Below are 57,671 nucleotides of genomic sequence, written 5' to 3' on the forward strand. Positions count from 1 at the left end.
ATTGCAAAACCTGCGACATCAAGGACCTGACACAGAATATCGTGTGGGTTACGCCGGAAGGCGGCGGTGGTCCCAACTATCCGAATATGTAAAACAAAAAAGCCGCGTATGCGGCTTTTTTTACGATCGGCTCATGCACCGCGAAATCAGAGTTTCCACTCGCCGCAGATAATTTTCTCCAGCCAGAATGCACCGATGACAGTCTTCACATCAGTGATCTTGCCTGCGCGTATCCAGTCCGGCAATTCACTCGCGGCCACCGTGAAGATGTCGAGGAATTCTTCCGCATCCAGCTTGCGTTCGCCGGCCGTCAAGCCACGCGCGAGGTACAGGTCCAGGTGTTCATCCGCATACGCAATCGCATTGTGGATGGTGCATACAAACTGCCAGTCAGTCGCGGTGTAACCGGTTTCTTCCAGCAACTCGCGTTTGGCACAGGCCAGCGGCGCTTCGCCCGGATCTATCTTCCCCGCCGGGAATTCGATAAACACACGGTCTAGCGGATAACGAAACTGGCGCTCCATCAAAACCGTGCCGTCGTCAAACAAAGGCAGTACAACCACGGCGCCGGGATGCTTGATGTATTCACGGGTAGTCGGCTGGCCATTCGGCAGGCGCACGGTATCGCGTTGCACTTTAAGGAAATGGCCGTCGTACGCCAATGCGCTGTCGATGCGGACTTCTTTGAGGTGATTATCCATCTTCAGCTCCGGTGGGTACTTTGGCAAAAATGGTGGGGCTGATGACAGTCGCTTGCGTCAGCAAACGCTGTCAGTGATGACGCTTGCGCATATAGCGCATCACAAAGCCGGGATAGGCCAGCACGATGAATAGACAACCGGTAATAGCGAAAAATTCCCAGCCTTGCGGGAAAACACTGCCGATACGCGACTCCAGCATGCGTGCGATCAAACCGACCAGCAGATAAAGCACGAACAGTTCGATCAGGCGCAGCCAGACCGGCTTGCTGGTGAAAGACAGGGGAAGAACGGCGAACAGCCGTTCATTGAAGAATGGAAGGTTGGCGCTGAACAGCGCCAACAGGATCACAAACCAGCTGACCAGTGAAATATCCACTAAGCTTCAGCCACTCAGCTACAGATCAGGACGCGAGCGTCTTGACGATAGCAGCAGCACAAGCTGTCATCAAAGGACCTGGTACCAGGCCGAGAACCAGCAAGGAAGCGCCGTTGATGCTCAAGGCGACGGTAACATCCTTGTTGACCACGATCTTCGAATTATCCAGTGGTTCATCAAAGTACATGACTTTGACGATACGCAGGTAGTAGTAAGCACCAATCAGCGAGAACAGTACGGCTACGATAGCCAGCCAGATCTGGCCTGTGCTCAGGACCGCCTGCAATACCGACAGCTTGGCGTAGAAACCAACGACTGGCGGCACACCTGCCAGCGAGAACATCAGCATCAGCGTAACCAGAGCAAACCATGGGCTGCGTTGGTTCAGGCCTTTGAAGTCGTCGATATTGTCAGCTTCGAAACCGGCACGCGACAACAGCATGATGACGCCGAAGATACCGAGGGTCGTCAGCACATAAGTGATCGAGTAGAACATCGCTGCGCTGTAACCATTGGTGGTCGAGCCATCGGCACCGACAACCACGCCGGACAACAAACCGAGCAGGATGAAGCCCATTTGCGAAATCGTCGAATACGCCAGCATGCGCTTGATATTCGTTTGTACGATTGCGGTCACGTTACCAATTGCCATCGACAGTACAGCCAGGATGGTCAGCATTTGCTGCCAGTCGACTGCCAGTGCCGGCAAACCTTCCACCAGCAAACGGATCGTGATCGCGAATGCAGCCAGCTTAGGTGCACCACCCAGCAACAGGGTGACGGATGTCGGCGCACCTTGATAAACGTCAGGTACCCACATGTGGAACGGTACCACGCCCAGTTTGAACGCCAGGCCCGAGACCAGGAATACCAGGCCGAAAATCAGGATAGGCTTGTTCACGGTACCGGCAGCAGTTGCACGCGCTACTTCGGTCAAGTCGAGCGAACCGGTCGCGCCGTACAACATCGAGATACCGTACAACAGGAAACCGGAAGCCAGCGCACCGAGGATAAAGTACTTCATCGCAGCTTCTGTCGAGATCGCGTGGTCACGACGCATAGCAACCAATGCGTATAGCGACAGCGACATCAGTTCCAGACCCAGGTAGATGATCAGGAAATTGTTGGCCGAGATCATGACCATCTGGCCCAGCAGCGAGAACAGCGCGAGCAGGTAGAACTCACCGCCGAGGCGGCCGTTTACCATTTCACGGTCCAGACCGTATTGGCGCGAGTAAACCAGTGTCAGGCCAACTGCAACATACGAACAGATCTTCAACAAACTCGACATCGGATCCGAGACGAACATATTGTTGAAGGTGTAGACAGTCGCGCCTGTATTGAAGTCAGACAGGCTCAGCACACCGCAAACCAGCAATGCAATAATCGACAGCACGTAAGTGATGTGGCGTTTCTCGTCCTTTAGAAACAAGTCAATCAGCAAAATTGCGCAAATCGCAATTGCCAGGAATATTTCAGGAAGGACGGGTATCAGATTCAAATTATTCATTTTGTCGCAGTTCTTGTGCGTTTACTTTCGCGGTCGCGGCGTTTATTAATTCAATTTCGAGATGGCGACGTGCTTCAGCAGGTCGGTCACCGAAGTTTGCATCGCATCGGTGAATGGTGCCGGGTACAGACCCATCGCCAATACAGCGATAGCCAGCAAGCCCAACATCAGGAATTCACGTTTGTTCAGGTCTTTCATCTCGGACACGTGGTGATTGGTGATAGCACCAAAGATCACGCGTTTAGCCAGCCACAGCGAGTACGCTGCGCCCAGGATCAGGGCTGTTGCTGCCAGCAGGCCTATCCAGAAATTGAATTTGACTGCGCCCAGGATCACCATGAATTCACCGACGAAACCGGAGGTTGCCGGCAAGCCTGCATTACCCATCGAGAACAATACAAAGAATGCAGCGAACTTAGGCATCACATTCACAACGCCACCGTAGTCGGCGATGTTACGGGTATGCATGCGGTCGTACAGTACACCGATACACAGGAACATTGCGCCGGATACGAAACCGTGCGAAATCATTTGTACGATACCGCCCTGCACTGCCATGTCGTTAAACATGAAGAAGCCGAGGGTAACGAAGCCCATGTGTGCAATCGACGAATAAGCAACCAGCTTTTTCATGTCGGTTTGTACCAGTGCAACCAGACCGATGTAGATAACAGCGATCAGCGACAGGGTAATCATGAAGCCCGACAGGTAGTGGCTGGCGTCTGGTGTGATCGGCAAGGAGAAACGCAGGAAGCCGTATGCACCGAGTTTCAGCATGATTGCTGCCAGTACAACGGAACCACCGGTAGGCGCTTCCACGTGGGCATCCGGCAACCATGTATGCACTGGCCACATCGGAACCTTGACCGCAAATGCCATCAGGAATGCCAGGAAAATCAGGATCTGCGCATCCATCGGCAACGGCAATGTGTGCCATGCCAGGATGTCAAAGCTGTGACCCGACTTGAAGTACAGGTACAGCAAGGCCACCAGCATCAACAGCGAACCGAAGAAGGTGTAGAGGAAGAACTTGATCGAAGCGTACACACGATTCGCACCACCCCATACACCGATGATGATGAACATCGGGATCAGTGTCGATTCAAAGAACACATAGAACAGCAAGCCGTCCAGTGCGCAGAACACACCAATCATCAGGCCGGACAGGATCAGGAACGCGCCCATGTACTGGGCTACGCGTTTTTCAATCACTTCCCACGCTGCGATCACGACGAAAATCGTAATGAAGGCAGTCAAGATGACGAACCACATCGACAGGCCGTCTACGCCCAGCGAGTAGTTAATGTTGAAAATGTCGATCCACTTCAGCTTTTCGACGAACTGCATGCCGTGTGCGGCATTGTCGAACTTTGCCACGATCGGCAAAGTGACCAGGAAGCTGACGATAGAACCAAACAGCGACAGGACGCGCACCGCGTTTGGATTGGTATCGCGGCCTACGGCCAGGATGAACACACCGAACGCGATTGGTAGCCAGATCGCGAGACTCAAGAGGGGAAATGTTGACTGCATCATGTTTTTATTTACTTTATTTCGCTAACTTATTTGGCGAACAACGGGAATATCACGAAATAACTCAGTAAACCCAGCATGCCGAGAATCATGACAAATGCGTAGTGATAGATGTAACCGCTTTGCAGTACACGAATCACGCGGGAGGACCAAGCTACTACTTTGGCACTACCGTTAACAATCAGGCCATCAATCAATGTCTTATCACCGACTCTGGACAAACCACCACCCAGCAGGCGTGCGCCGCCGGCGATGACAACCTCATTGAATTTGTCCATGTAGTACTTATTCTCAAGCAGCGTGTGCAGCGCATGGAAATGCTTGTAGAACCATGCCGGTACACGCGGGTTGATCATGTAGCAGTAGTAAGCCGACACAACACCTGCCACAGCCAGCCAGAACGGCGCTGTCGACAAGCCGTGGATCGCCATTGCAACCGCACCATGGAAATGTTCTTTCAATTCAGCCATTGCGCCATGCGATGCGCTGACGGTGATCACACCGTTGAAGAAGTCGCCGTGCAACATAGGCTGGATCGCGAAGAAGCCAATCAGCACCGATGGGATAGCCAGCAGGATCAATGGCAGGGTCACGACCAGCGGCGACTCGTGCGGCTTCTGGCCTGGAGCCAGACCGTGATGTTCATCATGGCCATGGTCGTCATCAGCGTGATGCGCGTCGTGTGCATGGTCATCATGAGCATGCGCAGCTTTCGCATGTGCATGATCGTCATGGTGTGCATGCTCTTTACCGAAACGCTCTTCACCGTGGAATACCAGGAAGTACATACGGAAGGAGTAGAACGCCGTAACGAATACACCGGCCAATACCGCAAAGTTAGCGAAACCGGAACCAAACAGCGTGGTTGCGTGCACTGCTTCGATGATGCTGTCCTTCGAGTAAAAGCCCGAGAAGAACGGCGTACCGATCAATGCCAGCGAACCGAGCAAGGATGTGATCCAGGTAATCGGCATGTATTTACGCAAGCCACCCATATTGCGGATGTCCTGATCATGGTGCATACCAATGATGACGGAACCCGCGGCAAGGAACAGCAAAGCCTTGAAGAACGCGTGGGTCATCAGGTGGAATACGGCAACCGAGTAAGCGGACGCGCCCAGTGCAACAGTCATGTAACCGAGTTGCGACAGGGTCGAGTAAGCAACCACGCGCTTGATATCATTCTGGATGATGCCCAGGAAGCCCATGAACAGCGCAGTGATCGAACCGATGATCAGGACGAAGGACAAGGCGGTATCCGACAACTCGAACAGCGGCGACATACGTGCCACCATGAAGATACCTGCGGTAACCATGGTCGCCGCGTGGATCAGTGCCGAAATCGGGGTTGGGCCTTCCATCGAGTCAGGCAGCCAGACGTGCAGCGGGAACTGCGCCGATTTACCCATCGCGCCGATGAACAGGCAGATACAGGCCACGGTCAGCAACATCCAGTCGGTGCCAGGCAGGGTCAGGGTCGCGAGTTGCTCTTTCTTCGCGAAGACTTCTGCGTAGTCCATCGAACCGGCGTACGCCAGCAACAGGCCAATACCCAGGATGAAGCCAAAGTCACCTACGCGGTTAACCAGGAAGGCCTTCATGTTCGCCACGATAGCGGTCGGCTTGGTGTACCAGAAACCGATCAGCAGGTAAGAGACCAGGCCCACTGCTTCCCAACCGAAGAACAGTTGCAGGAAGTTGTTGCTCATGACCAGCATCAACATTGCAAACGTGAACAGCGAGATGTACGAGAAGAAACGGTTGTAACCTTCGTCTTCTTCCATGTAGCCGATCGTGTAGATATGCACCATCAGCGACACGAAGGTCACCACGCACATCATCATCGCGGTCAGGCTGTCGACCAGGAAGCCGACTTCAAGCTTGAGCCCGACGACGGTCATCCATGTGTACAGGTTGCCATTGAAAGTCGCGCCATCCAGAACCAGCGATAACGTGTGCAATGACAAGATGAAAGAAATCAGTACGCCAAGAATCGTCACAGTATGCGACGTCTTGCGACCAATCAGGTTACCGAAAAATTTTGTACCGAACAATCCAGCAATCATAGAGCCGGCAAGTGGTGCCAGCGGTACGACTAGAAGGAGGTGTGGGTTAAGTTGCCCCGCCATGAGTGAACCTTATCGTTATTTTTTGGGATTAGCCTTTGAGGCCGTCAAGATCTTCGACATTGATGGTATCCAGAGTACGGAACATGGAAACCAAAATGGCAAGACCAATCGCAGCTTCAGCAGCAGCCACCGTCAAGATGAAGAAAACAAAAATCTGACCGGCTGCATCACCCAGGAAATAGGAGAAAGCGACGAAATTCATATTCACCGCCAACAGCATCAATTCGATAGCCATCAACAAGATGATGATGTTCTTACGATTCAGAAAAATACCAACGATCGAGATCGCGAACAAAATCGCGCCAAGGATCAGGTAATGTACGAGCGATAACTCCACAACACTCCCCTTACTTTTGTTCTGCTGCAGGAGCAGCTGGTGAATCGCCATTGGCGCGAGCGGAATCCGCCTTCATTTTTACGACACGCAAACGATCGCTGGCTTTAACTCTGACTGCGTCGCCAGGAGCGAAGTACTTGCTGTCTTTACGTTTGCGCATGGTCAATGCCACTGCCGCGATCATGCCGACCAACAACAACACCGCCGCAATTTCAAACGCATACAGGTAATCGGTGTAGATCAGTTTGCCCAGTTCCTTGGCGTTGCCGATATTGGCCGATACTTCAGGGACCTGGGTGTGTGCACGCCAGAAGCCGCGGAACAATACCAATGCCATTTCCAGCACGATCACAACACCGATGGTTGCTGCCAATGGCAGGTAACCCCAGAAACCTTCACGCAATTTGGTGAGTTTGATGTCGACCATCATGACCACAAACAGGAACAGCACCATGACCGCACCGACATAGACCAGAATCAGTACGATGGACAGGAACTCAGCTTTGAGCAACATCCACAGTGCAGCAGCCGAACAAAACGAGAGCACGAGGAACAGCGCCGCGTGAACCGGATTCGATTCGGTGATAACGCGTATAGCAGCGAGTACGAGAATCGCTGAAAACACGTAGAACAAGACAGTTGTAAATTCCATAAGCAGTCTAAAAATCAGCAAAAAGTCAGCAAGAGGTCAGCCAGTAACAGCGACCCATACTATTAAATCAACGATAGGCCGCGTCGGCGGTGCGTGCTGCTGCGATTTCTGGTTCGTAGCGATCACCTACTGCCAGCAACATTTCCTTGGTGTAGTACAAGTCGCCGCGCTTCTCGCCGTGGTATTCCAGAATATGTGTTTCCACGATCGAATCGACCGGGCACGACTCTTCGCAGAAGCCGCAGAAAATACATTTGGTCAGATCGATGTCGTAACGGGTGGTACGGCGGGTGCCGTCTTCACGCTGATCCGATTCAATCGTGATTGCCATCGCCGGGCACACTGCTTCACACAGTTTGCAAGCGATGCAACGCTCTTCCCCGTTCGGATAACGACGCAGCGCATGCAAACCACGGAAACGTGGCGACTGCGGAGTCTTCTCTTCCGGAAACTGCACGGTAATCTTGCGTGCAAACATGTAGCGACCTGTCAGCGCCAGCCCTTTGAAGAGCTCACGCAGCATCAAGCTACCGAAAAAATCCTTAATTGCTTCCATCTTGGCTTCCCTTTTTGCTCAGCCCTGCTGCATTAATTCCAGATATTCCACGGAGTCTTCATCCAGATCGCGACGATCAACAGATAAACGAGTGTCAGTGGGATAAACACTTTCCAACCCAAACGCATGATTTGATCGTAGCGATAGCGTGGGAACGATGCACGGAACCAGATAAACATGGTTACGACCATCAATGTCTTCAGACCCAGCCAGATCCAGCCTGGTATCCAGGTGAACGGTGCCATGTCGATCGGTGATGTCCAGCCGCCGAGGAACATCAGCGTAGCCATGATCGAGATCAACCACATGTTGGCGTATTCAGCCAGGAAGAACATCGCGAACGACATACCCGAGTATTCAACCATGTGACCAGCAACGATTTCTGATTCGCCCTCAACCACGTCAAACGGATGGCGGTTCAATTCAGCCGTACCCGAGATGATGTAGATGAAGAACATAGGCAGCAATGGCAACCAGTTCCACGACAGGAAAGTCAGGCCCATCTCGGCAAAACGACCTGTGTTTTGCGTGTTCACGATAGTGGTCAGGTTCATGCTGCCGGTAACCATCAGGATGATCACCAACACGAAGCCCATCGCGATTTCATACGAAATCATTTGTGCCGATGCACGCATCGCACCGAGGAACGCGTACTTGGAGTTCGATGCCCAGCCTGCGACGATCACGCCATATACTTCCAGCGAAGTAATCGCCATCACGAACAGCAAACCTGCGTTGACATCTGCCAACACTGTTTCCGGTCCGAATGGAATCACTGCCCATGCAGCCAGTGCCGGCATGATGGTCATGATAGGAGCAATCACGAACAAAGCCTTGCTCGACTTGGCTGGAACAACGATCTCTTTCAGCAAGAGTTTGACGCCGTCGGCGATCGGTTGCAGCAAACCTGCAGGACCAGTACGGTTGGGGCCATGACGAACGTGCATCCAGCCGATGACCTTACGTTCCCACAAAGTCAAATAAGCTACAGCACCCATCAATGGGGCGACAACTGCAATAATCTTGACCAAATTCCAGACTAACGGCCAATAGTATCCAAGGAAAGATTGACCCGTCGCGTGGATGGATGCAAACAATTGATCCATTACGCTTTCTCCACGCTGATAGAACCAAACATCGCGCCCAGACCGGCGGTGGACTGATGTCCTGCCGCTACGCGCACCACATTAACCGGCAACTTCGCATCGATGGCGGCAGCCAGTACCGCACTACCCGCACCTTGCGTTACCTTGACCTGATCACCGGCCGCGATACCGAGCTTGGCAGCCAGATCCGCCGACAACCACGCTTTTGGCGCCGCACCGTCGTTGGTCTGTTGCAAAGGCTGGGAGCGACGCACGATCGCATCAGTTGCATAAATCGATACATCAGCCACGCGCTCAAGTTGCAAGCCGGCCGCTGCAACTTCTGCCTGCGGCGTTGCTTTGCCGAAGTTGTTCAGGCGTGGCAACAGGTTTGCATCTGCTGGCGCGCTGGTGCCGAGGATTTCATTGCGGATCGCTTCCGATGTGTCGTAATCGAAACCGCTCAATTCCAGCAGGTTGCCGAGTACGCGCAAGACTTTCCATGCCGGACGTGTGTCGCCCAGAGGCTTGACGGTACCGTTGAAGCTTTGTGCACGGCCTTCGCCATTGACGAAAGTACCGGAGGTTTCGGAGAACGGTGCGATCGGCAACAAGACATCGGCGAAATCATTGCCGTGCTTGTAAGGCGACATCACGACAACCATCTCTGCCTGGTTCAATGCGCTGCGTGCAACTTGCGGATTGAAGCTGTCGAGTTCCGGTTCCGCGTTCAGCAATACATATGCTTTACGTGGCTGCGCAAATGCCTGCGCTGCATTGGCACCATTGGCACCGACCAGATAGCCACCAACGCTGTTGGCTGCTTCGGTCAGGAAGCCGAATTTGGCTTCGGTATTTTGTGCAATCCACTGTGCCGCCGCGTGCAATTTAGCTGCTTGCGGGTGCTGCAATACTGCATTACCCAACAACACTGCCTTAGGCTCGCCGGACAACAGGCTTGCTGCGATCTGTTTTGCTTCTGACGATGGCTGGATCGCATCGAAACCGGCTGGTGCCGCGATACCCTTGGCTTGCGCCACGGCAGCAACGACTTCGCTCAGGGCCGACAACCAATCCGACGGAGCCTTGATCATTTTGTTTGCAACCGGCATCAACAGGTCGTCGTCGCTGGCGTGCAAGATGCTGACGCTGGCGCCCTGCTTCACTGCCTGGCGCAGACGCGCTGCCAGCAATGGATGATCTTTACGCAGGAAGGAACCGATGACAAACGCACGTTTCAATGCGCCGAACTCTGCGATCGACATGCCGAGCCAAGGTGTCACGCCGGCATCCAGCGAGAAGTCGGATTGACGCAGGCGGAAGTCGATGTTTTCCGAACCGATGCCACGCACCAGTTTTTGCAACAAGGACATTTCTTCCAGTGTCGAGTACGGTGTTGCCAACGCAGCGATGGAATCAGCACCGTGTTCGTGCTTGATGTTACGCAAACCGTGCGCAACGTATTCCAGCGCGGTTTGCCAGTCAGTTTCCTGCCATTTGTCGTCTTGCTTGATCATTGGGCTGGTCAGACGGTCTTCGCTGTTCAAACCTTCATAGGCGAAGCGATCCTTGTCCGAAATCCAGCATTCATTGACGTCGTCGTTTTCCAACGGCAGCACGCGCATGACTTTGCCAGCTTTGACTTGCACGATCAGGTTTGCACCGAGGCTATCGTGCGGGCTGACCGATTTGCGACGCGACAATTCCCAGGTACGGGCGCTGTAGCGGAACGGCTTCGATGTCAGTGCGCCGACCGGGCACAGATCGATCATATTGCCGGACAATTCGGAATCAACTGTTTTGCCAACGAAGGAAGTGATTTCTGCGTGCTCACCGCGACCCAGCATACCGAATTCCATCACGCCGGCGACTTCCTGGCCGAAACGGACGCAACGTGTGCAGTGGATGCAACGGCTCATCTCTTTCATCGAGATCAGCGGACCGACATCTTTCGGTGCCACTACGCGTTTTTCTTCTTCGTAACGCGACGAAGAATCACCATAGCCGACTGCCAGATCCTGCAATTGGCATTCGCCGCCCTGATCGCAGATAGGGCAATCGAGCGGGTGGTTAATCAGGAGGAATTCCATCACGCCTTTTTGCGCTTTGACTGCCTTCTCGCTGTTGGAGCGGACAATCATGCCTGGCATCACAGGTGTTGCACAGGCTGGCAATGGCTTAGGTGCTTTTTCAACCTCGACCAGGCACATACGGCAGTTCGCCGCGATGGACAATTTTTTGTGGTAACAAAAGTGTGGGATGTAAGTGCCAAGCTTATTGGCAGCGTCCATCACCATGCTGCCTTCTTGCACTTCGACTTTTTTACCGTCTATTTCGATTTCAACCATGGCTTTGCTTTTGTTGACTTCAGTGTTCTCACTAGGTTTATAACTAAACGAAGTGATCGGCTAAATGTAAGCGGGCACCAAGCAATGTTTATGCTCAATGTGATATACAAATTCTTCACGGAACTGCTGGATCATTGCACGTACCGGCATCGCAGCGGCATCGCCGAGCGCACAGATCGTACGACCCTGGATGTTGTCAGCGACCGAGTTCAGCATGTCCAGATCTTCCGGACGGCCCTGACCGTTCTCGATACGATGCACCATACGATACAGCCAGCCTGTGCCCTCACGACACGGCGTGCACTGACCGCAGGATTCTTCATAGTAGAAGTAAGACAGTCGCAACAGTGCCTTGACCATGCAACGTGTCTCATCCATCACGATGACAGCGCCCGAACCCAGCATCGAACCAGCCTTGGCAACCGAATCGTAATCCATGTCGGTCGCCATCATCAGGTCGCCCTTGACGACCGGAACCGACGAACCACCAGGAATCACGGCCTTGAGCTTTTTACCGCCGCGCACGCCACCGGCGAGCTTCAACAGCTCAGCAAATGGTGTACCCAGTGGAATTTCGTAATTACCCGGATTCTCTACGTCACCCGACACCGAGAAAATCTTGGTGCCGCCATTGTTAGGCTTGCCGATTGCAGCATACGCTTCAGCGCCCACCTGGAAGATGAACGGTACTGCCGCAAAAGTCTCGGTATTGTTGATCGTGGTTGGCTTGCCGTACAAACCATAGCTGGCCGGGAACGGCGGCTTGAAGCGTGGCTGGCCTTTTTTGCCTTCCAGCGATTCCAGCAAAGCGGTTTCTTCGCCGCAGATGTACGCACCAAAACCATGGAATGCGTGCAACTGGAAGCTGTGTGCCGAACCCAGGATGTTATCGCCGAGGAAGCCGGCTGCGCGCGCTTGCTCCAGTGCCTCTTCAAAACGATCGTATTCAGCGAAAATTTCGCCGTGGATGTAGTTGTAACCGACGCTGACGCCCATTGCATAGGCAGCGATGGTCATGCCTTCGATCACAGCGTGCGGGTTGTACCGCAGAATGTCGCGGTCCTTGAATGTGCCCGGTTCGCCTTCATCGGAATTACAAACCAGGTATTTCTGGCCTGCGAAATTCTTCGGCATGAAGCTCCACTTCAAACCGCTCGGGAAACCTGCACCACCGCGACCACGCAATGTCGATGCCTTGACTTCGGCAATGACTTGCTCAGGCGTCATGCCTTCGCTCAGGATGCGTTTCAGCGATGCGTAACCACCGCGCTTGACGTACTCTTCCAGACCCCAGTTGTCACCGGTAAGGCCGGCGAAAATCAATGGCTTGATATGACGGTTATGCAGACTGGTCATTTCTTCAATTCCTCTACCAGGGCGTCGATCTTTTCATCCGACATAAAGCTGCACATACGTTTGTTGTTGACCAGCATGACAGGCGCGTCACCGCATGCGCCCATGCATTCGCCTTCGACCAGTGTGAACAGGTCGTCATCCGTGGTTTCGCGATAATCGATACCGAGCTTTTGCTTCAGGTAATGCGCAGCCTTCTCGCCGCCGGACAATTGGCATGGCAGGTTGGTACACACCGAGATCTTGAACTTGCCGACCGGCTTGGTGTTGTACATATTGTAGAAGGTCGCAACTTCTTGCACCGCGATCGCAGGCATGCCCAGGTAATCAGCGACATCTTGCATCACTTCAGGCGGCAGCCAACGGGTCTCGTCCTGAGCAATTTGCAGTGCGGCCATGACCGCAGACTGCTTTTGATCTGGAGGGAACTTGGCGACCTCGCGGTCGATTCTTTTATACGTTTGCTCTGATAACAGCATGTCTATGCCTCAAATATTGAGCCGCTATTAGCGGTCAATCTCACCAAACACAATATCTTGTGTGCCGATGATGGTTACTGCATCGGCAATCATGTGGCCCTTGGCCATTTCATCCAGGCCTTGCAAATGCGGGAAGCCTGGCGCCCGAATCTTCATACGATATGGTTTGTTCGCGCCATCCGAAATCAGATACACGCCAAACTCGCCCTTCGGATGTTCCACCGCTGCATATGCTTCACCGGTCGGCACGTGGAAGCCTTCGGTAAACAGTTTGAAGTGGTGAATCAAATCTTCCATGTTCGACTTCATGCCTACGCGTGATGGCGGTGCAACCTTATGGTTGTCCGTCATGACCGGGCCGGCGTTATTACGCAGCCACTCGACGCATTGCTTGATGATACGGTTCGATTGACGCATCTCTTCGACGCGCACCAGGTAACGATCGTAGCAATCGCCGTTGGTACCGACCGGGATATCGAAGTCCATCAGGTCATACACTTCGTATGGTTGTTTCTTGCGCAGATCCCACTCGACGCCCGAACCACGCAGCATCGCGCCGGTGAAGCCCATCGCCATTGCGCGCTCTGGCGACACCACGCCGATACCGACCAGACGCTGTTTCCAGATACGGTTATCGGTCAACAGTGTCTCGTATTCGTCGACATAGGTCGGGAAACGATTGGTGAAGTCTTCGATGAAGTCGAGCAAGGAACCTTGACGGTTTTCGTTCAGCTGGCTGATCGCTTTTGCATTGCGGATGATCGATGCCTTGTGTTGCGGCATGGTATCCGGCAGATCGCGATATACGCCACCCGGACGGTAGTAAGCAGCATGCATACGTGCGCCCGACACTGCTTCGTAGCAGTCCATCAAGTCTTCACGTTCGCGGAATGCGTACAGGAACACCCCCATCGCACCAACGTCCAGCGCATGCGCGCCGAGCCACATCAGGTGATTCAGGATACGGGTGATTTCATCGAACATCACGCGGATGTACTGCGCACGCAGCGGCACTTCGATGTTCAGCATCTTTTCGATAGCCATCACATACGCGTGCTCGTTACACATCATCGAGACGTAATCGAGGCGATCCATGTAAGGCACGGATTGCAGATAGGTTTTTTGTTCAGCCAGCTTTTCTGTCGCGCGGTGCAACAGGCCGATATGCGGATCGGCACGCTGGATAACTTCGCCGTCGAGCTCCAGAACCAGGCGCAACACACCGTGCGCGGCAGGATGCTGAGGACCAAAGTTGAGGGTGTAGTTCTTAATTTCGGCCATTATTTCGCCCCGTATTGTTCTTCACGAATCACGCGCGGCACATTTTCGCGCGGGTCTATCGTTACAGGTTGATAAATGACGCGTTTTTGTTCCGGATCGTAACGCATTTCAACATAGCCAGAGACTGGGAAATCTTTGCGGAATGGATGACCGATGAAACCGTAGTCGGTCAGGATGCGACGCAAATCGTTGTGACCTTCGAACAGGATGCCGAAGAAGTCAAACGCTTCACGTTCGTACCAGTTAGCGGTAGGCCAGATATCGATCATCGAAGCGACTACCGGCATTTCATCGTCAGCGGCGAACACACGCACACGGACACGCCAGTTATGCTTGATCGACAACAGGTGCGAAACCACAGCGAAGCGCGGACCTTCCCACAGACCATCACCGTATGTCGAATAATCGACACCGCACAAATCAATCATTTCTTCAAAGCGCAGGTCAGCGTGGTCACGCAGTACACGCATTGCAGACGCATAGTCATGCGACTTCACAACAATGGTGACTTCGCCCAATGCCTGAGTCAGGCTTTGAAGTTGGTCGCCGAGCGCATTGCGCAGAGCGGCTTCAAGGAGTTCAAGTTTGATCGTCATTTAAAAACCAGCCTTAGCGAGCAATCGTGTTGGTACGACGGATCTTGTTTTGCAACTGCATGATCCCGTACAACAACGCTTCAGCGGTTGGAGGACAACCAGGAACATAGACATCGACCGGAACAATACGATCACAGCCGCGCACAACAGAATACGAATAATGGTAGTAACCGCCACCATTGGCACAGGAACCCATCGAGATAACCCAACGTGGCTCAGCCATCTGGTCATACACCTTGCGCAATGCAGGTGCCATCTTGTTGCACAGTGTGCCGGCCACGATCATCACGTCGGACTGACGTGGGGATGGACGGAACACAACACCGAAACGATCCAGATCGTAACGCGACGCACCTGCGTGCATCATTTCAACTGCGCAGCATGCCAGACCAAACGTCATTGGCCACATCGAGCCGGTACGGGTCCAGTTGATCAGCTTGTCAGCTGTGGTGGTTACGAAACCTTCGTTCAATACGCCTTCAATTGCCATGACTTACTCCCAATCCAGCGCGCCTTTTTTCCATTCGAACACCAGACCGATGGTCAGCACTCCAAGGAAAATCATCATTGACCAAAATCCCAGCATCCCTACTTCGCGCATTGCCACGGCCCAAGGCACCAGGAATGCAACTTCGAGATCGAACAGAATGAAGAGAATCGCGACGAGGTAGTAGCGCACGTCAAACTTCATACGTGCATCTTCAAACGCTTCAAAACCGCATTCGTAAGGGGAAAGTTTTTGTGCATCCGGTTTATGCGGAGCCAGTACACGACCCAACACTTGTGGCACGACACCGACGCCGATACCAACCAGAATAAAAAGCAAAACGGGGAAATAGTTTTCGAGGTTCACGATTAGCGCAGTATGTTGAACGATTAATTGGCTTGCAAAATAATCCGTTGAATCAAACGACAATTTGTCGATAAAAAGCCAGCTTAGGTATGCCCCCTTGCTGGCTTAGAATTTTTGTTGGTGCCGACGGCGAGACTCGAACTCGCACAGCTTTCGCCACTACCCCCTCAAGATAGCGTGTCTACCAATTTCACCACGTCGGCAAGACTTCTATTCTAACCCGCCTTGACACATTTGTTCAATGCGCAATTGCATTAAAACAAGAACAAACAGCGAATAAAACACGCTTATTTTGGAATCTGATTTGATTGACCAGTTCCACTCGGCACAACTGGTGTTTCAGGTGCGGCAGCAGGTGCATTTTGTGCAGGTGCAGCAGCGCCAGGAACAGCCGAAGCAGGCAGGTTTTCCATCACGCCGGCGCTTGGTGTCGCCGGCTTGTTGCCGATGAATGCCAGGCCCAATGTTGCGGAGAAAAATATGACTGCAGCAACACCGGTAAATTTGGAAAGGAAGTTGGACGATCCGGTCGCACCAAACAGACTGCCCGAAGCACCCGAACCAAACGATGCGCCCATGTCAGCGCCTTTACCATGTTGCAATAATACGAGGCCGATAATCGTCAATGCGGACAAAACCTGAACAACGACGATGATGGTGTGAAAGCTATTCATTTAAGTTCCAGTATTTAGGTAATTCGTAATAAAGCTGTTACAACTCAGGCTGCTTGAATGATTGCGAGGAAGTCCGCTGACTTCAATGCTGCCCCGCCGATCAAACCGCCATCGATATCTGACATGGCAAGCAACTCTTGCGCGTTGTCCGGCTTCATGCTGCCACCGTACAAAATTCTGACTTGCGCTGCGGCTTCGGCATTTTTGACCTGCAGCTGCTTGCGCAACATCGCATGCACTTCCTGCGCCATTGCTGGCGTTGCTGTCTTACCGGTGCCTATTGCCCAAACCGGCTCGTATGCTACAACAATCTTTGCCAGATCGCTTACAGCAATCGCTGCCAACACGACATTCAGTTGTTCCGCAACCACGCTATCGATCTGCCCTGCTTCGCGTTGTGCCAGTGTTTCACCGACGCAAACGATAGGAGTCAAACCGGCTTGCAGTGCACGCACTGTTTTTTGTGCGATTAATTCATTTGATTCAGCGAAATAGGCGCGACGTTCCGAGTGGCCGACGATTACATAACGGCAATCGAATTCCTGCAACATGCTGGTCGATACTTCACCGGTATAAGCACCTGCTTCGTGGCTGGAAACATCCTGCGCACCGAGTGCGATCGCAGCGCCGTTTAACAAGCCCTGGCACTGCGCAAAATAAGGAGCTGGGACACAGACTGCAACATCACATATTGCACTGTCTGGATTGCTGTTTAATCCGCTTTTAATCTCTGTCAGCAATAGCGTATTGGCAGCCAGGCTGCCATTCATTTTCCAATTGCCAGCGACGAGTTTGCGGCGCATATAAAACCCATAATTTCAATAACCCGCTATTCTATCCCCTTGCAGCAAGCATGGTCAAACGTCATCCCACTCTCACAGAATGAAAAAACCGCCCACAGCTTGCGCGGTGGGCGGTTTTTAACCATCTGGTATGTCAGGAGTCAATTACTCTTGCGCTGCCGCTGGCTCCGGATTTTCTTCCGCAACAGCTGCTTTCATCGACAACTTCAGGCGACCACGGTCATCTGTTTCCAGAACTTTAACGCGTACTTGCTGACCTTCTTGCAAGTAATCAGCAACTGCGTTGACGCGCTCATTGGCGATCTGGCTGATGTGCAACAGACCATCTTTACCTGGCATTACTTGCACGATGGCACCGAAATCCAGCAATTTCAACACAGTACCTTCGTAGATCTTGCCGACTTCAACCGAAGCGGTCAGCTCTTCGATACGACGTTTGGCTTCCTGGCCAGCAGCTGCATCTACCGATGCAATTGTGACCACGCCTTCATCGCTGATATCGATTTGGGTGCCGGTTTCTTCGGTCAATGCACGGATAACTGCACCGCCCTTGCCGATGACGTCACGGATTTTTTCTGGATTGATCTTGATGGTGATCAGGCGTGGCGCGAAATCAGACAATTCACCAGTGGTGCCACTAGGAACGGCTTTTTCCATTTCGCCGAGGATGTGCACGCGGCCTTCTTTAGCTTGCGCCAAAGCGACTTGCATGATTTCCTTGGTGATGCCCTGGATTTTGATATCCATTTGCAAAGCGGTGATGCCGTTAGCGGTACCAGCCACTTTAAAGTCCATATCGCCGAGGTGATCTTCGTCACCCAGGATGTCGGACAGAACAGCAAATTTGCTGCCTTCCTTGATCAGGCCCATAGCGATACCGGCAACGTGTGATTGCATAGGTACGCCAGCGTCCATCAGTGCCAGGCAGCCGCCGCAGACCGAAGCCATCGACGACGAACCGTTGGATTCGGTGATTTCCGAAACCAGACGCACCGAGTAGCTGAAATCTTCCGGTGCCGGCAACGCAGCAACCAGTGCACGCTTGGCCAGGCGGCCGTGACCGATTTCACGACGCTTAGGTGTACCGACACGACCGGTTTCGCCGGTTGCGAACGGAGGCATGTTGTAGTGCAGCATGAAGCGATCTGAGTACTCACCCATCAATGCATCGATCTTTTGTTCGTCACGTGCGGTACCCAGGGTTGCGATAACCAATGCCTGTGTTTCGCCGCGGGTGAACAATGCGGAACCGTGGGTACGTGGCAATACACCGGTACGGATGCTGATAGGACGCACGGTACGGGTATCACGACCGTCGATACGTGGCTCGCCTTCGAGGATCTGCGAACGTACGATTTTTGCTTCCAGGTCAAACAGGATGTTGCCGACTTCAGCTGTATCAGGAGCTGCAGCGCCGATGGAAGCAGCCTCTGCCGCCAACTCGTTGTTCACTTCAGCAAATGCATCTTTCAGCTTGGCGGTACGTGCTTGCTTGTCTTTGGTTTGGTAAGCAGCGCGCAGTTTCGCTTCTGCGAAATGAGCGACGCGAGCGATCAGCGCTTCGTTCTTTGCTGGAGGCGCCCACTGCACTTCTGGCTTGCCACCATCACGTACCAGGTCGTGAATCGCATCGATAACTGCTTTCATTTGATCGTGGCCATAAACAACCGCGCCCAACATGATTTCTTCGGACAATTGCTGCGCTTCGGATTCAACCATCAACACTGCTGTTTCGGTACCGGCAACAACCAGATCCATCTGCGATGTTTTCAGTTGTGTTGCGGTCGGATTCAAGATGTATTGACCATCGATGTAACCAACGCGAGCAGCACCCAGAGGACCCGCAAACGGGATACCAGCTACGCACAATGCAGCCGATGCGCCGATCATGGAAGCAATGTCCGGATCAATCTCAGGATTAACCGACATCACGTGAATGATGATCTGAACTTCGTTCAAATAACCTTCCGGGAACAACGGACGGATCGGACGATCGATCAGACGCGATGTCAGTGTTTCTTTTTCGGAAGGACGGCCTTCACGTTTGAAGAAGCCACCTGGAATACGACCGGCAGCATAGGTTTTTTCTACATAATCAACGGTCAATGGAAAGAAATCCTGACCTGGTTTTGCATCTTTGCGAGCAACAACCGTTGCGAGTACGACCGTATCTTCGATCGAGACGAGTACGGCACCGGAAGCTTGACGAGCGATTTCGCCAGTTTCAAGCGTGACCGTATGTTGACCATACTGGAAAGTTTTAGTGACTTTATTAAACACGGTGTTCCTTTCTAATTTTACCGACAGATTTTCAGGCGCTGTCGTTCACCTCACCACAAACAACCGAGCAATATGAGCGATTGTTTTTATTACTAACTACATTACAAACAAGTACAAACCACCAAAAGACAAAATGCCCGCATCAGAGAACTGACGCAGGCATTTTTATCTATGAAAGCCGGATAAAATAGCGCAACGAAATTACTTGCGCAGACCGAGCTTTACAATCAGATCGCGGTAACGAGTAGCGTCTTTACCTTTGAGGTAGGACAACAGGCTCTTACGACGATTAACCATCATGATCAAACCACGACGGGAATGATGATCTTTAGTGTGTGCTTTGAAGTGGCTGTTGAGTTCGTTGATACGAGCTGTCAACAATGCGACTTGAACTTCCGGCGATCCGGTGTCGTTTTGACCGCGGGCGTTATCGGCAACAATAGCTGCCTTGCTTGCTTTTTCGAGAGACATAAAAACTACCTTTCACATGCGATGCATAGAGTCTGAACCCCATACACCGTGAACAACGATTAAAAAAACTGGTCGAATTAACCAGCCCCGCAGTATAGCGGAAAGACCCAGCCGATTCAAACACTTAGCGCATTTATTTGAGGAAAACAGCATGAAATATGGTCAAAAAGCAATCCTGGGAGGATTACTCCTGATGCTGGGCGCTTGCGCCAGCTTCATGCCACCGCCCATCAGCATAGGCGAACCCGAATCCTCAGTCGTCTCCAAGCTGGGGCAACCCACTTCCCGGATAGAGGATAAAAACGGGTATTTACTGGAGTATACGCGCAATCCCTGGGGCCAGGCCACCAATATGGCGCGCTTTGACCGCAGCGGCAAGCTGGTTTCCTATGAACAAGTGTTAACAGTTGAGAAATTCGCCACCATCAAGCCGGGCATCGCGACCAAGGACGATGTCTTGCGCACCATAGGCCACCCTTCCGAAACCTCCTATCTGTCCCGGCTACAACTGGAAGTCTGGAGCTATCCATACAAGGAAGCCGGCGTCTGGAATTCAGTCATGCATGTGCACTTCGACAATAACGGCGTCGTAAAGATGATGCAAAACGCGCAAGATATGCGTTTTGAGCGGGATGGCATGTTTGGCTTCGGCCGCATGTAAAACAGCTGCAAACGCATAATAAACACACGTAAACGAAAAAGGGCTGATGCTTATGGCATCAGCCCTTTTTTATCACCCTCCTCGCAAGGAAGGCTGTTTCAGCAGCCTGGCACCACGATCATGGTGGTGCGCCAGCCCTGGGAATTCAATTCCAGCCGATTAAGCCGTAACGCGTTTGTCTTCCGACGAAGCTTGCAATGCAGCTTCTTTAGCTTGCATGTTTTTACGCATAGGGCTCAGGATCAGTTTTGCCGACAAGCCGGCGAAGATCGTGATGATAGCTGCGACCACGAATACGCGGCTCCAGCCACCGTCAACCGCCAATACCGATGCCAGTGGCACCAGCAAAGCAGCCGTACCTTTAGCGGTGTACAGGGTACCCGAGTTACCAGCGGCGAATTTGCTACCGAATATGTCAGCGCAGATTGCTGGGAAGATCGAGAAGATTTCGCCCCAGAACAGGAAGATCAAGGCTGCGAAGAACATGAACGCGTACATATTGTGGCCCCAGGTCATCAAGCCCAACAATGCCAGGCCTTCGCCGATAAAGACGATGAACATGGTGTTTTCACGGCCGATTTTGTCGGAAATGAAACCGCACAATGGACGGGTGATACCGTTGGCAACGTTGTCGATAGACAGGGTCATGGTCAGCAAAGGCAAGGTAACGCCGAACAGGGTAACTGGCAGCGAAGCAAGGCCGTAGTCGTTAGCGATAGGACCCAGTTGTGCAGTTGCCATCAGGCCACCGGAAGCAACCAGTACGAACATCAGGTACAGGACCCAGAATACTGGCGATTTCAGCATTTGCTTGGTAGTGTAATCAACCTTGGTAGCAGAACCGGCTTTCGCCAATGCAGCTTTAGGTGCAACTGGTTTAACCAGCAACATCGACAGGATGAAGATACATACGCCCTGGATGATACCGAAGGTGAAGAAGGTTTTTTCGTAGCCAGCCGATTGGATCATGTTGGCAATAGGAATCACCGTGATCGCAGCACCAGCACCGAAACCGGCAGCGGTCAAACCAGCTGCCAGGCCGCGACGGTCCGGGAACCATTTCAACGCATTACCAACGCAGGTACCGTACACGCAACCAGCGCCGATACCCGACACAACTGCACCTGCGTACAGCATAGGCAACGACGATGCAAAGCTGTAAATGATCCAGCCCAGGCCGGCACAAATTGCACCACCGGCAACGACAGGACGAGGACCGAATTTATCGACCAGGTAACCTTCGATAGGAACCAGCCATGTTTCAGTCACGATAAAGATCGAGAATGCGAGTTGAATCGCAGCCTTGCCCCAGTGATGGGCATTGTCCATAGGCGTAACGAACAGGGTCCAGCCATACTGTAAGTTCGCCACGAAACCCATACATACGATACCGATGATGAGTTGCATCCAGCGATTTTTGTAACCTGTGCCGGCTTGTGCTACTGCCGTGCTTGTTTGATTGTTGCTCATTTCTAACCACCTCTCAAGAAGTCATAAACGTGGAAACAGCGTTGCAGCCCGTCGGTTGTGGCAATGCGGGCCAGCCAGCATGTTTCGAATTAATTGTTTGACTGCAGGCATCCGAATAGGGAAACGTAAGGTTTCCGATGTAGGTCAAGACCATCCGACGATCTGTGACTTATTCGCGTGATTGATGACGTTGACCAACATGGCCAGATATGTGCGGATGCCTGGATCAGCACACGCCATTACGTCAAATGCCTGCTAAACCAGAGGTGGTGCGCGGGAGCGGTATGGTAGCGAAGCTACCGAGAGGAATTGCTCGAAGGTGACTTCAAGCCGTGCCACGATCAATTGCGGCACAAAAGCGCTAATCGACAACGACGAGGCGCCGTCATCAAATTCGTCTAATGCAAGGTGCTTGGAAAGATTGCCGTCAGCGGAATCACCCTCTTCCAGCGTGCATTGATGATCGAAAGCCGTTTGCTGTACAAATGTCAGTGCACCGGCAAACGCAACGTGCTGCGAAAAGAGCAGCAAGAAGGCAAACCAGATATAGACAAAAGAGGAACGGGATTTCATGTTTGGAGACGACCTTGCTGGTGACACCTGAAAGCAGTTACGAGCAAGATCCATTCGGCTCATTTATTTCATCAATGAAGCAATTATAGATCTTTTCGGCGTTTAGGGTCCGACAGATATTCAATTGCCGACTGACAGATATTCGATCTCCTCATAATGGCACAATTTGCGAAGCACGATCAACGCTTGTTGATGAGGGATAACACGTAGAAATAAAAACGCTTCCGTTAAGGAAGCGTTCAGATTGATGCCATGGAGCAATGTATTGCCAATTAATAAACGCCCTGTGCCAGGATGGCATCTGCCAGTTTGACGAAGCCGGCAATATTTGCGCCGTCAACATAGTTGATAGAACCATCAGCGCGTTTGCCGTGGTGCGCGCAGTTCATGTGGATTTCTTTCATGATGCTATGCAAACGCTCGTCAACTTCTGCATGATGCCAGGAGAGGCGCAAGGCATTTTGCGACATTTCCAAACCGGAGGTGGCGACACCACCGGCATTGCTGGCCTTGCCTGGTGCATACAGGATGCGCGCGTTGATAAAGGCATCAACCGCTTCCAGCGTGGAAGGCATATTCGCACCTTCAGCGACGCACACCACGCCGTTCTTGATCAGGGTTGCAGCATCGTCGCCATCCAGTTCATTTTGCGTCGCACATGGCAAGGCAATTTGCACCGGGATATGCCATGGGCGCTTGCCCGCTTCGTATTGCAGCTTGAATTGCTTGGCAAACTCTTCCACGCGACCGCGCTTCACGTTCTTCAACTCTTTCATCGCCTCCAGCTTCTCTTCATTGAAGCCGTCTTTGTCATACACGGTACCGCCGGAATCTGACATCGCCACGACCTTTGCATTCAACTCCATCGCTTTTTCAACTGCAAACTGCGCGACGTTACCGGAACCTGAGACTGAAACCGTCATGCCATCGAATGATTTGCCGCTATGACGCAGCATCTCTTCAGCAAAGTAGACTGTGCCGTAACCGGTCGCTTCAGGGCGCATCAGGCTGCCACCGTAAGCCAGGCTTTTACCTGTAAAAACAGCCGAAGTATCGTTCGACAATTTCTTCATCATGCCGGCCATGAAACCGACTTCACGCGCACCGACGCCGATGTCACCGGCCGGGATATCAGTATCCGAACCCAGGTGGCGATACAGTTCAAACATCAAGGCCTGGCAGAAGCGCATGACTTCGCCATCGCTCTTGCCTTTAGGATCAAAATCAGAACCACCCTTGCCGCCGCCCATAGGCAAAGTCGTCAATGCATTCTTGAAAGTCTGCTCGAAAGCGAGGAACTTCAGGATAGACAGATTGACCGATGGGTGGAAACGCATGCCGCCCTTGAACGGACCAATCGACGAGCTGTGCTGGATACGGAAAGCGCGATTGACCTGCACCTGACCACGATCATCGACCCACGACACGCGAAACTGAATGACGCGCTCTGCTTCTACCAAGCGCTCCAGCAAACCATCCTTTGCATATTTCGGGTTGTTTTGGATAAAGGGCCACAAGCTGAGCATGACCTCTTTAACAGCTTGCAAGAATTCTGGTTGATGAGGGTCGCGCTTGGCGACCATGGCAAGAAAGCCGTCCACGGTGGCGTGAGTCAAAGTTGCTCCTAATATAAATGGGGAAGTACGCATCCGATGCAGTATCGGATCACAGTCTGCGATCGCAATTGATGTATAGCGTCGCTTTACTACGTGAAGGAATAGGTTGAATCTGCATCTTTCACAGAGCGCACTATTTTAGTGCAATTTGACAAGATACGCAGCTAAAAGCTATCTGCCATGTCACAAATATGTTGAAAGACATCAAATGCTTATCGAAACCAGGGGCGCAACCAGTCCGAAAAGTATTCGACCCCGCCCTGCGTAAACAGTGCGAAATCGATAACGAAAAATACTAAAACCAGACCGCCATCAATTCTGGAAAGCTTCAAATCTGCTGCGTATCAGGATGTCGCGGAAACGTTGCGCGGTAGGTGAAAGCGAGCGATCCGCGTGCGTGATCAGGGACACTTCGCGCCTCACATCAAAGTCGGCCAGGTCACGCATCACCAGCCCCAAACCGGTTGCGAGTTTGGTCAATGCAGTACTCATCACCGCCACACCCAGTCCGGCTTCAACCATGCCCACCATAGTCAGCGGCAAATACACCTCATACAAACGTGACAGCGTGATGCCTTCTATCGCCAGCGCCTGGTCCAGGCGGTCGCGGATAGGGTTGCCGACATGCGGCCCTATCACAGGAACATCGGTCAGATCGCGCCAACGCAATACACGTTTATGCACAAGCGCGTGATCTGCGCGCATCACCACCACAAACGCATCAGTCGACAACAGGTAGGCCGTCAGGTCAGGACGATTCACGGATTCAGTACCGATACCGAAATCGACTTCGCCCGAAGACACCATCTTGGTCACTTGATGCTCGGCCACGTCGTGCAACTCTACTTTGACGTCCGGGTAATCCAGTGCGAATTGTTTGATGTAATACGGCAAAACCAGCGCCGCCTGCACCGACGAAGCTGCGATGGAAACTCGCCCTCGTCCCAGTGTCTTTAGTTCGCTCGAACTCAGGATCACGCTATCGATATCCGATACCGCTTTTTTCATCATGGGTAAAAGCTCGGCACCCGCCTGTGTAATGTGCAATTGCCGGGTATGGCGATCAAACAAGCGCAAGCCGAGGTTGGCTTCCAGCTCATGCACCAGCGTGCTGACGGAAGACTGGGACAAATCCAGTTTATCAGCCGCACGGGTAAAACTTTGCTCGCTAGCGACTGCAATAAATGCGCGTAACTGGCGCAAGGAAACGCTGTTATTGCTCATAGTATTAATAGCCTTACACGATTAATAAATTTGATTATATGTATTTACTGATACGTTGCAAACAATGATGATTCATTCGTCCGGGAAGATGCGCTTCTGGTTGCGTAAGGCATACACCGCACACCTGAGCGCCCCCTTCCCGGGACAAGCGAACGTACTCACAGCCTGCCTCGCGACATCGTTGCGACAGTATGGGCATGCATGGTGAGAAACTCATGACTCGTTAAGGAAGACCGATGAGAGATTTTGCGTATTTCGAACCGACCACGCTGGATGATGCGGTCACGCTGCTGCAGAGTTGCAAGGGTACTTTGCTCGCAGGTGGCACAGACCTGCTGGTGCAGATAAAGGAACATGTGCGTCAGCCCGACCACGTCATCAACATCAAAAAAATCCCCGGCATGAGCGGCCTTGATTACGACGAGCAAACCGGTTTGCGCATAGGCGCACTGACCACTACCCGCACGGTAGAAACATCCGCCATCGTGAAACAGCACTACGCCAGCTTATGCCGTGCCGTGACCGACTTCGCGTCGATACAGGTACGCAACCGCGCGACGGTGGTCGGCAACGTCTGCCGCGCCTCGCCCTCGGCCGACACACTCGCGCCCTTGATCGCCGACGGCGCCAGCGTACAGATCTACGGCCCGGCCGGTTATCGTCAGGTGCCACTCGATGGCTTCGTCACCGGCCCCGGCCAGACCGCGCTGGCCAGCGATGAAATCGTCACCCACCTCGTGATCCCGCCGCCAGCACCACACACCGGCAAGGTCTACATCAAGCACGGCCGCCGCATCGCGATGGAACTCGCCACTGTCGGCGTCGCCGTCAGCCTGACGATGGACGGCAAAACCTGCAAAGACATACGCATCGTGCTGGCAGCCGTTTCCGCAGCACCTCTGCGTGCCAACGATGCGGAAGCCCTGTTGCGTGGCCAACGTCTTAATGCAGAGCTGATAGCCGCGGCAGCAGAAGCGGCTATGCATCAGTCACGCCCTATCAGCAATATCCGCGGCAGTGCTGACTACCGCCGACAAATGGTGAAGGTACTCACGCGCAGGGCGATAGAACAAGCACTCAAGGAGGCAGCATGAAACACATCATTCCCGTCACCATCAATGACGAAGCCTGCGAACTGGCAGTCGAACCCAACCGCACACTGCTGGACGCATTGCGTACTGAAGGTGCACTGACCGGTACCAAGAAAGGTTGCGATGTCGGTGAATGCGGCTCTTGCACCGTCATCCTCGATGGCAAGCCGGTCAATTCCTGTCTGGTGCTGGCAGTGGAAGTACGCAATCGCCACATCCAGACCATAGAAGGCATACAGACTTCCTACGATGAAGTGCACCCGCTGCAAGATAACTTCATGCGCTGCGGCGCTGCCCAGTGCGGCTTCTGTACGCCCGGCATCATCGTCATGGCGAAAGCCCTGCTCGATGAAAACCCGACGCCGACCGAAGACGAAATCAAATTCGCGATCGCCGGGAACATCTGCCGTTGCACCGGCTATACCAAAATCATCGAAGCAATCAAGCTGACAGCAGCTCAGCAAAATCAAAAGATGGAGACACCATGAGCGACCTCATCATAGGCCAGAGCGTCAAACGCACGGACTTGCTGGCGAAAGTAACAGGCAATGCCAAATACGTCGCCGACATGGGCATGCCCGGACTGTTGTACGGCAAAATGAAACGTTGTAACATCGCGCACGCGAAGATCAAACGTATAGACACCAGCAAGGCCATGCAACTGGCCGGTGTCAAGGTCATCATGACGCACGAAAACGTGCCCCGCATCCTGCATGCAGGTTCGCCACATCCACGCTCGGCTTCCGTCACCTGCGACCAGTACATACTCGATGACAAGGTGCGTTATTGGGGCGAAGGCGTCGCTGCGGTTGCGGCTATCAGCGAAGAAATTGCAGAAAAAGCGGTCGCACTGATCGAAGTGGAATACGAAGAGCTGCCTGCAGTATTCACGGTCGAAGATGCACAAGGTCCGGATGCACCGTTGATCCATGAGCGCCAGCCCGGTGGCAACCTGGTACTCGATCCTGTGCAATTCACGCGCGGCGATATAGAAACAGGCTTCGCCGCAGCAGACATCATCCTCGAAGGAGAATACGAAGGTGGTCGCCCTACTCCAGCGTACATGGAACCGAATGTCTGCACCTGCCAATGGGATGGCAATGGCAACCTGACGGTCTGGATATCGACCCAGACTGCTTTCATGGTGCGCGGTATCATGGCCGAAGTAATGGGCCTGCCTTTGCATAAGGTACGCGTGTTGGTCGATCACATGGGCGGCGGCTTTGGTGCGAAACAGGATTTGTTCCAACATGAATTCCTCTGCGCATTGCTGGCCAAGGAAACACGCCGGCCGGTACGCATGGAATACAGCCGCGAAGAAACCTTCCTCGGCGGCCGCACGCGCCATCCGGCCAAGGTATGGCTCAAGCAAGGCTTTAAAAAAGACGGCACCATCACCGCGCGACAGGCACGCGTCGTCTTCAACTCCGGCGCGTATGGTTCGCACGGCCCCGGTGTCACCATCGTCGGCACCTCGGCACTGCTATCACTGTATCGTTGCGAGAACATCCATCTGGAAGGACGCTGCGTCTACACCAACAGCCCGATCGCCGGTGCCTTCCGTGGTTATGGCGTGGTGCAAACCTATTACGCACTCGACATCCAGATGGATGAAGCAGCAGAACGCCTGGGCATGGATCCGCTGGAACTCAAGCTGAAGAACGCAGTGCGTGAAGGCGACATTGCACCGTCCAACCACCCTCTCATCGGTCATGGCCTCGAGGATTGCATTAAAAAAGGTCGCGAAGTGACCGGCTGGGACACGCTGCGCAAACGCAAGCGTGACCTGAACGGCCACATGCGCAATGGCTGGGGTATAGGTTGCGAGATGCATGGCAGCAGCGCCTACCCCGGCATCAAAGAGCAAGGCAATGCCATCGTCAAAATGAATGAAGACGGTTCGGTGGTCTTGCTGACCGGTACTGCCGGCCTAGGTACCGGTGCACATACCGCACTGGCGCAGATAGTCGCAGCTGAGCTAGGCGTAAACTTCGACGCAGTCTCGGTCGTGCATGGTGATACCGACGTCGTGCCATGGGACATAGGTGCGTTCGCCAGCCACACCACCTTCATGGGTGGGCGTGCAGCGCAAATGGCAGCTGCCAATGTCAAAACCCAACTGCTGGAGCGTGCCGCCAAACAGCTGGAAACAGCTGCTGACAATCTGGTGGTTGACCAGGGATACATCACTATCCGCGGCAGCGACGCAGCAGGCATCAGCGTGCGCGAAGCCGTCAGTGCCAAGAAAGGGATACCGGCAGCGCAGCTGGTAGGCAGCGCCACCTATCATCCGACCAAGTCGTACTCATTCGCTGCGCACTTCGTCGAAGTGAACGTGGATATCGAAACCGGCTATATCACCGTAGCGCAAGTCGTCCCGGTGCATGAAATCGGCAAGATCATCCACCCGGTCGGCGCAGCCGGCCAGATCGAAGGTGGCATACAGCAAGGCATAGGACATACGCTGTATGAGGACTACCAGATCGATATGCAGACCGGACGTTCATTGAACGCCAACTTCGTCGATTACAAAATGCCGCTATCGATGGATATGCCGCCTATCCACACCCTTATCCTCGAAAGCGCACCGGATCCGGGCGGCCCCTTCGGCGCCAAAGGTGTGGGTGAAGACCCTATCGTGGCAATAGGCCCGGCGATTGCTAACGCGGTGTATGACGCCATCGGTGTGCGCTTCCATCACTATCCGATCAAGCCGGAACAAGTGCTGCAGGCGTTGAAGCAAAAAGCAGAACAGCAGGCATCGGAACAAGCCGAACAGAAAGTGCTGGAACAACAAACCTAAACCTGGCGCAGCAAAAAGGCCGGACTAGCAATGCTGGTCCGGCCTTTTTTATACCTTCTTAATGTTGCGCTTAGAGTTGCGCCAATATCTGCTGCGCCCGCGCAATCGAATCAGGTGAGATCTCCGCACGTATGCCGTCAAACTTCGGCCCACGCGTCGCGTCCAGTCCCATGCGCGAAGTAGTGCCGACACCGGAAGCAGAAGGATCAAGCGCGCTACCCGGCAAGCCATCGACTATCACCACATCCTGATGCGGCTGCAGATGTGTCGCGATCGCCCACAGCACTTCTTCATCCCGTGTAATGTCGACATCTTCATCCACCGCCACCACGGTTTTTAGATACGGGTCCCAGCCCAGCAGACCCAGCATTACCTGGCGTGCCTCGCCCTGGCGCATTTGCTTGAGTGCGACGTAAGCATGGAAGTGCGTACCGGAACTCGGATAGTGTACGGCGGTGACGCTAGGGAAACGCTCGCGCAGTTTCTCCACCATCTCTGATTCACGCGGTATGCGACCCAGGTTCAAATGCTCGGCCGAATTGCCACCGACCACATCCACCAGGATGGCATCGTGTCGGCGCAATACCGTTTCTACCTTGAAGAGATTATTGGTCGATCTGTCCGACGAGTAACCGGTGAATTCACCAAACGGTCCTTCATCGACACGTGCTTCCGGATCGATTACACCTTCCAGCACGATCTCCGCCGAGGCCGGTACCGCTATCCCGTACTTGGGCGTGCGCACCACATCCAGCGGTGCGCCAAACAAGCCACCAGCTACGTGACGCTCGTCCACACCAAACGGCAACCGCGCAGCGCCTGCCAGCATGAACAAGGGATGTGCCCCTATCACCATCGCAATCCGTAACGGCTGTTTACGTTCTATCGCAATTTGCAGCAAACGCCACAAATGTCCGCGTGAATGCAAGCTGGTCGCAATCTCGGTAGCTGAATGCAAGGTGGAACGGTGATAGCTCATATTGCCGACACCGGTATCCGGATGCTCGGCCACGATCACCGCATTCGTAATGTATGGCCCCTTATCAGTAGCAAAGTGCTTGATGATGGGCAGCGTATGGAGATCGAAATTGCTGTGCTGTACCGCATCCATGATCGGCCCGGTCGTAACAACATTCGGTGCCACCAGACGCCGTGCACGTGCCTGGTATTCTTCATGCAGATGTTGCACTTCCACGCCCAGCATGCGTGCTACGCGCTCACGTGAAGCGAACATATTCGTCACCAGCCTCGCTCCCAGGTCGCGCACCTGGTCAAATACCAGCAGTGGATGCTTACCCTGCCGCGCCAATTCCCACACGATGGAAGTCGGGTCCTGATCCGCACTGACCTCTTCCTTGATGGTCACTACATCATTCGGATAGGCTTGCAGATAGTCGCGCAGGAAGGTGCGGAAATCCTGATTCCTGGAAAAATCAGGGATGTGTTTTTGTGTCATGCCGTGTCCTCTTTTACAGTTGGCTCATCAGCACATAAAGCTGGTGGACAGCATGCTATGTCCACCAGCTTTTTGCTTCGCATATACGCTATATCGACTTACTTCACGCCGGCATAGGTATCGGTCAGGCGGGCTTGCGCTTCTTCCATCGTGCGCGGCGGCGGCGTCGTCTTGAGGCCGATCAGGCGTGCGATGTTGTTGCCCATATAGTCTTCCAGACCATCTTCGTCCAGGCCCATGCCTTGCGGCGCAGGTGAACACAGCACTTCCAGCTCACGCAGCCACATGCCTGGCTCGTTCGGTGGCGTATCAGTACCGAAGACGATCTTGTTGCGCGGCAGCTGCTTGGCAAACTCCACGATACGTGACTGGAAGCACCAACCCGATTCGCAGACCACGTTAGGCGTATCCATCGCCATCCAGAATGCTTCGAACGAATAGTTACCACCGGTCTGGATACCGAAGTGACCGATGATGAAATTCACCATAGGGAACTCGCGGATGATCGGATAGAACTGCGTCGGGATGGTGTAAGGACCGTCGCCGGTGTGGATCAGCACAACGATGTTGTACTTCGCGCACATCTTCATCGCAGGACGCAGCCAGTCCAGCGCACGATCCGGACGATAGCCGTGCATATTGGCGTGCAGCTTGAGCATCTTGAAGCCGTATTCCTTGACGTGGAATTCCAGCTCCAGCGCGCCTTCTTCGGGCCCCCAGCGCGGATTGAAGGTGAAGTTGCCAATGAAACGGTCAGGATATTTTTGGCACAACTCGGCGATGTAGGCCATGTAGTCGCGTATGCCGTCACGACCACGACGGTTGCCATCACGGTAGCCGGTATTCCCAGGTGGTGGCTGGATGAAGCCCATGTCGATGCGGCGTGGTTTGCCGTTAATCATGTAAGGGCCATCCATCATTTTCAGCATACGTTCGCCATTGAATGGCTCGCCGGTATGACGCCATGCTTCATCCACCAGATTGGTTGGGTGCAGATGAGTATCGATAATCATTTGTAGACTCCAGAATTAAGTGTGGGGAACGCGCAAGTATTAGGTGCACACGATGCCTGCTTGCTTTTACTTGCTGCCTGCCAGGCGCAGTTGCGCCTCTTCGAGATTGCGTGGTGGCGGCGTGGTTTCGAGGCCTATCATGCGGGCCACGTTATTGCCCAGATAGTCCTCCAACGTGTCCTCATCCAGATTCAAACCTTGCGGTGGCTCGAAGCACAGCACTTCCAGCAAACGCAGCCACATGCCAGGTTCATTCGGTGGTGTATCCGAACCGAACAAGACCTTGTGCTTGGGCAGTACCTTGGTGAATTCCACGATGCGCGACTGCAGGCACCAGCCGGATTCGCAATACACGTTAGGCAGGTCCATCGCCATCTGGAATGGCTCAAAGCAGTAGACACCGCCGGTCTGCACACCAAAGTGCGCCATGATGAAATTCACGGTTGGGAATTCCTTGATCATCGGCACCCACTCGGTCGGGATGCTGTATGGACCATCGCCGGTATGCAGTTTGACCAACAGGCCGAGCTCTGCACATTTTTTCAACGCAGGGCGCAGCCAGTCGAGCGCACGGTCTGGGCGGTAGGCGTGCATATTGGCCTGGAACTGAACCATTTTGAAGCCCAGTTCTTTCGCGTAATACTCGATGGCTTCCACCCCGTTTTCAACGCCGCAACGCGGGTTGTAGACGAAGCAGCCGATCAGGCGATCCGGATATTTCTTTACCATCTCGACGGTGTAAGCCATGTAGGCGTCGATGGATTCACGACCGTTCAGGTCGCCGTCGGTCCAGGTGTAAATCGTGTTGCCTTGCGGTGGTTGTATGAAGGCCTTATCAATACGGCGCGGTTTGCCGTTGATCGTAAAAGGGCCGTCCATCATTTTGATCAGCCGTTCGCCAGTGAAAGGTTCACCGTCATGGCGCCAGGCAAGATCGACGAGATTAGTGGGATAACAACTGGTGTCGATTATCATGTGGATCTCCTCACAGTACATCAGGTTAGGATTACGCAAGTCTCATATCGAGATTTACGCTCTGCTTTCTGGAGGACTGTCAGGAGGCGAACTGCATAAGAAAAAACCCACTGACGAGTACTCCGCCAGTGAGCAATCTCCTATCGAACCATTGCGGCCTTGCACCGCCGGATGTTCAATTGAACGCTTATACCCACTTACTACTTCTTTATACATTTCGCCAACTTGGCATGTCAAGGCGAAATGGAAAAACCGTTTGATATATCGGTAATGCTGCTAGATCATTTTTGTCTGCAGATAAATCACAAACCGTTCAGACCTCTCAGACATCACTGATCAAACGTAAAACATCAGCACGCGCCTCGGCACGCAAGGCTGCCATATCGAGTCCGGGGATCGCATCATCCTCAACCACTATCGCACCATCGACCAGCAACCATTTCAAACGTGGCCGGCCACCGCTGGCGACCGGACCTATCGCCATATCATGCAAGCCGAAATAGCGCGGCGCATCGAGGTCGTACACGGCGAGATCCGCCGCCTGTCCGACTTCCAATGTGCCCACGCCTTCGAAGCCCAGCATCTTTGCACCATTCGCCGTGGCCCAATGTATGACTTGCTCGGCGGTGGCGCTATCCGCTCCGGCCTCGCCCTCGCCTTCAGGACGTGGTCGGGTCGCAGCGCCTGCTTTGGCCCTGTGCACCAGCCAGCAAAAATGCACTTCGCTAAGCATGTCCGCGGCTTCATTCGATGCCGCGCCATCCACACCCAGCGTCACCATCGCGCCCAGTTTTTCCAACATGGGCGCGTTCGCAATGCCATCCGCCAGACGTGCATTACTCTGCGGACAATGCGCCATGCCAGTGCCGGATTTTCCCAGGATCTGCATCTCGGTATCGGTCAGATGTGTCAGGTGTGCCAGCGACACATCCGGACCTATCCATTCATGTTCAGCCAGGAACTCTATCGGCAAGCAGCCAAACTTCTCGCGGCAATACTCCATATACGAAACTGATTCCGACATATGGGTGTGCATAGGTATACCCATGCCACGTGCGATGCGGGCGATGTACTTCAAGTCTTCGGGTCGCACGGAGACGGTCGCAGTGGTCGGCGCCATCGCCACGCGGGTACGTGGTCGTGGTCCGTTTTGATGGAAGCGTGCAGCAGTTCTTTCTACATCAGCCAGCATACCGTCCAAGGTCTCAGGCTGCGCCTGATTGCTGGCATTCGTTTCCAGCTTGCGCGTGACTGTCGCGCCACCGCGCAACAACATAAAGCGCACGCCTAAAGCTTCTGCTTCATCGAATAAAACTGCGGATGGATCGTAGGCCATGCCTGGTGTGTAAATGTAATGATGGTCGGCGATGGTGGTACAACCCGACAGCATCAGCTCTATCATCCCTATGCGCGCTGCCAGGCGCAGGCGCTCTTCATTGAAGGAATGACGATACAGATAAGGTACCGATTGCAGCCACGGACTCAGCGTCTGGTTGATACCACTCGGTACGCCTTTCAGCAGCGATTGAAACAAATGATGATGCGTATTGACCCAGCCCGGATAAATCACGCAATCACGTGCATCCAATACCCGCTCGCCATCCTGCTGCGTCAGGCCATTACCCATTTCAGTGATGACACCTTGTTTGATACGTATATCGCTGGCCTTGCTACGCGCATCCGTGCCCGACTTGCCAGTGAGGATGGCATGCGCATTTTTGATGAGTACATTGTTTGTCATTTGCTTGATACCTTCTTTAATACTCTTGAATCAGCGAAGGCAAGCGACAACGTGAGCACATTCGCATAAACAAGGGCTGGTTCAAAGACCAAAATTTCCTGGCACTTGCGGTAGCTTATTTTTGTGGCATCGAACCATCCACGCCTTTTACCAAGAAATTCATATTATTTATTTCATCATCAGTCATGATCTTGCCGGCGGCCACACGCTCCTTGCCATCCTGATCGTAGATCGGGCCGGCGAACGGATGTAATTTCCCATCGATGATGGCGCGTTCATCGGTCGCCATTTTTTCGCGCGCATCAGCTGGCACTGCGCTATTCAGTGGTGCCATCTTGATCATGCCTTCACGCAAGCCGCCAAGCACCTTCTTCGACTTCCAGCGACCGGCCAGTACCTCCTCCACCTCTTTGATGTAATAAGTACCCCAGGTATGAACCAATGAAGTCAAATTGGTTTTTGGACCAAATTTAGACATATCCGAGTAATAACCCAGCGTGTACACGCCCTGTGCCTCTGCCATCGTAACTATCGAGATACCGGATGGAGCGTAGGCGAGAATGTCGGCACCCAGCTTGATCAAAGTGTTCGCCGCATCGCGTTCCTTACCTGGGTCATACCAGGAATTGACCCAAATCAGTTTTACCTGCGCCTGCGGGTTGACGCTACGCAGCCCCAGCGTGAAGGCATTTATTCCCTGTAACACTTCCGGGATGGGGAAAGCACCGACATAACCAACCACCCCTTTCTTGCTCATCTTGCCTGCCAACACACCTTCCAGATAACGACCTTCGTAATAACGTGCGTTATAAGTTCCAACGTTGGGTGCTGTCTTGTAGCCAGTACCCTGCATAAAAATCACATTAGGAGCCTGCCGCGCCACCTTGATGGTCGGCTCCATGAACCCGAACGATGGTGTAAAAATAAGTTTGCAGCCCTCTTGCACAAAATTCCTGATCACACGTTCAGCATCAGGTCCACCGTGTATATTGTCCACATACTTAGTGGTAATTTTGTCGCCCATCGCGGCAACCAATTCTTTACGTCCCAATTCATGCTGATATGCCCAGCCGCTCTCGCCTATCGGCGTTGCGTATAAAAAGCAAGTTTTCAGCGGTTCTGCCGCCTGCACCGAAACAGCAAAGCCCAGGCCCACAGTCAGGCCGACGACGGAACGATGTATATGACGAAAATCGTATGACATTTTAGGTCTCCTCTTTTTTATAGATAAACAAGTGTCAAAAACTTCTCTTCATGCGTCCGGACGGAATGGCTGGCCCAGCGAAAAAGGTGCGTTGAGGCGTATCATGCTTACATTGCGCGAGATGAGCACCAGTACCACGATGGTTGCCAGGTAAGGCAGCGATGACAGCAATTGCGAAGGTACGTCAAGCTTCAAGCCGGCCCCCTGGACAAATAGCTGCAAGATCATCACACCGCCAAATAAGTAGGCGCCAAATACCACGCGTAAGGGACGCCAGGTGGCAAATACCACCAGGACCAGGGCGATCCAGCCGCGCCCGGCTACCATGCCTTCACTCCAGAGTGGCGTGTAATATACCGAGAGAAAAGCACCGCCCGCTCCTGCCATCGCACCGCCGAAGGCAACTGCCAGGTAACGCAGGAAAATCACGCGATAACCGACTGCATGTGCGGCCGAAGGTGACTCCCCCACCGCACGTAACACCAAGCCCCAACGACTGCGATACAAAAACCAGATCACTCCGACTACCAGTAACCAAGACGCATATACCAGCGATTGATGATTGAAAAATGCAGGACCGATGAACGGAATATCAGCCAGTATCGGTACAGGAGTAGGCAAGACAGCGGGTGCCGGTGCCGCCTCATACGATTTACCGATAAATGCCGACAATCCAATGCCAAAGATGGCTAATGCCAGACCGGAAGCAACCTGGTTCGCCAGCATGGTCAATGTCAAGAAACCAAATACCAGCGACATTGCACAACCAGCGGCCATACCAGCCAAAACGGCAAGCAAAGGATTAATACCGGAAAATCCCAGCAAGAATCCAACCACCGCACCGACCGACATCATGCCCTCAGCACCCAGGTTCAATACCCCCGCCTTTTCGGTAACCAACTCTCCCATTGCCACGATAATCAAAGGCGTACCAGCCGCGAGAGTGGCAGCAATAATAGAAGTAATCAGGTAGTTTTCCATAACCAATTCCTCCAGTTAATTGCGCCATCAAAGCGAAATCTGTAAGCGATAAACAAATCCGAGGCAAGCAAGAAAAACAGCAACATGCCCTGAAATACTTTAGAGATAGAAGATGGCAGGTTCACGAATTGCTGTGCTTGTTCACCCCCCAAATACAGCAGTGCCATCAATAAACTGGCAAAGAAAATCCCGACCGGATGGAGGCGTCCGACAAACGCGACGATGATTGCGGCAAAACCGTAGCCGCTGGAAATGGATTCAGTCAGCTGCCCCATCGGACCTGCTACTTCGACCATCCCCGCCACACCGGCCATCGCGCCACCTGCCAATAAACCGATCCAAATGGTGCGCGACGCCGAATAGCCTGCATAGCGCGCAGCCGATTCGGCTTGCCCGGAGACCTGCATCTGATAACCCCAGAAGCTACGCTCAAGGAAGATATAAGCCACTCCTAGCGTAGCCAAAGCAAACAGGAATGCCAGGTTTAAACGGCTGCCTTCGATGAGCAATGGCAGTAAGGCCGAATCAGCAAATATTCTGGTCTGCGGAAAATTAAAGCCTTGCGGATCTTTCCAGGGATCGTGTATCAACCATGAAGCAAAGAATTGGGCGATATACACCATCATCAATGTGACCAGGATTTCATTCGCATGGAAACGGCTACGCAGGAATGCAGGAACAGCTGCCCACAAACCGCCGCCGACAGCTCCGGCCACAAGCATCATTGGCAATACCCACATGCTGGTACTGTGCTGGAAGTACAGTGCAACGCCGGTCGCTGCAATCGCACCCAGGATGAATTGCCCTTCTGCGCCGATATTCCAGACATTTGCGCGATATCCAACCGCAAGGCCAACCGCAACCAGCATCAAGGGTGTCGCTTTCAACAATAATTCAGACACGCCATACAAATCACGTACCGGATTAAAGAAGAAGATTTTGAAGCTTTCGACCGGATCTTTGCCGAGCGCAAAAAACAAAATGAAACTTCCTACCAACGTCAGCGCAATGGCAAATATCGGCGAAAGGTAGCGCATGCGTCGTGACGCCTCCGGACGTGCCTCGAGTCTAAATAGCATAACGAATCTCCGTGGTGTTCAGGCTTTGCTCGGTAGGAGTGACAGCCTCCGTACTATTCCATCGGCCGCCCATGAGCATTCCAATTTCCTCGACATTGGTGTCTCGGCTTGGCATGGCGGGGGACAATTGCCCGCCCGCAATGACCGCAATGCGATCACTAATTTCAAACAATTCGCTCAGCTCTTCGGAAATCACCAATACCGCAGTACCCGCATCGCGCAGATCAAGCAAGGCTTGTCGTATGAACGCTGCGGCACCGACATCGACTCCCCAGGTCGGCTGGGCAATGATCAACAGTTTTGGTTCTTGCATGATTTCGCGGCCAACAATGAACTTTTGCAGATTACCGCCGGATAAGGAACGGGCTTGTGCGCCAGGGCCACCGCATTTGACATTGAAGCGTGCGATACAGCGTTCAGCAAAATCGCGCACCACGTCGAAGCGAATCAAGCCATTGCGCAACATGCTGCTGCCATATGCAGTCAACAGGGCGTTCTGCGCCAGCGACATGCGTGGCACCGCGCCACGACCAAGACGCTCTTCGGGTACGAAGCACAAGCCAAGTGTACGGCGTTGACCCGGGCTCATACGGCCCGCAGCGACACCGCACACTTCTATTTGCGCCGCTTGCGACAGTGGCATCTCGCCTGAGAGTGCATACAGCAGCTCTTGTTGGCCGTTACCTGAGACGCCCGCGATACCGACAATCTCCCCAGCTTTGACTTCCAACTGAATATTCTTCAGGTCGACACCAAAAGGATCATCCGATACTTGTGACAGCTGCTCGACCCTCAGGCGCAGTTCACCATCTACATTAGTAGTACTACGTTGGCATACCGGCAGGTCCTTGCCTATCATCAAGCGCGCCATCGACTGTGGCGTTTCTTGCTGCGGTATGCAGGTACCGCTGACTTTGCCGGCCCGCAACACGGTAGCCGCGTGGCAAAGTTCCTGGATCTCATCCAGTTTGTGGCTGATATATAAAATGCTGCAGCCGTCACTCGCCAACTGCCGCAAGGTATCAAACAACTTCTGTACTGCCTGTGGAGTAAGCACAGAGGTCGGCTCATCCATGATCAGCAAGCTGGGATTTTGCAAAAGACAGCGGATAATCTCCACCCGTTGCCGTTCCCCCACCGACAAGCCATGTGTCTGCCGCATGGGGTCGACCACCAGGCCATAGCGCTCGGATATTTTTTCGATGCGACGCGCCAGATACTGCAGGTCTGGCTTACCGGGCATGGACAAGGCGACATTTTCCACCACACTGAGTGTGTCAAACAGTGAAAAATGCTGGAACACCATGCCAATTCCGAGCTGGCGCGCATGCGCCGGACTTTCTACCCGGACGGGCCTACCCTCCCAAATCATGTCACCCGCAGTTTGATGCGTCACGCCATAAATGATCTTCATCAGCGTGGACTTACCGGCGCCGTTCTCTCCGAGTATCGCGTGAATCTCTCCCGGCATGACAGTCAAATCAATGCCATCGTTGGCAACCACCGATGAATAAACCTTGCAAATTCCCCGCAACCTCAGCCGCGGTATATTGGCTTGCTCGCTCATCTTCTCCTCCTTCACAGCATCGTTTCTTCACCTATCTACGTAAGTTCTGAATCTGGCAGTGTATTTAGCTCTTCCTTGCTCTCTACTTCTCCAGGCAGGCAAGAAGTCCGGTCTCCAAAGCGGAACGATCCAACTTGCGGCCAATGAATACGAATTTACTGCTTGGTTTTGTCTCTTCCCATGCATCGGCAGGGCGTAATTCCATGATGCGATGCACTGCCTGCAATACATGGCGCCTGTCATCGTCAGCAATGGAAAGAATCCCTTTCAAGCGGAAGATATCGTCGCCGTGGACTGCCAGCAGTTGCGACAAATGTTCATTCAGCGCTTGTTTGTCAAAAGGGATATCGAAGACAAATGAAACGGAAGTGACCGACGGGTCGTGCAAATGACCTGGCACCGCGCTTTCCAACTGTTCATGGCTATGCTTATGATGTTCACATGCATCGTCACAAACATGATCGTGGCCATGCAAATGCACATCGAGAAAATCCGGATCAGCCGCCATCACCGATGAAGTGGAGAAGCCGCCTATGCCGAGGATCTTGCTGAGATCAACTTGAGCATGACTCGAACTCAATATCTGTGCACCGGCATTCAGGCTACGCATGCGCATACGAAGTGCATTAATGGCCTTGGCATCGACTAAATCCGTTTTATTGATAATGATACGATCAGCCGCGACGATCTGATCCAACGCCTGATTATCGCTGCCCTGCAATTGCGGATCATCGAGATGATCATTGATGTGCATGGCATCCACTAAAGTCACGATTCCGTCCAAGTTCACCTGACGCGCGACCTCATTATCCATAAAGAAGGTTGCCGCGACCGGGGTCGGATCAGCCAGGCCGCTGGTCTCAACCAGGATATGATCGAACTGCTCGCTACGCGCCAGCAACTGCTGCAGAATGCGTACCAGATCGGTACGCACATCTATGACGCAACAGATGCAGCCATTCGTCATTTGAAAAATCTCTTCATCCGAAGTCATGACCAGATCGGAATCTACGTCGACTTCTCCAAACTCATTTTCGATCACTGCAATCCGATGTCCATGCTTTTCGGTAAGGATGTAATTGAGCAGCGTCGTCTTACCCGCCCCGAGGAAACCGGTCAAGATAGTGACCGGCACCTGTTGCGCGCCTATCTCTGCATGCTGATTCATAAGGGCTGCTTCATTCATATCGGCTCCGATATAGTGGGAAGGGTCTGATAGGCGCACATAACACGGCAGCGCAAAAAAGCATCGAATGCTTGCTGTTCATTGGAAATAGAATCGTGACCAGGCTGCTCTGCGTCCTGACTGCTGTCCTGCTCTTGATATCCAGGTAAGGTGTACCCAGTTATTAGCGCGCTTATTAAGATAAGAAGCGAGAGGAAGCCAAGGGCAGCGGCACCAAGGTATAGGGACAGCGCAGCCTCATCAGCGGAAGATACAAACATCCGCAGTGCCACGACAAGGAAAAAGAGAAAACCTAGTCCGACCAGAAACAAGATCGACGACTTAATGAAGATGAAGAATGAGTTAGGCATCACAGCTCCGGTAAAGAGAACTCACATCACTGTTAAGTCGCCCGATATATCCGGGGCAACTTGTACACAGTGAGCAATCTCCCGCCTCTATCCCCCGGCATTGCACCTCAGGATGTATAGCTGATCGCTTCTACCCACTCATGCGGCTATTTATATTTTCTATTCACGTGCATGTCAAGAACAAACATATTTCAAGCCAATCTCCAAACTACGATCAGCTACATATCGCCACTTCTTCGAAGTCCTTCCCAGCGTTGCAACAAGCCGCTATGTTCAACTTCAAAAAGATCCAGGATACGACCAACCGTGTGATTGACAATATCGTCAATTGCGCTTGGTTGGTTGTAAAAAGCTGGCACCGGTGGTGCAACAATTGCACCCAACTCAGTGACCGCAACCATATTTCTTAAATGCGCAAGATTAAGCGGCGTCTCTCGCGCTACTAACACCAAACGCCGTCGCTCCTTCAACATGACATCTGCAGCGCGGGTTATCAGGTTATCGGACAAGCCATGTGCAACTGCAGCAAGCGTACGCATGGAACAAGGCGCAATTACCATGCCATTGCATTGAAAAGAGCCACTTGCAATTGACGCCCCGATGTCACGCACATTGTGTACCACGTCCGCCAGGCCTTCTATTTGCGCCCTATCCAACTCCAATTCATGCGTCGCTGTCATTAAACCGGATGAAGAGATCACCAGATGGCTTTCCCAATCATCGACTTGTGACAGCAGCTCTAACATCCTTATGCCATATATTGCGCCGCTGGCACCAGTAATTGCTATTACCAAGCGCTTTTTCATGATGAACTTCCGCACAAACTTTCTGCTTGCGGTTGATGCCGCGCACGTTTTGCATACTCAATACGTGCCTCATCCAATAGCGGAATCCCATTTTTTACTGCAGTCATTTCCGCTAGAATAGAAATCGCAATTTCAGCTGGTGTTTTACTACCGATATACATTCCGATCGGACCATGCAGCTTACCCAACTGGACATCACTCACATCAAACAATTTGAGCCGTTCGCGTCGTTTCGCATTGTTGCCACGTGAACCAATCGCACCAACGTAAAAAGCATCCGAGCGCAAAGCTTCCATCAATGCCAGATCATCCAGCTTCGGATCATGCGTCAATGCAATGACGGCACTATGGCTATCCAACTTATGTTCGCTAACAAAGTCATCCGGCATTGCATGTACAACTTCGACCTCAGTCAAGGACCAGGTCTCGCGGTATTCTTCACGCGGATCACAGACCGTCACGTGGTAATCCATGCCAGTCGCAATGTGCGCCAGGAAACTCGACAATTGTCCAGCACCGATTATCAGCAAGCGCCAACGTGGGCCATGTATAGTGGTCATCGCAGTTGCAGACACTTGCATACACATCCCAGGACTAGCCGGACCTAGGCTTACTGCCCCAGTACTCAAATCAAGGCGCCGCGCGACCAATTCGTTTTGCTGTATTTTTTTCAAAAGCTCCGCTATACCACTGTTATGTGACAAAGGTTCAATCGCCAGCTGAATAGTACCGCCACATGGCAAACCGAAGCGATGTGCTTCATCAGCTGTAATCCCATAAGTCACGATTTCCGGCCACCTTCGCGTAATCCCCTCCTTGCGCACGCGACAAATCAAATCGTCCTCAATACAGCCCCCTGAGACCGAACCTATCACCGTGCCGTCTTCACATATCGCCAGCATTGCCCCTTCCGGGCGCGGACTGGAACCCCAGGTCTTGATGACGGTGATCAGTTCGCATGAACGGCCAACAGATATCCATTCTGCGCAGCTTTTTAAAACCTCAAGATTGATGCTGTCCATATTGCCTCACCATGAAAAGTTCCTGCCGTCGGGCGATCCCGCTTATTGCAGTTGCCTATCATCAGGTCTTCATACCCTATCTTCCACTCCAAGCTTCTCGACAACATCGGAATGACGATAGTTAAACAATATATTCAGGGTTACTGCTGTGAAGGTGGTTAACAGAATGCCGTTCTGCATAAACTTGCTTAACAATTCCGGCAACTGCGAAAAGAAACGCTCGCCGACCAGCGGAATGATACCCAGGACCAGACTCACCGCAACGATGTAGAGATTTTTGGCATTCCCGGCAAAGTCAACACGCGTCAAGATCTTAATACCAGCCGCGGCCACCATGCCAAACATCACGACCGCGGCACCACCGAGCACATATTGCGGGATAGAAGCGGCAATGAAAGCCATTTTAGGCAGACATCCAAGCACAACTAGAATGACACCAGCAGCGACACATACCCAACGGCTTCGTACACCGGTCATCTGAACCAAACCGATATTTTGTGCATATGAGGTATAGCAAAATGTCCCAAACACGCCACCGACCATATTACCTACACCGTCCGCACGCAAACCGCGCGCCAGAATATCGCGCGTAATCGGACGTCCGATGATGTCACCCAAGGCGATGAAAAGACCGGTAGATTCGATCATCATGACGATCATGACGATAGAGAGCATGACGATAGAGAGCGGATCGAAGGTCGGCAGGCCGAAATGAAAAGGGGTAATCAGGCTGAACCATGAGGCCGTCATCACGCCGGAAAAATCCACCTTGCCGAGCAGCGCCGCGATAATGAAGCCAAAGACAATCGACAGTAGCACTGCAATATTGGCTAGGAAGCCCTTCGCAAAAGCAATCAGCAACAACACGGACAGCAACACAACACCGGCCAGAGCCAGATTCACCGGGATGCCATACAGCGGATTAGGAATTGGCCCTGTCGGGCTGGATATCATCGGTTGTCCGCCGGCAGCCCAGTTAATACCAACGCGCATAAGTGAAATACCGATCATCAGCACGACCGAGCCAGTCACCACCGGAGGGAACCAGCGCACCAGAGAACTCATATAAGGCGCAGCGAAATAGGTAAAGATACCAGAACCAATCACCGCGCCAAAGATAGCCGGCATACCAAGGTCCGGATTGCTACCAATCGCAATCATCGGTCCGATCGCAGTGAAGGACATACCCATCATGACCGGGAGACGAATGCCTACATGGCCTATGCCCATGCACTGAATCATGGTCACTACCCCGCAGCAAAACAAGTCGGCACTGATAAGAAAGGCAATGTCTTCCTTCGACAAATGCAGCGCGCCGCCAATGATGAGGGGGACGGCGATAGCTCCTGCATACATTACCAGTACATGCTGCAGGCCAAGTACGAAAAGCTTAGGTGGCGGGATACGCTCATCGGCGGTATCCATCAGGGCGGAATTCATCAGGCCGTCTCCTAGTTTTATCGCCCGATTTCCTGACTTGGCATCCCCGGCGGCGCACTCGATTCAATCAAGCGCGAGATGAGATTGCCATCCCATCAAACATCGGTAAATAGCAATAAAAATATTAATCCATCGCATTAGACGATGAATTAATAGTTAACCACAGGTATTTTTAGAAGATCTAGGCAAAAAACTTCAGGTGTGCATGCGGGAGTAGCGATCAAACTGCGTGCGTGAGGACAAGTACGAAAAATGAATGTGAAGAGGGAAGAAGGGTTATGCGCTAACAAACACTCGATAAAAAACACGCGCTTTAATAGAAAAAAGGGCCCATCTTGCGATGGACCCTTTATATCTGGTGCGGCTGGCAGGAATCGAACCCACGACCCCTTGGTTCGTAGCCAAGTACTCTATCCAGCTGAGCTACAGCCGCCAAAGAAAAAATTATAGCATGAGTAGAATTCATTTTGGAAGCCTAGTCTGCAGATTTTTATTTAATTTATTCAACAAAAGCATATTTTCTTACTCTGACGCGCTAATGACGCGGCATCCTGCGCTGATTTTAAAACGTATTCATATATACATCTTTATATAAGAAAGGATCAAAGTACACGCAGCAGCATCGTATACGGTCCTCCTACTAATCGCCGTCGCAACAAATAACTTATGCTAAAGTCGCCCCAGCGGTTTTCAGCTGCAATCATATATAACGCATAGCTTGCCGGAGACGAGATGATCGCCCGTCATATAACAAGCAATATTGAACAAAAGGGAAACATCATTAACACGATGCATGCCGAATGGCTGCCAACGATCCTACAAGGATCGTTCAGCGAGATCTACGTTTTAAACTGCAACACCCTGCACTTCGAATACGTCAATCCGACTGCCTGCAAAAACCTGCAGTACAGCCTGGATGAATTAACCAGCATGTCGCCGACCTGCCTCGCGCAGAATGTCACCAAGGAAGCCTATGCCCGGTTCATCCAAGGCTTGCAGGATGGCAGCGACACTTCTATCGCAATCAATACGCAGCACACGCGCAAGGATGGCAGCAGCTATCCGATTGAATTCCAATTGTTTTACCTGGCCTCCGATACGGCACCGTCCATCATCGCGATTGGCAACGATGTCAGTTCACGCGACAAATCGGATAAGGCGTTGCGCGCCAGCGAATCGCGCCTGAGTGCGATGGTGTCAAACACCCCTGGCCTGGTGTACCAGTTCCGCCTGCGCAAGGATGGACGGTTTTCTTTTCCCTATGTCAGCGATGGCTGCGAAGCCTTGCTCGGGATCAGTTCGGAAGCACTCTGCGATGCCCCGGCACTATTCACCGGTTTGATTTTGCATCAGGACATGGCGTCTTATCGTGAAACCATGCGTATCTCGACCGAGCAAATGATTAACTGGAACTGGGAAGGCCGCATCTGGGTCGAGGAATGGAAAGATATCAAGTGGATTAACCTGCGTGCCACGCCACGCGCGCTGGAAGATGGCAGCGTGCAGTGGGAAGGCATCATGACCAATATCACTGCCAGCAAACAGGAACAGGAAGAAATCATACGTTCACGGGCACAACTCGCCGAGCTGTCAGAGCACGTCAACACCGTCAAGGAAAAAGAACGCACTCGCATCGCGCGTGAGATACACGACGATCTCGGCGGCAATCTCACTGCCATCAAAATGGCACTGGCACTGTTAACCCGGCGCCTGCCGGGCAAATCGCCGGAGTTACTGGAGAAAGCCGCCTATGTCGAATCACTGGTAGATCGCACCATAGAAACCGTACATCGCATCGCCGGCGACCTGCGGCCCGGCATCCTCGATTTTGGCCTGGTGGCCGCCATCGACTGGCAAAGCAAGGAATTTGAAAAGCAGTTGGGCATACCCTGCGAGTTCATTACGAACCAGACTGAGATCGATCTGGATCTGGACCAGGCGACTGCCCTGTTCCGCATCTTCCAGGAAGCACTGACGAATATCGCCAAACACGCGCAAGCCAGCCTGGTCACAGTCCAACTCATGCACGCGCCGCAATACGTGCGCCTCGAGATTATCGATAATGGCCGCGGCATCGAACTGGCTGATCGCGCCAAGCCTAAATCCTTTGGCATCCGCGGTATGGTCGAACGTTCGGTGGCGATGGGCGGCAGCCTGTCGGTCAGTACTGCCCCCAAAGGTGGCACAGTCGTTGCTATTAACCTACCCTTGCCCACTACATCAGTGTCTGGCAACATCCAGACGCATAATATTGGGCATTAAACGACAGAATTTGGCGGTCAGGAACCTTGGTGCGCCAAAATTTGTCACATCCAGACAAATAGCCAACTAGAATCTGGCGCAGTTATGCAGACTCTATAAGAACAATGACAACGAAGAATGTAATTAAAGTCTTGATTGCCGACGATCATGCGATCGTACGCGAGGGTTTGAAGCAAATCCTGGCTGACACGAAAGATATCGTTGTGGCAGGCCACGCAGAAAACGGCATAGAGGCGATCAAGCTCTCCCGTGAAGGCGCTTGCCAGGTATTGTTGCTGGATATCTCGATGCCGGACCGCAGCGGCATTGAAGTATTGAAACAGGTCAAGAAAGAATCCCCGAAAATTGCCGTCCTGATGCTTTCCATGCACCGGGAAGACCAATACGCGATACGTTCACTCAAGGCAGGCGCTTCCGGCTACCTGAACAAGCAAAGCGCGCCGGCCGAACTGGTGAATGCGATACGCCAGGTTGCTGCCGGACGCAAATACATTAGCGCCGCATTGGCGCAGGAACTGGCCAACCAGATCAGCGACGACCACGAAACGCCCCTGCATGAAACCCTGTCGGATCGTGAATACCAGACCCTGACCATGATCGCATCCGGCAAAACGGTCAGCGACATTGCCAATGAACTGGTGCTGTCGGTCAAAACCATCAGCATGTATCGCTCACGTTTATTGCAAAAAATGAAACTTCGGCACAATGCGGAATTGACGCATTACGCCATCAAGAATCATTTGGTCGACTGATTTACGGCCTTAAGCAATGTTGCCTTAAAGGCATCGCAATCCGCCACCTTCCCTGTCTTTTGTTGCATTTTGGATAAAGCGACAAAGTGGTCATCATTTGCCTGCTTAATCCCCTCATCAAACTTGTCTACATAGTTATATTATTGCGAAATAGGCCGCTATCCAGCCATTCCACAATAAAGAAACGCGCGTGCATTCATGCAAGACAAGCGAGACCCTCCGTCACAAAACCCTGCTGAAATCGCACGAGAAGCTTTTCGCCAACTGGCTGTTCGCAGGATAGCCCCGACTCCCGATGCGTACCGTGCGATCTATGACGAGATTGCAGGCTATGCCGCGCAACCGACGCCGGAAGAAATCCTGGCGGAATTTGCTGCGTCGCTATCAAGCGCACCGGACGGTGTCGCCATCATCGGCAAGACTTTACAAGAGGCAGCCACCACTTCGTATTGGCCCGACTTCAGCAAAGGCCTGACGCAACTGGTCAAGCATTATCAGACGCAACTGGCGATACAAGCCAATAGCACCGCTACCGCCGCCCCGGTCGCTCAAAGTGCACCATCCTTGTCACTGGTGGATGATCCGCAACCCGCCTTGCTGCGCGACTTGCTGACCCGCACGCTGACGCTGGCCGTCGCATCGCTCTTGCAGGGTGCGCCTGACCTGGCCGCCGAAGCTGAGGCGCTGGGACGCTCCGTCAAGGATGCCGATACCGAAGCCCGCTTGAATGAAGTATCCGTCAAACTCAAGCAACTCTGCTTCAAGATCGAACTCAAGAGCGGTGACATGGCGCAGCAACACGAAATGCTGTTGCGCCTGTTCCGACTGCTACTGGAAAACATCGGCGGACTGCTGGAACACGACTCATGGATGCACGGACAAATTGAGGCAGTACGCAATCTGATCTCCGCTCCTATCAACGACGTTGCGCTCAATGAAGTAATGCGCAGCCTGAAAGAAGTTATCTATAAACAGGGCACGCTGAAAAACAGCATCAACGATGCCAAAGTTTCCGTCAAAAACATGGTCAACACATTCATCGATCGCCTTGCAGACATTGCCAACACTACCGGCAACTATCACCAGCAAATTGACAGGTATTCCAAGGAAATCACGCAAACGGCGGATATCAATAAACTCAGCAAAATCCTCGACGAAGTCAAACGCGAAACACGCATTGCACAGACGGAAGCACTGCGTTCACGCGACATCGTGCTCGCGGCCCGCAAGGATGTCGAAGATGCGGAAGCACGCATCCATAACCTGGAACAGCAACTGGAGCAAATGAGCGAACTGGTACGCGAAGATCAACTGACCGGCAGCCTGAATCGGCGCGGCCTGGATGATGTACTGGAACGCGAAATAGCGCGCGCCGACCGTCGCGCGTCGCCACTCTGTATCGCGATGCTGGATCTCGACGATTTCAAGAAAATCAACGACAAGTACGGCCACATAGCCGGGGATGAAGCGTTGATCCACCTGGTACGCGTCATCAAGGATACCCTGCGCACCATGGATGTCATTGCCCGCTTCGGCGGCGAAGAATTCCTGATCGTCCTGCCCGATACGCCGCTGGATGAAGCCATACAAACCATCACACGCCTGCAACGCGAGCTGACCAAGCAGATTTTTATGCATAACCACACCCGCCTGCTGATGACTTTCAGTGCCGGCGTTGCGCTGCGCAAAGAACAGGAAGACCAGGCGGCAATGATCAAACGTGCGGATATTGCCCTCTACGAAGCTAAAAAAGCCGGCAAGAATCGCGTCATTCCAGCCCAATAAACCAAATCAAAGGCTGTCATTACCGCCTTTGATGAGGGATTTCAGCAGAAAAGTCTGGTTCAAGGCCTGGTTCGACATCGCTTTTCCGCTATCTTTTTGTTATCCCTACCCTTTTCCCTGAAATTTTTTCGTTTATTTTTTGCGACAGCCAACAGCGCCTGGCAACTAAATAGTGTCACTTTTACCAACTCTCCACACGACAGGAAATTGGAAAAGTTAAGGGTAAATTCGCTTTTTATTTGTTTTAAATCTCACATTATTTTCTTAAAGATTTTCCAGATAGCAACCGACAAAGGACATATCTGGCTGCAGTTCGGGCGAGACCGGGAAAAAATTAGTTTCAGTCCATCACTAAACTTTTCCCGGAACCGTCCGATAAAACTTACAACGACGCTGCATATGCAATAAATCGCACGGCAGACGTTGAAGTGCTTCAGTCGGACTTCCATCGGACTACAACAGGAGAATTAACATGGCCGCAGTCATTAATACCAACATCTCGTCGCTGAATTCACAACGCAACCTGACCGCATCGCAATCTTCCCTCGCTACTTCGCTGCAACGCCTGTCGTCAGGTCTGCGCATCAACAGCGCAAAAGATGATGCTGCAGGCTTGGCAATTTCTGATCGTATGACCAGCCAGATCAACGGCTTGAACCAGGCAGCACGTAATGCCAACGACGGCATCTCGATGACGCAAACAGCTGAGGGTGGCCTGGCAACAGCAACCGACCTGCTGCAACGTATGCGTACCCTGGCAGTTCAATCTGCCAACGGCACCAACTCCGCATCTGACCGCGCTTCGCTGCAAGAAGAAGTCGGCCAACTGCAACAAGAGTTGAACCGTGTTGCTAACACAACCCAGTTCAACGGCCAAAACGTTCTGGACGGCTCGCTGAGCAACGCTCAATTCCAGGTTGGTGCTAATGCTAACCAAACGATCAACTTCTCGATCGGCAACACCCAAGCATCCGCTATCGGTAACAATGCTGTTAAATCCAACGGTACCAGCACTACTGCTGCTGCAAGTACAGCCGCTGGCGTAATCCAGAAAAACACGACCGCTGCTCAAACCTTCACTGTTCAAGGTAACGGCACAACATCGACATACGCAGCTGCTCTGGGTGCCAGCGCTTTTGATATCGCTAAAGGTATCAATGCTGCATCCGGCTCGACCGGCGTAACAGCTACTGCAACCACAACAGCGACACTGGCTAACTTCACAGCTGGCAGCCAATCGTTCACGATCCAGGGTGCACCAAAAGCTGACGGTTCAGCCAACCCAGTAACAGTAACCGCTACCATGGCTACTGCAACTGACGTCGGCGGCCTGGCTGCTGCGATCAATGCTCAATCTGGCGTAACCGGCATCAATGCAATTGCTGATACCTCGACAGGCAAAATCGCGCTGAGCCAAGCGCAAGGTTATGACATCGGCGTGACCAACAACCTGCTTGCAAACAACTCGACAACACTGGCTGGTCCTACCGGCACAGGCGTAGCACTGGTACGTGGTGCATTGAATGCTGCAGCAGTAGGCGACTCGGCAACTGTTGGCGGCTCGCTGGCATTCAACTCGGCAGGCTCGTTCACAGTTGGCACATCGGCTGCAGGCACAGTATTGACAACAGCTGCTAACTCGAGCGCACTGTCGTCGGTTGCCAGCATCGATATCACCAAACTGACCAACGGCATCCCAAGCGGCGCTAACGATGCATTGCAAGTCATTGACTCTGCTCTGGCAAACATCAGCTCTTCCCGCGCTTCGCTGGGTGCGTTGCAAAACCGTTTCACATCAGTTGTTTCTTCGCTCAGCACCACCAGCGAAAACTTGAGCGCAGCTCGCAGCCGTATCCTGGATGCTGACTTCGCTTCGGAAACAGCTAACCTGACACGTGGTCAAATCTTGCAACAAGCTGGTACCGCAATGTTGGCACAAGCGAACTCGCTGCCTAACGGCGTGCTCGCCCTGCTCCGTGGCTAATCCTAGCCTCTCAGCAGCGTAGTAAGAAATGAATCCCCGGCTGCATTTTCGTAGCCGGGGATTCGTTACAACAGGAGTCAATTATGGATATCGGACAAATTGCTAGCAGCGCCAAGGCAGGAACACGAATCGATCCGCAACCGCTGCCCGTAAATAGCAGCACGGCAAGTCCTGCCGCCAAGGGTGCCTCTGCCCCCGTACTCACTACCGGAGCTGTTCAGCAACCGGATGCCGCCAGTGCGCAAAGCCAGGTCGGTCAAGCACTACAAAGCATCAACAAAGCACTGCAAGGCCTTTCTTCCAACCTGGAATTCACTGTCGACACAGACAGCAATCGCACCATCGTCAAAGTCGTAGATCAGCAGACGAAGGAAGTGATACGTCAGATGCCGTCTCTCGAAGCGATTGAAATTTCCAAAGCATTGGATAAATTGCAAGGTTTGTTGGTGAAGCAAAAAGCATAAATTGCATCAAACAGACGGGTAATTCGCCCTCTAACCTTGGCCTTACCCCCGTCTGCCTTCCTATATATTGTGGTTTTTCTCTAGCAGGAGAAGCAAATGGCCGTTTCATCAATCGGCGTTGGCTCCGGTTTACCCCTCGACGACTTATTGACCAAGCTCATGACGGCTGAAAGCCAGCCTCTGACCTTAATGGCGCAAAAGGAAGCGAGCTATCAAGCCAAATTAACCGCTTACGGCACCCTCAGTGGCGCGCTCAGCGCATTTCAAACAGCAATGGCATCGCTGGGAAAAAGCTCGACTTTTGAAAACCTGCAAACCACTGTTGCGGACAAAACTATCCTGAGCGGTACTGCCAGCACCAAGGCGGCAACCGGTAACTATCAGATCAATGTCAGCCAGCTGGCACAGGCGCACAGTTTATCCACCGCCGGACAAACCAGTAAAACAGCCCTGATCGGCAGTGGCGCGACGACGACGCTGACTTTCCAGTTCGGCACCATCAGCGGCGGCACCCTGACCGACGGCACCTATACCGGCGCGACCTTCACGCAAGACGCCAAGCAGGCAACAGGTACTGTCACCATCAAGAATGGTGACAACTCGCTGCAAGGAATACGTGATGCGGTCAATGCTGCCAATATCGGCGTGACCGCCACCCTGGTTTCCAATGGCAGCGCAGCACCAGACCACCTGGTCTTTACATCGAATAAAACCGGTGCGGTTTCCAGCATGAAAATCGACGTGGATGGTGACCCGGCTTTGCAAAGCTTGCTCGGATACGATCCGGCCGGCACCCAATCGCTGAAACAAAACAGTGCAGGACAAAACACCCAGTTGACGGTGAACGGTTTCTTCGTCGATAGCCCGACGAATGAAGTCAAGGAAGCAATTCAAGGTGTGACCCTGAATGTTTCAAAAATCGGCAACACCACCATGAGCATCGCCAAAGATACGGCCGCGGTAGAGACCAGCGTCAAGGCCTTTATCAAAGCGTACAACGATCTCACGGGAACCATCAAAAAATTGACCGCCTACGACGCAACTACCAAGACCGGTGGACTGCTGGTTGGCGATTCCACTGCCCGTACCATCCAGGAACAGCTCAGCAGAACACTGTCGGCGTCACTGGAAGGATTGAGCAATACGAATATGTCCCTGCCACAGCTCGGCGTGACAGTGCAGCGCGATGGCACGCTCGCGCTGGATTCCGCCAAGCTCAGCAAGATGATGGACACCAACTACAATGACATCGCGGGTCTGTTTGCCACAGTCGGCAAAGCAACGGACAGCCTGATCAATTTCAATGGTTCAAGCTCGGCAACCAAGGCTGGCAGCTACGACATCACCGTCACCAAACTGGCAACCCGTGCCGAAATGACCGGAGACGTTAATCTGAATGCGGGCAGCACTACCATTGCGCCAAACACGAAGATGAACATCACGCTCGATGGCATCAGTTCAAAAATCAGTTTGACTGAAGGTACCTACACGGCGAAGGAACTCGCAGCGATGGTGCAGTCTGCCATCAACGGCGCATCTGAAATTTCGAAAGCTGGTTCCAAAGTAACTGCAACCATAGACAGCAATGGCTTCCTGAATCTGCAATCGGACCGCTACGGCTCCGCTTCCAAAATCAGCATTAACTCAGAAACCGGAACACCGGTCTCTACCTTGCTCGGTTCCGTATCCAGCGGTACCAATGGCGTAGACGTCGAAGGCACCATAGGCGGCATGACCGCAACCGGCTCAGGTCAAATCCTGAGCGCAGCCAAAGGCTCGGATGCAGCTGGACTGAAGATAGAAGTTGTCGGCGGCACCTTGGGTAGCCGAGGCAAAATTGACTTCTCGCAGGGCTATGCCGATCGCCTGAGTAAATTGACCGATAACTTCATCGGCACTGACGGCCTGATCGCCGGCAATACCACCAGCCTCAACAGCAACATCAAGCGCCTGACGGATGATGCGGATGCATTCAAAATCCGTCTGGCTGCGATTGAAGCGCGCTATCGCAAGCAATTCACCGCTTTGGATACCCTGGTTTCCAGCATGCAGTCGACACAAAACTATCTGACACAACAGCTTGCCGCGATTGCTGCGAATAGCAGCTCGAGCAAATAAGGCTACGGGAGACATCAATGTTTGGATCATCGCAAAGCGGAGCTAATGCCTATGCCAAGGTTGGCATGGAAACCGGCGTTATAGCCGCCAATCCGCACAAGCTCATCATCATGCTGTTTGAAGGTGCGCAAATCGCACTCAACAACGCCTTGCAGCAGATGCAGGCCGGGAACATCCCGGAAAAAGGAAAAGCTATTTCCAAAGCCATCATGATTATCGAAAACGGCCTGCGTGCCAGTCTCGACAAATCGGTGGGCGGCGAAATCGCCATCAATCTTGATGCTCTGTACGAATACATGGGCGGACGTCTGTTGCTCGCAAACCTGAACAACGACCCGGCCATCATCCAGGAAATACAAACCCTGCTCCACGACATCAAAAGTGCATGGGAAGAAATCGCCCCGCCATCTGTCGCACCGGCCCCGGTGAATGGATTGCCAGGACAAATACAAGCATCTTCCTACGATGCACTCGCGCCTAACATGTCCCGTTTAATGAAAGCCTGATCGATGATGAACGAACAAGAAATCATTTGTCTGTACGAAAACGTTGCGACCATAACCGATCAAATGCTGGCTGCTGCACGCAGCGGTGATTGGGAAGAGTTAACAGCGCTGGAACAACGCTGTGCGGCACAGGTAAGCATGCTGAAAAGTGGGGAGCCACCAGTCGCATTAACCGGTGCCGAGCGTGAACGCAAAGTAGAGATCATCAAAAAGATCCTGGCCGATGACCGTGAAATCCGTAACATCACTGAACCGTGGATGGCTAAATTGGCGATGCTTATCAATAGCACAGGGACTGAGCGCAAACTCAATCAAGCCTATGGTGCTGGCGGTCGCTCGAATTAATCCGGATTAATTCATGCTGCCACGGGCCGATATCACAGGTACCCGGCCCGTAATCTTGATCGAGGCAACCACGCCGGCAACGGCGTTGGGACAAGCCAAACAGGAATCACTAGACCGGCTCATCCAGCTTACGCTTGGCAAGGAATACCAGGCGCAAGTCCTGTCACGCCTGGCGGATGGCAACTTCCTCGTCAAGATCAATAATGCGCCTGCCAATATGGCACTGCCGCCCGGCACCAAAGCGGGCGACACGATCGACCTGACGCTGCTGGCGGTGCAACCGCGCCCTACTTTCCTGCTCGGCAAACCCGACCCGGGAGCGACGACCTCACTTAGCAATGCCGGTCGCCTGATCGGCAATATGCTGCAACTGGCGCAGGAAGGCGGCATGCCTACCACGCTGGTCGGCAAGACACCGCTACTGACGACTCCCGGTGCACCGGCACCGCAAATCGCCGGCGCGCTGCAAAATGCGATTGCCTTCAGCGGACTCTTCTATGAATCGCATGTCGCCCAATGGGCACTCGGTGCGCGTCCGGCCACTGATTTATTGCGTGAACCACCAGCCAAGCGCGTTGCGACATCATTGCTCGGTACGCCGCAGCCCGCTACTGAGACTGAGGAAAACGGTGGTGGCGAACTCAATCGCCTGGTCAATAATCTGCGCGGATTTGTTACGGGCGAGCGGCCTTTGCCGGATGCACAACGCGCGGCAACAACGATGCGTAGCGCAGATCTGCAGGAAGCCATCGCACCGGTAACCGGCAAGCAACAGGAATTGGCCGGCACCGAAGCCGTCAAACTGATCAGCCTGCAACTCGATACGCTGGAGCAGCGCCGCGTGATGTGGCAAGGCGAACTATTCCCGGGGCAGCCGCTGGAATGGGAGATTTCGGACGAGACGCCGCAAAAAGGCAAGGAGCAGGCCGAACCGGAACCGGTCTGGAACAGTACGGTCAGGTTTTCACTGCCGACCTTGGGTGCGGTATCGGCGTCCATCAGGCTGGTCGGCGACAAAGTACAAATCCAGGTGAATACACCCAGTGCGGAAACCGCCAGCGCGCTGCGTACGCATCGCGAATTGCTGGCGGATGCACTGGGCGCAGCGGGATCGCCGCTGGAATCACTGCTGGTGAAGCAAGATGGATAAGACCACCCCGCCCCAGCAAGCCGTAGCGCTTGCCTACCAGAGCAATGACTCGGCACCACGTGTGGTGGCGAAGGGGCGCGGTGCAATTGCCGAACAAATCATAGAGCGCGCCAAAGAACATGGCGTCGCCATCCATGAGTCGAAAGAGTTGGTGGCACTATTGTTGCAAGTTGAGCTGGATGAGCATATCCCGCCTGCCCTGTATCGGGCGGTAGCGGAGCTCCTGGCATGGTTATATCGCGTTGAGGCTGCCCAACAAGGCGGCGGCAATGTATCATGATCAGTTGCAATTTTTAGTGCCGGTGAATTACCTACGGTTTTAAAGAAATAATAATGACACTTGTAAGCGACCACGAAAATGATGACATGAACCCGTTCCGGGTTCGCTCGCGCCGGGAAGTCATCGCCTTGCTACGCAGCATAGGCGAGCGCAATCAGCTGGTCAGGATGGTCATCAATCACGGTGCGGATACGATTGTTACATCCATCCTCAATATTGATGAAACAAATGACACGGTCCTGCTCGATTGCGCGCCGACCGCGATCATGAACCAGCGTGTTTTGGACAGTAATAAATTATCGTTCGAAACCGTACTCGAAAATATCCGCATCCTGTTTCATGCACCTTCGGCAGAAAGTTGTATTTATGAAAACCTGCCGGCTTTTGTGATTCCCCTGCCGACCAGTGTCGTCCGCCTGCAACGCCGCGAGTTTTATCGTGTTCCGACCCCGTTGACGGCACCGGTATCCTGCACCGTGCCCTATACCAAGGAAGGCGTCACTACCGATATCGCCACCACTTTGCACAATATCAGCGGCGGCGGGATCTCCATCGTCGATGAAAAGAAGGCGCTCGGTACGGCTATAGGCCAGACCTACGACAACTGCAAAATCGATCTGCCAGGCAGTGGCACGATTACCGTCTCGCTGCAGGTACGTAATGTATTGGAATTGACGCTGACCAATGGCAAAAGCATCAATCGCATCGGTTGCGAATTCATGAATCCGTCCAACGGCACGCTGGCGACTGTACAAAAATACATCACCAAGATCGAAAGAGAACAAAACGCGAAGGCAACCGGACTCGGTTAAACGGGAAAGCTGCTGAAGGGAATTGTGATGCCGCGAATGCGGCATCCGAAGAAAGCCAGAACGTCAGTGCCAACAAGGCTGGAGGCCGCTTTGGGCCCCTCCACCCTATACCTGCATATTCATCATTTCCTGATAGGCCGATACCAGCTTGTTACGTACCTGTACCGTAGCCTGGAATGAAATACTCGCCTTTTGCATCGATACCATCACATCCGACAGATTGACGCTGTCGTCCCCCATCGAAAACTTCTCGCCCATCTGATTGGCGCTGTTCTGTGCACTGGCCACATTATCCAGTGACGCTTTCAGCGCTTGCGAAAAGTCTGCCCGGGTTGCCGTCTTTTCCGGCTGGGCCATCCCGCCCAGCGGATTAACGCTGGGCGCCTGGGAGCGCGCCGCAGCGGCCCTGAGCTGGGCAACCATCGCATCTATCGCGCTTGAATCAATTCCACCGACTTTCATCATTCTCTCCATCTTGTTGCTTGCAAGCACTATAATTGCCGAAGCTGATCTTGATCTGTTGCCCGCAAGGGTGTTCAAACTACCTCGACAAGTTATCACGCACCCTGATTTGGATCGGTCTGATAAGCCATAGAAATATTGCTCTATTCCAAAGATTGAAATTCCCCGCAAGCCCGACAATTCAAGCTACGGAAAAAAGCTTGAAGAGCGAGAACAGCGATGAATACACCAATCCGATTTGACGATAGCCGCGCAGGAGCACAATCATGGCAGTAGTCGTAGCAGGCGAAGGCGGTCTGCCACCCGGCGTCCCGGCCGAGGCAAGCGCCACCACCAATATGCAGAACTCCTTCATGGACATGGCGAAATCGCCAAATGGCCGCAAGGTCCTGTTGATGCTGGGCAGCGCAGCCGTGATCGCGGTCATGATCGCATTGGTGCTGTGGAGCCAAAAGCCGGAATACAAGGTGCTTTTC

At 53.0% G+C, this 57,671-nt stretch carries 55 protein-coding genes and 2 tRNA genes (2 of these 57 cut by a window edge); 17 read left to right on the forward strand and 40 right to left on the reverse strand.

Going from position 1 to position 57,671, the window contains the following annotated elements:
- On the forward strand, nt 1-92 hold the final stretch of the coding sequence (locus tag ACFQPC_RS06470) for an electron transfer flavoprotein-ubiquinone oxidoreductase (RefSeq protein WP_382270926.1). 1,597 nt of this gene lie to the left of the window's left edge; only the last 92 of its 1,689 coding nucleotides appear in the window; the start codon falls outside the window, past its left edge; it ends in the stop codon at nt 90-92.
- A 54-nt stretch (nt 93-146) separates the two neighbouring features.
- Here ACFQPC_RS06470 and ACFQPC_RS06475 read toward each other — a convergent pair whose 3' ends face one another.
- The 21 genes from ACFQPC_RS06475 to rpsO all read right to left on the reverse strand — a co-directional run bounded on the left by ACFQPC_RS06475 (nt 147) and on the right by rpsO (nt 20,017).
- Entirely contained in the window at nt 147-701 is a 555-nt protein-coding gene (locus tag ACFQPC_RS06475) for an NUDIX domain-containing protein (RefSeq protein ID WP_382270928.1), read from the reverse strand.
- Nucleotides 702-771: 70 nt separating this feature from the next.
- Entirely contained in the window at nt 772-1,077 is a 306-nt protein-coding gene (locus ACFQPC_RS06480; RefSeq protein WP_382270929.1) for a DUF2818 family protein, read from the reverse strand.
- A 25-nt stretch (nt 1,078-1,102) separates the two neighbouring features.
- Nucleotides 1,103-2,587 (reverse strand): NADH-quinone oxidoreductase subunit NuoN, encoded by a 1,485-nt coding sequence (gene nuoN / locus ACFQPC_RS06485; protein WP_382270931.1) that lies wholly within the window; start codon nt 2,585-2,587, stop codon nt 1,103-1,105.
- 45 nt (nt 2,588-2,632) lie between these two features.
- A complete protein-coding gene (locus tag ACFQPC_RS06490) occupies nt 2,633-4,123 on the reverse strand; it encodes an NADH-quinone oxidoreductase subunit M (protein ID WP_382270933.1) in 1,491 nt (496 codons plus the stop codon).
- Nucleotides 4,124-4,149: 26 nt separating this feature from the next.
- The gene (nuoL, locus tag ACFQPC_RS06495; RefSeq protein ID WP_382270934.1) at nt 4,150-6,249 is read right to left on the reverse strand and encodes an NADH-quinone oxidoreductase subunit L; all 2,100 of its coding nucleotides are present in this window, start codon (nt 6,247-6,249) and stop codon (nt 4,150-4,152) included.
- A gap of 28 nt (nt 6,250-6,277) precedes the next feature.
- Nucleotides 6,278-6,637: an NADH-quinone oxidoreductase subunit NuoK gene (gene nuoK, locus ACFQPC_RS06500; RefSeq protein ID WP_175626712.1), complete on the reverse strand. Its 360-nt coding sequence runs from the start codon at nt 6,635-6,637 to the stop codon at nt 6,278-6,280.
- On the reverse strand, nt 6,597-7,238 hold the full coding sequence (locus ACFQPC_RS06505; protein ID WP_382270936.1) for an NADH-quinone oxidoreductase subunit J: 642 nt from the start codon (nt 7,236-7,238) through the stop codon (nt 6,597-6,599). Before ACFQPC_RS06505 ends, nuoK begins: the two co-directional genes overlap by 41 nt.
- Nucleotides 7,239-7,305: 67 nt before the next feature.
- Nucleotides 7,306-7,794: an NADH-quinone oxidoreductase subunit NuoI gene (gene nuoI / locus ACFQPC_RS06510; RefSeq protein ID WP_012079326.1), complete on the reverse strand. Its 489-nt coding sequence runs from the start codon at nt 7,792-7,794 to the stop codon at nt 7,306-7,308.
- Between the two features lie 32 nt (nt 7,795-7,826).
- On the reverse strand, nt 7,827-8,900 hold the full coding sequence (gene nuoH, locus ACFQPC_RS06515) for an NADH-quinone oxidoreductase subunit NuoH (protein WP_382270937.1): 1,074 nt from the start codon (nt 8,898-8,900) through the stop codon (nt 7,827-7,829).
- Nucleotides 8,900-11,227, reverse strand: coding sequence for an NADH-quinone oxidoreductase subunit NuoG (nuoG, locus tag ACFQPC_RS06520; protein WP_382270939.1), 2,328 nt, complete (start codon nt 11,225-11,227; stop codon nt 8,900-8,902). The genes nuoH and nuoG overlap by 1 nt, the downstream gene beginning before the upstream one ends.
- A 60-nt stretch (nt 11,228-11,287) precedes the next feature.
- Nucleotides 11,288-12,583 (reverse strand): NADH-quinone oxidoreductase subunit NuoF, encoded by a 1,296-nt coding sequence (gene nuoF, locus ACFQPC_RS06525; protein ID WP_382270941.1) that lies wholly within the window; start codon nt 12,581-12,583, stop codon nt 11,288-11,290.
- The gene (nuoE, locus tag ACFQPC_RS06530) at nt 12,580-13,059 is read right to left on the reverse strand and encodes an NADH-quinone oxidoreductase subunit NuoE (RefSeq protein ID WP_012079322.1); all 480 of its coding nucleotides are present in this window, start codon (nt 13,057-13,059) and stop codon (nt 12,580-12,582) included. The genes nuoF and nuoE overlap by 4 nt, the downstream gene beginning before the upstream one ends.
- 27 nt (nt 13,060-13,086) lie before the next feature.
- Nucleotides 13,087-14,340 carry an NADH-quinone oxidoreductase subunit D gene (locus ACFQPC_RS06535; RefSeq protein WP_012079321.1) on the reverse strand — a complete coding sequence of 418 codons (1,254 nt, stop codon included), beginning with the start codon at nt 14,338-14,340 and terminating at the stop codon, nt 13,087-13,089.
- A complete protein-coding gene (locus tag ACFQPC_RS06540; protein ID WP_382270942.1) occupies nt 14,340-14,936 on the reverse strand; it encodes an NADH-quinone oxidoreductase subunit C in 597 nt (198 codons plus the stop codon). Before ACFQPC_RS06540 ends, ACFQPC_RS06535 begins: the two co-directional genes overlap by 1 nt.
- 13 nt (nt 14,937-14,949) lie before the next feature.
- Nucleotides 14,950-15,426, reverse strand: a complete 477-nt coding sequence (locus ACFQPC_RS06545) for a NuoB/complex I 20 kDa subunit family protein (RefSeq protein ID WP_012079319.1) — start codon at nt 15,424-15,426, stop codon at nt 14,950-14,952.
- A gap of 3 nt (nt 15,427-15,429) precedes the next feature.
- Nucleotides 15,430-15,789, reverse strand: coding sequence for an NADH-quinone oxidoreductase subunit A (locus ACFQPC_RS06550; protein WP_041296455.1), 360 nt, complete (start codon nt 15,787-15,789; stop codon nt 15,430-15,432).
- Between the two features lie 118 nt (nt 15,790-15,907).
- Nucleotides 15,908-15,992, reverse strand: a tRNA-Leu gene (locus tag ACFQPC_RS06555).
- An 84-nt stretch (nt 15,993-16,076) separates the two neighbouring features.
- On the reverse strand, nt 16,077-16,463 hold the full coding sequence (gene secG / locus ACFQPC_RS06560; RefSeq protein ID WP_382270943.1) for a preprotein translocase subunit SecG: 387 nt from the start codon (nt 16,461-16,463) through the stop codon (nt 16,077-16,079).
- 44 nt (nt 16,464-16,507) lie between these two features.
- The gene (gene tpiA, locus ACFQPC_RS06565) at nt 16,508-17,266 is read right to left on the reverse strand and encodes a triose-phosphate isomerase (RefSeq protein WP_382270945.1); all 759 of its coding nucleotides are present in this window, start codon (nt 17,264-17,266) and stop codon (nt 16,508-16,510) included.
- Nucleotides 17,267-17,410: 144 nt separating this feature from the next.
- Nucleotides 17,411-19,546, reverse strand: coding sequence for a polyribonucleotide nucleotidyltransferase (pnp, locus tag ACFQPC_RS06570; RefSeq protein WP_382270946.1), 2,136 nt, complete (start codon nt 19,544-19,546; stop codon nt 17,411-17,413).
- 201 nt (nt 19,547-19,747) lie between these two features.
- On the reverse strand, nt 19,748-20,017 hold the full coding sequence (gene rpsO, locus ACFQPC_RS06575; RefSeq protein ID WP_012079314.1) for a 30S ribosomal protein S15: 270 nt from the start codon (nt 20,015-20,017) through the stop codon (nt 19,748-19,750).
- A 151-nt stretch (nt 20,018-20,168) separates the two neighbouring features.
- Here rpsO and bamE point away from each other — a divergent pair, with 151 nt between their 5' ends.
- Entirely contained in the window at nt 20,169-20,678 is a 510-nt protein-coding gene (gene bamE, locus ACFQPC_RS06580; RefSeq protein ID WP_382270948.1) for an outer membrane protein assembly factor BamE domain-containing protein, read from the forward strand.
- A 159-nt stretch (nt 20,679-20,837) separates the two neighbouring features.
- On the opposite strand, the gene oxlT is transcribed toward bamE, so the two are convergent.
- The 4 genes from oxlT to ACFQPC_RS06600 form a co-directional block, all read right to left on the reverse strand.
- Nucleotides 20,838-22,148 carry an oxalate/formate MFS antiporter gene (oxlT, locus tag ACFQPC_RS06585; RefSeq protein ID WP_382270950.1) on the reverse strand — a complete coding sequence of 437 codons (1,311 nt, stop codon included), beginning with the start codon at nt 22,146-22,148 and terminating at the stop codon, nt 20,838-20,840.
- Between the two features lie 255 nt (nt 22,149-22,403).
- Nucleotides 22,404-22,721, reverse strand: coding sequence for a hypothetical protein (locus tag ACFQPC_RS06590; RefSeq protein WP_382270951.1), 318 nt, complete (start codon nt 22,719-22,721; stop codon nt 22,404-22,406).
- 272 nt (nt 22,722-22,993) lie between these two features.
- Nucleotides 22,994-24,337, reverse strand: a complete 1,344-nt coding sequence (gene gdhA / locus ACFQPC_RS06595) for an NADP-specific glutamate dehydrogenase (protein ID WP_382270953.1) — start codon at nt 24,335-24,337, stop codon at nt 22,994-22,996.
- Nucleotides 24,338-24,649: 312 nt separating this feature from the next.
- Complete coding sequence (locus ACFQPC_RS06600; protein ID WP_382270955.1) at nt 24,650-25,561, reverse strand: LysR family transcriptional regulator; 912 nt, start codon at nt 25,559-25,561, stop codon at nt 24,650-24,652.
- A gap of 236 nt (nt 25,562-25,797) precedes the next feature.
- On the opposite strand from ACFQPC_RS06600, the gene ACFQPC_RS06605 reads away from it, so the two are divergent.
- Genes ACFQPC_RS06605 through ACFQPC_RS06615 form a run of 3 tightly spaced genes read left to right on the forward strand, consistent with a single transcriptional unit; the run spans nt 25,798 to nt 29,455 of the window.
- Complete coding sequence (locus tag ACFQPC_RS06605) at nt 25,798-26,655, forward strand: FAD binding domain-containing protein (protein WP_382270956.1); 858 nt, start codon at nt 25,798-25,800, stop codon at nt 26,653-26,655.
- Nucleotides 26,652-27,140 carry a (2Fe-2S)-binding protein gene (locus tag ACFQPC_RS06610; protein ID WP_382270958.1) on the forward strand — a complete coding sequence of 163 codons (489 nt, stop codon included), beginning with the start codon at nt 26,652-26,654 and terminating at the stop codon, nt 27,138-27,140. The genes ACFQPC_RS06605 and ACFQPC_RS06610 overlap by 4 nt, the downstream gene beginning before the upstream one ends.
- Nucleotides 27,137-29,455: a xanthine dehydrogenase family protein molybdopterin-binding subunit gene (locus ACFQPC_RS06615; RefSeq protein WP_382270960.1), complete on the forward strand. Its 2,319-nt coding sequence runs from the start codon at nt 27,137-27,139 to the stop codon at nt 29,453-29,455. Before ACFQPC_RS06610 ends, ACFQPC_RS06615 begins: the two co-directional genes overlap by 4 nt.
- A 70-nt stretch (nt 29,456-29,525) precedes the next feature.
- Here the strand turns inward: ACFQPC_RS06615 and ACFQPC_RS06620 are convergent, their stop codons facing one another.
- From ACFQPC_RS06620 to ACFQPC_RS06685, 14 genes are all read right to left on the reverse strand, one after another.
- On the reverse strand, nt 29,526-30,911 hold the full coding sequence (locus tag ACFQPC_RS06620) for a UbiD family decarboxylase (protein WP_382270962.1): 1,386 nt from the start codon (nt 30,909-30,911) through the stop codon (nt 29,526-29,528).
- 98 nt (nt 30,912-31,009) lie between these two features.
- A complete protein-coding gene (locus ACFQPC_RS06625; protein WP_124575018.1) occupies nt 31,010-31,924 on the reverse strand; it encodes an amidohydrolase family protein in 915 nt (304 codons plus the stop codon).
- 66 nt (nt 31,925-31,990) lie between these two features.
- Nucleotides 31,991-32,899 (reverse strand): amidohydrolase family protein, encoded by a 909-nt coding sequence (locus tag ACFQPC_RS06630; RefSeq protein WP_382270964.1) that lies wholly within the window; start codon nt 32,897-32,899, stop codon nt 31,991-31,993.
- A 322-nt stretch (nt 32,900-33,221) separates the two neighbouring features.
- On the reverse strand, nt 33,222-34,640 hold the full coding sequence (locus tag ACFQPC_RS06635) for an amidohydrolase family protein (RefSeq protein ID WP_382270966.1): 1,419 nt from the start codon (nt 34,638-34,640) through the stop codon (nt 33,222-33,224).
- Nucleotides 34,641-34,755: 115 nt separating this feature from the next.
- The gene (locus tag ACFQPC_RS06640; protein ID WP_382270968.1) at nt 34,756-35,844 is read right to left on the reverse strand and encodes a BMP family ABC transporter substrate-binding protein; all 1,089 of its coding nucleotides are present in this window, start codon (nt 35,842-35,844) and stop codon (nt 34,756-34,758) included.
- Nucleotides 35,845-35,892: 48 nt separating this feature from the next.
- The gene (locus ACFQPC_RS06645) at nt 35,893-36,825 is read right to left on the reverse strand and encodes an ABC transporter permease (RefSeq protein ID WP_382270969.1); all 933 of its coding nucleotides are present in this window, start codon (nt 36,823-36,825) and stop codon (nt 35,893-35,895) included.
- A complete protein-coding gene (locus tag ACFQPC_RS06650) occupies nt 36,810-37,904 on the reverse strand; it encodes an ABC transporter permease (RefSeq protein ID WP_382270971.1) in 1,095 nt (364 codons plus the stop codon). The genes ACFQPC_RS06645 and ACFQPC_RS06650 overlap by 16 nt, the downstream gene beginning before the upstream one ends.
- Complete coding sequence (locus ACFQPC_RS06655; RefSeq protein WP_382270973.1) at nt 37,894-39,471, reverse strand: ABC transporter ATP-binding protein; 1,578 nt, start codon at nt 39,469-39,471, stop codon at nt 37,894-37,896. The genes ACFQPC_RS06650 and ACFQPC_RS06655 overlap by 11 nt, the downstream gene beginning before the upstream one ends.
- A gap of 82 nt (nt 39,472-39,553) precedes the next feature.
- Complete coding sequence (locus ACFQPC_RS06660) at nt 39,554-40,639, reverse strand: CobW family GTP-binding protein (protein ID WP_382270975.1); 1,086 nt, start codon at nt 40,637-40,639, stop codon at nt 39,554-39,556.
- 14 nt (nt 40,640-40,653) lie between these two features.
- Nucleotides 40,654-41,007 (reverse strand): hypothetical protein, encoded by a 354-nt coding sequence (locus ACFQPC_RS06665; protein WP_382270977.1) that lies wholly within the window; start codon nt 41,005-41,007, stop codon nt 40,654-40,656.
- Nucleotides 41,008-41,225: 218 nt separating this feature from the next.
- Nucleotides 41,226-41,813, reverse strand: a complete 588-nt coding sequence (locus ACFQPC_RS06670; protein ID WP_382270979.1) for a UbiX family flavin prenyltransferase — start codon at nt 41,811-41,813, stop codon at nt 41,226-41,228.
- The gene (locus tag ACFQPC_RS06675; RefSeq protein WP_382270980.1) at nt 41,810-42,835 is read right to left on the reverse strand and encodes an XdhC family protein; all 1,026 of its coding nucleotides are present in this window, start codon (nt 42,833-42,835) and stop codon (nt 41,810-41,812) included. Before ACFQPC_RS06675 ends, ACFQPC_RS06670 begins: the two co-directional genes overlap by 4 nt.
- A gap of 69 nt (nt 42,836-42,904) precedes the next feature.
- Nucleotides 42,905-44,275 carry a nucleobase:cation symporter-2 family protein gene (locus ACFQPC_RS06680; RefSeq protein WP_382270982.1) on the reverse strand — a complete coding sequence of 457 codons (1,371 nt, stop codon included), beginning with the start codon at nt 44,273-44,275 and terminating at the stop codon, nt 42,905-42,907.
- Between the two features lie 356 nt (nt 44,276-44,631).
- Nucleotides 44,632-44,708: transfer RNA gene (locus tag ACFQPC_RS06685), tRNA-Arg, on the reverse strand.
- Between the two features lie 299 nt (nt 44,709-45,007).
- Here ACFQPC_RS06685 and ACFQPC_RS06690 point away from each other — a divergent pair.
- The 11 genes from ACFQPC_RS06690 to ACFQPC_RS06740 all read left to right on the forward strand — a co-directional run bounded on the left by ACFQPC_RS06690 (nt 45,008) and on the right by ACFQPC_RS06740 (nt 56,733).
- On the forward strand, nt 45,008-46,537 hold the full coding sequence (locus ACFQPC_RS06690; RefSeq protein WP_382270983.1) for a PAS domain-containing sensor histidine kinase: 1,530 nt from the start codon (nt 45,008-45,010) through the stop codon (nt 46,535-46,537).
- A gap of 104 nt (nt 46,538-46,641) precedes the next feature.
- Nucleotides 46,642-47,289: a response regulator gene (locus ACFQPC_RS06695; protein WP_012079308.1), complete on the forward strand. Its 648-nt coding sequence runs from the start codon at nt 46,642-46,644 to the stop codon at nt 47,287-47,289.
- A gap of 198 nt (nt 47,290-47,487) precedes the next feature.
- Complete coding sequence (locus ACFQPC_RS06700) at nt 47,488-49,074, forward strand: GGDEF domain-containing protein (protein ID WP_382270985.1); 1,587 nt, start codon at nt 47,488-47,490, stop codon at nt 49,072-49,074.
- Nucleotides 49,075-49,546: 472 nt separating this feature from the next.
- Nucleotides 49,547-51,058 (forward strand): flagellin N-terminal helical domain-containing protein, encoded by a 1,512-nt coding sequence (locus ACFQPC_RS06705; RefSeq protein ID WP_382270987.1) that lies wholly within the window; start codon nt 49,547-49,549, stop codon nt 51,056-51,058.
- 83 nt (nt 51,059-51,141) lie between these two features.
- Nucleotides 51,142-51,522: a flagellar protein FlaG gene (locus ACFQPC_RS06710; RefSeq protein WP_382270989.1), complete on the forward strand. Its 381-nt coding sequence runs from the start codon at nt 51,142-51,144 to the stop codon at nt 51,520-51,522.
- A gap of 96 nt (nt 51,523-51,618) precedes the next feature.
- Entirely contained in the window at nt 51,619-53,640 is a 2,022-nt protein-coding gene (gene fliD, locus ACFQPC_RS06715) for a flagellar filament capping protein FliD (protein ID WP_382270990.1), read from the forward strand.
- A 17-nt stretch (nt 53,641-53,657) separates the two neighbouring features.
- The gene (fliS, locus tag ACFQPC_RS06720) at nt 53,658-54,146 is read left to right on the forward strand and encodes a flagellar export chaperone FliS (RefSeq protein ID WP_382270992.1); all 489 of its coding nucleotides are present in this window, start codon (nt 53,658-53,660) and stop codon (nt 54,144-54,146) included.
- Nucleotides 54,147-54,152: 6 nt separating this feature from the next.
- Complete coding sequence (locus ACFQPC_RS06725; RefSeq protein WP_382271878.1) at nt 54,153-54,491, forward strand: flagellar protein FliT; 339 nt, start codon at nt 54,153-54,155, stop codon at nt 54,489-54,491.
- A gap of 13 nt (nt 54,492-54,504) precedes the next feature.
- Complete coding sequence (fliK, locus tag ACFQPC_RS06730) at nt 54,505-55,641, forward strand: flagellar hook-length control protein FliK (protein ID WP_382270994.1); 1,137 nt, start codon at nt 54,505-54,507, stop codon at nt 55,639-55,641.
- Entirely contained in the window at nt 55,634-55,921 is a 288-nt protein-coding gene (locus ACFQPC_RS06735; RefSeq protein ID WP_012079300.1) for an EscU/YscU/HrcU family type III secretion system export apparatus switch protein, read from the forward strand. Before fliK ends, ACFQPC_RS06735 begins: the two co-directional genes overlap by 8 nt.
- Nucleotides 55,922-55,974: 53 nt before the next feature.
- Entirely contained in the window at nt 55,975-56,733 is a 759-nt protein-coding gene (locus ACFQPC_RS06740; protein WP_382270996.1) for a flagellar brake protein, read from the forward strand.
- Between the two features lie 105 nt (nt 56,734-56,838).
- On the opposite strand, the gene fliE is transcribed toward ACFQPC_RS06740, so the two are convergent.
- Nucleotides 56,839-57,195 (reverse strand): flagellar hook-basal body complex protein FliE, encoded by a 357-nt coding sequence (fliE, locus tag ACFQPC_RS06745; protein WP_041296453.1) that lies wholly within the window; start codon nt 57,193-57,195, stop codon nt 56,839-56,841.
- A gap of 266 nt (nt 57,196-57,461) precedes the next feature.
- On the opposite strand from fliE, the gene fliF reads away from it, so the two are divergent.
- On the forward strand, nt 57,462-57,671 hold the 5' portion of the coding sequence (fliF, locus tag ACFQPC_RS06750) for a flagellar basal-body MS-ring/collar protein FliF (RefSeq protein WP_382270998.1). 1,548 nt of this gene lie beyond the right edge of the window; the window shows 210 of its 1,758 coding nt (coding positions 1-210); its start codon is at nt 57,462-57,464; its stop codon lies beyond the right edge, outside the window.

The sequence above is a fragment of the Herminiimonas glaciei genome, from assembly GCF_042664955.1.
Classification (GTDB): domain Bacteria; phylum Pseudomonadota; class Gammaproteobacteria; order Burkholderiales; family Burkholderiaceae_D; genus Oxalicibacterium; species Oxalicibacterium glaciei.

Bases quoted from the DNA above. Each gene is read 5' to 3' on its own strand.
- ACFQPC_RS06725 (WP_382271878.1), top strand. From the start codon at position 54,153: ATGAACGAACAAGAAATCATTTGTCTGTACGAAAACGTTGCGACCATA.
- ACFQPC_RS06650 (WP_382270971.1), bottom strand. From the start codon at position 37,904: ATGCTATTTAGACTCGAGGCACGTCCGGAGGCGTCACGACGCATGCGC.
- ACFQPC_RS06735 (WP_012079300.1), top strand. From the start codon at position 55,634: ATGGATAAGACCACCCCGCCCCAGCAAGCCGTAGCGCTTGCCTACCAG.
- ACFQPC_RS06505 (WP_382270936.1), bottom strand. From the start codon at position 7,238: ATGGAATTTACAACTGTCTTGTTCTACGTGTTTTCAGCGATTCTCGTA.
- ACFQPC_RS06620 (WP_382270962.1), bottom strand. From the start codon at position 30,911: ATGACACAAAAACACATCCCTGATTTTTCCAGGAATCAGGATTTCCGC.
- fliE (WP_041296453.1), bottom strand. From the start codon at position 57,195: ATGAAAGTCGGTGGAATTGATTCAAGCGCGATAGATGCGATGGTTGCC.
- ACFQPC_RS06655 (WP_382270973.1), bottom strand. From the start codon at position 39,471: ATGAGCGAGCAAGCCAATATACCGCGGCTGAGGTTGCGGGGAATTTGC.
- tpiA (WP_382270945.1), bottom strand. From the start codon at position 17,266: ATGCGCCGCAAACTCGTCGCTGGCAATTGGAAAATGAATGGCAGCCTG.
- bamE (WP_382270948.1), top strand. From the start codon at position 20,169: ATGAAATATGGTCAAAAAGCAATCCTGGGAGGATTACTCCTGATGCTG.
- ACFQPC_RS06640 (WP_382270968.1), bottom strand. From the start codon at position 35,844: ATGTCATACGATTTTCGTCATATACATCGTTCCGTCGTCGGCCTGACT.
- nuoF (WP_382270941.1), bottom strand. From the start codon at position 12,583: ATGACCAGTCTGCATAACCGTCATATCAAGCCATTGATTTTCGCCGGC.
- nuoE (WP_012079322.1), bottom strand. From the start codon at position 13,059: ATGCTGTTATCAGAGCAAACGTATAAAAGAATCGACCGCGAGGTCGCC.
- ACFQPC_RS06535 (WP_012079321.1), bottom strand. From the start codon at position 14,340: ATGGCCGAAATTAAGAACTACACCCTCAACTTTGGTCCTCAGCATCCT.
- ACFQPC_RS06590 (WP_382270951.1), bottom strand. From the start codon at position 22,721: ATGAAATCCCGTTCCTCTTTTGTCTATATCTGGTTTGCCTTCTTGCTG.
- nuoL (WP_382270934.1), bottom strand. From the start codon at position 6,249: ATGGCGGGGCAACTTAACCCACACCTCCTTCTAGTCGTACCGCTGGCA.
- ACFQPC_RS06680 (WP_382270982.1), bottom strand. From the start codon at position 44,275: ATGAATTCCGCCCTGATGGATACCGCCGATGAGCGTATCCCGCCACCT.
- ACFQPC_RS06630 (WP_382270964.1), bottom strand. From the start codon at position 32,899: ATGATAATCGACACCAGTTGTTATCCCACTAATCTCGTCGATCTTGCC.
- ACFQPC_RS06635 (WP_382270966.1), bottom strand. From the start codon at position 34,640: ATGACAAACAATGTACTCATCAAAAATGCGCATGCCATCCTCACTGGC.
- ACFQPC_RS06545 (WP_012079319.1), bottom strand. From the start codon at position 15,426: ATGGCAATTGAAGGCGTATTGAACGAAGGTTTCGTAACCACCACAGCT.
- rpsO (WP_012079314.1), bottom strand. From the start codon at position 20,017: ATGTCTCTCGAAAAAGCAAGCAAGGCAGCTATTGTTGCCGATAACGCC.
- ACFQPC_RS06610 (WP_382270958.1), top strand. From the start codon at position 26,652: ATGAAACACATCATTCCCGTCACCATCAATGACGAAGCCTGCGAACTG.
- ACFQPC_RS06615 (WP_382270960.1), top strand. From the start codon at position 27,137: ATGAGCGACCTCATCATAGGCCAGAGCGTCAAACGCACGGACTTGCTG.
- ACFQPC_RS06670 (WP_382270979.1), bottom strand. From the start codon at position 41,813: ATGAAAAAGCGCTTGGTAATAGCAATTACTGGTGCCAGCGGCGCAATA.
- ACFQPC_RS06675 (WP_382270980.1), bottom strand. From the start codon at position 42,835: ATGGACAGCATCAATCTTGAGGTTTTAAAAAGCTGCGCAGAATGGATA.
- nuoG (WP_382270939.1), bottom strand. From the start codon at position 11,227: ATGGTTGAAATCGAAATAGACGGTAAAAAAGTCGAAGTGCAAGAAGGC.
- ACFQPC_RS06600 (WP_382270955.1), bottom strand. From the start codon at position 25,561: ATGAGCAATAACAGCGTTTCCTTGCGCCAGTTACGCGCATTTATTGCA.
- ACFQPC_RS06490 (WP_382270933.1), bottom strand. From the start codon at position 4,123: ATGATGCAGTCAACATTTCCCCTCTTGAGTCTCGCGATCTGGCTACCA.
- nuoN (WP_382270931.1), bottom strand. From the start codon at position 2,587: ATGAATAATTTGAATCTGATACCCGTCCTTCCTGAAATATTCCTGGCA.
- ACFQPC_RS06540 (WP_382270942.1), bottom strand. From the start codon at position 14,936: ATGACGATCAAACTTGAACTCCTTGAAGCCGCTCTGCGCAATGCGCTC.
- ACFQPC_RS06605 (WP_382270956.1), top strand. From the start codon at position 25,798: ATGAGAGATTTTGCGTATTTCGAACCGACCACGCTGGATGATGCGGTC.
- ACFQPC_RS06660 (WP_382270975.1), bottom strand. From the start codon at position 40,639: ATGAATCAGCATGCAGAGATAGGCGCGCAACAGGTGCCGGTCACTATC.
- nuoH (WP_382270937.1), bottom strand. From the start codon at position 8,900: ATGGATCAATTGTTTGCATCCATCCACGCGACGGGTCAATCTTTCCTT.
- ACFQPC_RS06690 (WP_382270983.1), top strand. From the start codon at position 45,008: ATGATCGCCCGTCATATAACAAGCAATATTGAACAAAAGGGAAACATC.
- ACFQPC_RS06695 (WP_012079308.1), top strand. From the start codon at position 46,642: ATGACAACGAAGAATGTAATTAAAGTCTTGATTGCCGACGATCATGCG.
- fliD (WP_382270990.1), top strand. From the start codon at position 51,619: ATGGCCGTTTCATCAATCGGCGTTGGCTCCGGTTTACCCCTCGACGAC.
- ACFQPC_RS06625 (WP_124575018.1), bottom strand. From the start codon at position 31,924: ATGATTATCGATACTCATCTGCACCCAACCAATCTGGTGGATGAAGCA.
- fliS (WP_382270992.1), top strand. From the start codon at position 53,658: ATGTTTGGATCATCGCAAAGCGGAGCTAATGCCTATGCCAAGGTTGGC.
- ACFQPC_RS06740 (WP_382270996.1), top strand. From the start codon at position 55,975: ATGACACTTGTAAGCGACCACGAAAATGATGACATGAACCCGTTCCGG.
- fliK (WP_382270994.1), top strand. From the start codon at position 54,505: ATGCTGCCACGGGCCGATATCACAGGTACCCGGCCCGTAATCTTGATC.
- ACFQPC_RS06705 (WP_382270987.1), top strand. From the start codon at position 49,547: ATGGCCGCAGTCATTAATACCAACATCTCGTCGCTGAATTCACAACGC.
- oxlT (WP_382270950.1), bottom strand. From the start codon at position 22,148: ATGAGCAACAATCAAACAAGCACGGCAGTAGCACAAGCCGGCACAGGT.
- secG (WP_382270943.1), bottom strand. From the start codon at position 16,463: ATGAATAGCTTTCACACCATCATCGTCGTTGTTCAGGTTTTGTCCGCA.
- ACFQPC_RS06710 (WP_382270989.1), top strand. From the start codon at position 51,142: ATGGATATCGGACAAATTGCTAGCAGCGCCAAGGCAGGAACACGAATC.
- ACFQPC_RS06700 (WP_382270985.1), top strand. From the start codon at position 47,488: ATGCAAGACAAGCGAGACCCTCCGTCACAAAACCCTGCTGAAATCGCA.
- ACFQPC_RS06645 (WP_382270969.1), bottom strand. From the start codon at position 36,825: ATGGAAAACTACCTGATTACTTCTATTATTGCTGCCACTCTCGCGGCT.
- ACFQPC_RS06475 (WP_382270928.1), bottom strand. From the start codon at position 701: ATGGATAATCACCTCAAAGAAGTCCGCATCGACAGCGCATTGGCGTAC.
- nuoK (WP_175626712.1), bottom strand. From the start codon at position 6,637: ATGGCGATTCACCAGCTGCTCCTGCAGCAGAACAAAAGTAAGGGGAGT.
- ACFQPC_RS06665 (WP_382270977.1), bottom strand. From the start codon at position 41,007: ATGCCTAACTCATTCTTCATCTTCATTAAGTCGTCGATCTTGTTTCTG.
- nuoI (WP_012079326.1), bottom strand. From the start codon at position 7,794: ATGGAAGCAATTAAGGATTTTTTCGGTAGCTTGATGCTGCGTGAGCTC.